Source organism: Cyclobacterium sp. L-R, from assembly GCF_056859355.1.
The window spans coordinates 57,672-115,342 of the sequence record NZ_JBSXOH010000052.1; the positions used below are offsets into that span (position 1 = coordinate 57,672).

The following is a 57,671-nucleotide window of genomic DNA, read 5'->3' on the forward strand; positions in this document are numbered from 1 at the left end:
CATCTTTCCTTATATCAGAACAAGGGAACAAGTATTTTTCAGATTTGTGCTTCTTGAAGAAATCAAATAAATCAGCTGCCGTACGCGTACCTACAAATAATTTTCTTTTTCGGATAACAATATATTTTTGGAGATAATGAGCTGTTTGCTCTGAAATACAAAAGTATTTCATGTCTGCAGGCATCTCAATTTTTAATTCTTGACATATTCCAAAGAAATGGTCTATCGCATTTCTACTTGTGAATATAACAGCCGTATGCTTGAGAATCTCTATTTTTTGCTTCCTAAAATCTTTTATAGACACTGGCTCAACCTGTATAAAAGGCCTAAAGTCAATTTTGATCTTATACTTTTCAGTTAACTGAAAATAGGGGGACCGTTCATCGGTAGGTTTAGGCTGTGAGACCAAGATGCTCCTAACTCGATTTAGTCTGTTTTTTGTTGCTTGCGTCATTTTTATTTTTTTTCCTTATCCTAGGAGTAATTTACAAATAACCAAAAATGGGATCAATTCAGAGGTGCAAAGGTAAGAAAATAAATGATAATTATTAAATCCATTCTTTTTATACAACCATATTGTCAATCCTATTAATCCCAAAGAATATATTATAATAAAAGTATAATACATATAAGAGAAATGCTCGTACAAGGAAAGCCAATTGTTTGCATAAACCACCAAAAGCATACAAATGGTAATGAAAAGAGCGAAGCCTCTAACCTTTAATAAATAAAAAAAATGAGGGAACGCTATTTTTTTTAAATTGAATAAAAACGCGCCTGTCCCCAACCAAATAAACTTAAAGAAGGTGATAATTGTCAACAACAAGGAAAAAATCAACCAGCCATACACCAATTTCTCAACCTCCCCGTCCAAGCCCATTCCATAAAAGTCAATCCCCAATCCGTGAATTACCAATACAACCAGTAAACCAGTACTCATATTGATCAGTACAAGGTAAAATAATAATTCGGCAGAATAAATTTTAGAAAAACTGCTCGATTCCCAAATATCTTCAATAGAAAAAACACTTCTTGGATTCCAAAAAATACCGAAAATGGCAGGAAAAAACGCCCTGAAAATGGCAATCAGAAACAGTATTGCAATCAATGCGATAAAGAAAAAATCTCGTATTTCGTCTCTATTTCGTTTTGTTAGCACATTCCCTAATGTCTTCTCCTTCACTACCGTATTAAAATAGCCCTTTTTTAGCGAAAAGTCCTCCGCCGATATTCCCCGTTTAAAAGCAGTGATTTCTAATTTCCCCTGTTCTCCTTTGAAGGGAACTGTTGCCTGATTACTGATCAACAAGACGGTGTCCCTAGGATAGTATTCCCATAAATCATTATTAAAAAATAAGCTTGTACCCGCAGGAATTTTAATCCGCCATGAAGCATCGGGAAACTGGTTTGCATCGACTATGACAGAAACCGACTCATTTTTCTTGCCCCAACTGTTTGAAACATTTTCATAAATGGCGGAATCATAATTTACCAATACCTGTGCAAAGGACCTGGAAGGGATAAGGAACAATAGCAATAAAAAAAGTCCCTGTAGCAATAATATCTGACCAATGCACCTCATTAAAAACGACCTGTAAAACCAAAATGAATTCTAGAATAATTAAAACCTAAAGGCTGATTACCGGCCTGGCCCAATGCGTACACGAATTTAAATATCCCTCCGCTGGTTTCCAAGTTTAATCCACCTCCAAATGAAAAGGGCCATTCTCCCGGAGTATTGCCTACCTTATTTTCTACCCTGCCCACATCTGTAAATAATAGGAAATAGGAATAGGTGCCAAAATAAAACCTTGGCTCAACATTTAAGTACATATAGCGATTGGTATAAAAATAATTTTCATTAAATCCACGAATAGAGCGCAAACCACCTAGCCGGAATAAGTCATTTAACAACAGGTTAGAATTGTTCATCTCACCCGCATTCAATGCCAATTTTAATCCTAAATTTTGTGGCCATCTGTGATGGTAAGCCAAATTGGTCTGTACGTAATACTGCAGTGAAGTCTTGGTAATCCCCTCGTACAACTCGGCTGGAAGCCCCGTATTCTCTAGGATTTGTTTGTTTCCTAGTCCAAATGTTGTAGTGGATTGCCATCCCTGCTTGGGCAAAATAATATCATCCACACCGTTGAAGGTAAAAGTAGCTCCATAGCTATTGTATCTAAAATCAGCAATTTCTGGCAGGCTGGTGGACGTTTCATAACCACTAATTGCTAATAGATCTCCAGCTTGCCTTTTGCCAAAAAAACTCAAATAAGTACTAGGGCCTAACTGATATCCAATATTAAGGGCAAAGGTTCTGTTTAGAAATGTGGTGTCTTCCTTAAGCAAAGAAAAAGAACCGCTTACATCGAGGTTGGTTCCAAGTACAAATGGCTCTCTGGCTTCTACATTTAAATTTTGAGAGTATTGACTTAGACGCTGCCAATTCAGCACATAATCTCTACCTCTACCTGCTACATTGTATAATTGAAGATCAAACTGACCTGTTACCAGCCATTTGTTCGCTTCAATCTCATTAGGGAGCAAACCTACAATCCCATCCAGACTATTGATCTTTCGATCATTAACCGGTAAATAGATAGTCGCCTCTTCATTTTGAAAGGACAGTTCCGGATTACTCACAACACTTATATAAGGTATGTTTTTAATGGCTTTGGTGGCATCCATTACTTTCTTTTGAGAGAAAGGCTCACCTGGCATAACACCTAGCTTTCTAGCCAAATAAATCGCCTTGGTTTTGGAATTCCCGGTGACCCGAAGGGTATCGAAAGTAATCATTGGCCCCTTGTCCATAAAAATACTTGCTGAAATCCCATTGTCCATTTGGTGAATGCTATCAAGCTTGACTGAGATAAAAGGGTACCCATTGTTTTGCCCGATATCAAGGATTTTATCCATTAATTTTTTAAACTCTTTGTACCGAAATGGCCTTTCTGATACTGACAAAAGTGGATGGTTTAACCTGGATAAGATCCATGGCTCTAGATTGCCTTTACCTAAGGTAAGCCACTTGGCCTGAATGCCTGTTTCTACCTCTAGGACAATTTCTTGCTCATTTGAATAAGTGAGTTTTAGCTCAGGATGAAAATAACCTTCTAACTGCAAGGAGTCTTTAACAGATTGTGAATAATCGACAACTCCAAGACTGTCCGGAAATGAGGCTGTCATTTCATTCAAGAGCTTACCATCACTAAACAGTTTTGTATTTAGCGTGTAAGCAGTTTCTTGTGCCATTACTGTTAATGCTGTAAAGGACACTACAACAAAAAAAATATAAACAACCTTTTTTACCAAACACCCCTCACCTTCATTTGGAGTGTATAGACAGCATCTGAAGCAGTGATAAACAATGTCTTCCTATCTCCTGCACCAAAACAAACATTGGCTGTCCATTTCGCATCTACTGGAATAAGCCCAATCTTATCTCCTCTATTGTTAAAAATGGTCACACCGTCTCCGGTAAGATAAAGGTTACCTCTATTGTCAATGGTCATTCCATCAGAGCCCATTTCCACAAAAACCTGTCTATTGGTCAAATAACCATCTTCCTCTATATCGTAAACATAGGTTTTCTTTGCTCCGATGTCAGCCACATACAGTTTCTTTCCATCGTAGGACCCTACAATCCCATTTGGTTTAACAAGGTTTTCATCTACTCTGAAAAATTGCAAGCCATCTTTGCCAAGGTAATAAAGGTGGTTTCCGTCTTGCTGCATCCCAGGATCTCTTTCCCAATAACTCCTTTCATAAAGGGGATCTGTTAAATAAATCCCACCGCGAGGATTAATCCATAAATCATTGGGTCCATTTAGTTTTTTGCCCTTAAAATTTTCAATCAAAACCTTTGACTTTCCTTCTTTATCGAAAGACCAAAGCTGATTATCCATATCTGCACAGGCAATTAACTCACCCTCACGGTTAAAGTACAATCCATTGGCTCTTCCTGAGGCATCAGTGAATTCAATTATCTCTCCAGTTCCAAATTTCCACTGGTATATTTTATTGTTTGGCTGATCTGTAAAAAACACATTGCCTTCTCTGTCTACAGCAGGTCCCTCTGTAAAGCCATATCCATCTCCAACTTTGACTAATTCAGCATTTTTTGCTACCAGACTCTTTTTGACTTCTATCTGGGCGGAAACAGGGAAAGAGAAGATAACAGACAACAAACAAATCAACGGAAATACTCGATTCATATTCATCAATAGCATTGGTTAGGGTTCTTTTTTTCTGACACTTACAAAATTAAGGCAATTATCACCAAAAACTAAAACCTAAACCCAATTATCTTTAACTTTGCACTTGAGTAAAAAATAATAATCAATTATGACTTGCTCCTAACTGTTCCCAAAATCTATCTTGGTTTCACTTAAGTCTTGCCTTAACTGCTCCATTTTAGAAAAATAAATAAGGAAAGCCAAGCTTATATCAACCAAATACCCATTACAACAGATGGGGCAGCCTTAAAACCCTAAATCCACATTATGTCCGGCATCTATATCCATGTTCCATTTTGCCTACAAGCCTGCAGTTATTGTGATTTTCACTTTAGCACCAACAGGCTGAACCTTAAAAAAATGGTAGACATGATTTGCCTGGAATTGGTAGAAAGAAAAAGCTATCTATCAAAGGAACCTCTCATTGAAACCATTTATTTTGGAGGAGGAACTCCCTCAATTTTACCAATTGAACAGCTTAGAAAAATCTGGAATACCATTCAAGACAATTACGATTGCAATATTCAGGAAGCAACACTCGAAGCCAACCCTGACGATCTCAATGACGAAAAATTATCGGAACTTTTGTCATTAGGAATAGACCGATTAAGTATAGGTATTCAAAGTTTTCACGATTCAGTTTTGAAGTTTTACAACCGTTCACACAATGCCGGAGAATCGCTCAATGTGATTCAAAAGGCTAGAAATGCAGGGTTCAAAACACTTTCTATGGACCTGATTTATGGATTCCCCCATGAAAACCATAGTTTGTGGGAAAAAGATTTGGAGGCCACTTTGGAGCAAAACCCAGAACACATTAGCAGCTACTGCCTTACAGTCGAACCCAAAACTGTGTTGGGTGTCTGGGAAAAAAAAGGCAAGTTTAAGGAAGCTACAGAAGAATTTCAGGCAGAGCAATTTGAGATTTTACAGCAATACCTAAAAGAGGCTGGATATATCCAATATGAAATATCAAACTTTGCTAAAGAAAATGCCTATTCTATTCACAATAGCAACTATTGGAAAGGCATCCCATATCTGGGTGTTGGACCTGGTTCTCATTCTTTCGATGGTTTTCATCGTGGACACAACCTGAGCAATAATGGTAAATACATCAAGCTGCTACAATCTGGAATGCTTGCTTTTGAAATAGACCATCTTTCGAAGGAAGACAGGATCAATGAATACATTCTCACTGCACTAAGGACCATTTGGGGTATAGATACGAAATGGCTGGAAAAGCAATACAATTTTAACCTTTTGCTCCTACATAGTGAGGACCTTAAAAGCTTTAAAGAGCAGGGAATGATTCAAATCGAAGAAGGCATGATTACCCTTAGCGACAAAGGGAAACTTCTTGCAGATTACATCGCTTCAAAATTATTTATCTAAGCTATTCCCCTTATCTTTATTCTATGAAAAAATATTCGCATGATTCCACCAGAAAAAGGAATACTTCCCCACTAAAAGAAGTATTTGAAGAACTCTTGGAGGCTTATCGTATCAAGGATAAATTTTCAGAAAAAACAGTGATACAGGAATGGAGCCAACTGATGGGTAAAACTGTAGCTTCCCGAACGCAAAGTCTATCAGTGAGGCAAAAAATCCTTTATGTAAAGATAAGTTCTGGCCCACTTAAAAAGGAAATTATGATGAATAAAACCAAGGTATTGACACTCATTGCTGAAAAGTACGGTAAAGGAGTCATCAATGACCTTGTTATTCTATAAACTCGAAAAACGCAATCAAGCTTCTAATTGGTATTGGTAATACAAAGAACACCATTTTAAAAAAGAATGGCAGACTAGTGAAATTGTTATCCCTAGCCTGCCAAAATAATATCGAATTTTTTGCTTTGTCCACTTACCTAACAAAAACTCCATCAACTTTTCTAAGAATCCTTAATGGGTTTGCCTCTACAAGCTCCTCCGGCAATAAAGCCTCTGGCATATCCTGAAAGGCTACAGGTCTGGCAAAACGGGTGATGGCATGGCTTCCAACGGATGTACTTCTGCTGTCGGTGGTTGAAGGGAAAGGGCCTCCATGTTGCATTGCATGCCCAACTTCCACTCCAGTTGGAACACCCTTAAATAGCAATCGACCACATTTTTCTTCAATGAGGTTTAGAAAACCTTTGTTGGCTGATAATTCAGCAGATTCCCCCCATACCGTACAGGTAAGTTGCCCATTTAGCCTAACCGCAACTTGCTCAAGCTCTTCAGCGGATTCGTAAACAACCATAATGGCAAAGGGGCCAAAAACTTCCTCTTGGAAGGCTTCCTCATTCAACCAATCGCTTGCTTTCACTTTCGCTAGGGATGGATTGCCAGTAAGTATTTGAGAAGCTTCTGTAGTCAATAACCACTCTAGTTTGGCAGATTTGGCAAGTTTTTTCAAAGCCTGATGATAGGTATTACAAATCCCCTCATGTAGCATGGGTGCTCCGGCTACTTCCTTTAACTGGCTTACTACCTGTTCTGAAAAAGCCTCCTCATGTGCTTTCGGTACGAAAATTAACCCTGGGTTTGTGCAAAACTGCCCCACACCTAAAACCAAAGATCCTGCGTAAGCATTGGCAGCAGCTAGCAGGTTTTCATTTAAGTAGGCCTCCATGGTAAATATTGGATTAACACTACCCATTTCAGCATAAACGGGGATCGGCAGCTCTCTTTTATTGCATGCATCAAACAGTGCCTTCCCCCCCTTAAAAGAACCTGTAAAAGCTACAGCTTTCGCCAAAGGGTGGGCCGCCAATTCCTGCCCAGTGTCTATTCCTCCTTCTATATGTTGAAAAGTACCTTTTGGCAATCCAGAAATGCTTACTGCCGAACTTATTGCTTTGGCCACCATTCTTGAAGTTTCAGGATGGGCCGGATGGGCTTTGTACAGTACAGGACAACCAGATGCCAAGGCAGAAATTGTATCCCCCCCAGCTGTAGAGAAAGCCAATGGAAAGTTACTGGCACCAAAAACCACAACTGGGCCCAAGGGTTTTAGCATTCTACGAATATCAGGTTTTGGAGCAGGTTTTCTTTCTGAATCAGAATGGTCGATGACCGCTTCGACCCAACTTCCCTCTTCTACCAAATTGGCAAATAGATTAATTTGCCCAAGTGTTCTTCCTAGTTCTCCGGTAATTCTCCCTTCAGGTAAATGTGATTCTTTTGCGGCAAGTGGAATTAAATCTTCCCTTAAAAGTTCGATTTGACTGGTTACCTCTTTTAAAAATGCAGCCCTCTTTTTACTCCCTTGTTGCTTTAAAATTAAAAAGGCTTCCTGTGCTTCCTGAAAACTGTTTTCTATCTGACTCATATTGAATTTTTCTCTGATTTAATTTATATAACCACTTTCAAGCAAAAGCCATTCCTTGGAATTTTCGTTTTTCAAATTCAATTAAAAAAGGCTTCTACGAAACCCATGCGTTTTTCAGGTTTAAACCCCTTTTAACTGCCATGATTTTGCATTTAATTAAAGTGAAGTTAATAGTTATTCGTGGTACAAACAACTTATTCAAGTTGAACAAAATTTGATCTTTATTATGATACCTAATAGGTATTCATCTTCTTCGATACAAAAGATAGGAATAGTTTAATATCTAATAAATACCAAGATAAGCCAATTGACCTCAGGCAATCCCCCTCAAGTGCGAACAATAAATCAGATAAATCCTACCTTATTAATCAAATCCAGAGTTACCTTTTTAAGTACCAAGACTATTTTGAGCCAGTAATGTCTAAAGCTACATTAGGTTGATTTAGCAAAGGCTATCACCTCATTCCAAACCCGGAAAATATTCTTATAACAGATTTTCTCTATATCCTCTTTGCTATAACCCCTCTTAAGGAGTTCGGCAATTAGATTTGGGTACATTGACACATCCTTGAGGCCGGTTGGCAAAGTATCACCAACTCCATCAAAATCTGAACCAAGCCCAATATGGTCGACCCCTACCAAATTGAGCACATGGTCTATATGGTCAGCCACCTTTCCAACAGATGGAAAAGGATTGTTTTCAAGAACATATTCCTCTATGTAGGCGATGGCCTCAGGATCGCTCCTCTTCCTATTATTATCCGCTAGCCAATTCACAATATGCTCATTGACCTTGCTGCTTTTTTCACCAAAGGTTTCATCAATAAAATCTCCCCCAAAATTTATCATAATGACTCCTCCCTTTTCTCCAAGTTTGGATATCATGTCATCGTTCATATTTCGTTCGAAACCAGGTGTGAAATGACGTACTGATGAATGAGAGGCTATCACTGGGGCTTTACTTATTTCCATCACATCATAAAATGTATCATCAGACACATGGGAGATGTCAACTATTACACCTAAACGATTCATTTCATTAACAACTTTCACTCCAAATTCACTTAATCCAGCATGGGTATAAGTAGTGTCATAGGAAGAGTCTCCAATCAGGTTATCCTTACCATGTGTTAAGGTTATGTATCGTATACCCTGATTATAAAAATACTCCACATTACCAATATCGTCCTCAATAGGTGCTCCATTTTCCATACCCAGAGGAAGGGAAATTTTACCCATCTCGAAATTACGCTGTATATCTTGTGGACTGTAAGCCATTGCAAATTTATCAGGCCAGGTAGTTGCAATCCCTTTTGTCATCCGGATAAGTGAATCTGCAAGCACCTTGGACCCTCCTGATTCTTGGTATCTTGAGGGAATGTATATGGACATAAAAGGAGCATCCAACCCTCCTTCTTTGGAACGAGGGTAATCAAAATTCCCTCCTTTTGTTCGCTCTGCCACATTTAAAATCTCCTTTTGAAGTGAAAACCCTCCTATTCTCATTCTATAGGGTAAATCCACATGGCCGTCTACCATTATAGTATTGTGTGCAATTTTTTTTGCAAGAACTAATCTTTCTTCATCTGAAAGATCCAGGTATTCCTCCTCAGAGGAGGATGAAGAACAAGAGACAAATATTACAGCGATTAAACAGTATAAAAAGGCATTCGAATTTTTCATTTATCAGGGTATTTAGATGTATTTACCAAAATAATTAGTACAAGCTTCACTAAAGATACGCATCTACAGGATTATTACTAAGCACAAAAACATTCATTTTTTAATGAACATTAAGTTTTCATCAAAAAATTATCGAAATTTGATGTTCAACCAAAAACCACAACAATGAAACAATATAGCAAGTTTTTATTCTACAGTTTTATTTTAAGTGTATTTGCCATATGGAGCTGCGGATCGAAAAATACTGAGTCAGCAAAGGAAGAGTCCAGCGATGAAATAGAAGTTGAACAGGCTGCTGTGGCCGCCTCTCTGGAAAAGGTATGGGAAACCGCGGCTGAGCTTACCACAAATGAGTCGGCGCATTATGAAGAAAGTGATGGAATGATTTATGTTGCCAATATAGAAGGTGGTCCTTCAGAAAAAGATGGTGTTGGCTCAATCTCCAAACTAAACGCCAAAGGAGAGATCGTTGAAAGAAATTGGGTAAGTGGGTTGAATGCACCTAAAGGAATGACCGTAATGGGTGATTACCTGTACGTTACTGATGTAGACAGGTTATTAGAGATTGAAATGGCTACCGGAAAAATCAACAAATCCTATGAGGTAGAAAATGCGGTGTTTTTGAACGATGCAGACAACGATGGGAATAGGGTCTATTTCACAGACATGAAAGCCAATAAAATCTTATTCCTAGAAAATGGTGAGATCAAAACATTTGCAGAAAACCAGCCCAATATCAATGGATTACGTATAGGTAATGGCAACACATTGTATGGACTTGATGCCGATGGTTTTAAACAATATAAAAGCGATGGGAGTTTTGAAATCATAAACAGTGCTGTTACCGGTGGTGATGGTTTAATCGTTCTTGATGAAGATACTTTTATTGCCAGTAAATGGGGTGGTGAAATTTACCTTATCCAAAATGGTCAGGAAGTGAAATTATTGGACACTTCAGCCGAAGAGTCAAATACAGCAGACATCGGCTATATTCCTGAGAAAAATTTGGTGATTGTTCCTACCTTCTTTAAAAACAAAGTAGTAGCTTATAAACTCTCCTATTAGCCTTAGAGCAATTGTTTTTATGAAATTGAATGAATTTGCCGGTACAATCGTTATATTATAGAATAATGTGTCAGATTTAAACCTGTAAAAAGGTTCTGATTTGCCGGTGTTGTTAGTTAAATTGTAGTAAGGTGTTAATATTTTGGAATATACCAATAAATTGACATCATAATGCGAAAGCCTAATTTATGAAGAAGTCAGAAAATATTAATTACGAACTTGAAAAGAATGCCGAAGTTATCAGCCAGCTGAACGACTTTGTGACAGAAACCGTAGGGACTACCCTTATGGATCCCGATGATTGTTGGCAACCAACTGATTTTCTTCCTGATATGACACAACCTGATGCAATCGATCAGGTAAAAGAACTAAGGGAAAGAGCAGCTGTAATTCCTGACACCATCATCACTTCGTTGATTGGAAACATGATAACGGAAGAGGCACTTCCCAGCTATCAAACCTATTTCAATATGTTGGAAGGGGTAAATGAAGATGGTTCTCTTATTAGCGACCAAGGTTGGGTACAATGGACCAAAGCCTGGACCGCAGAAGAGAATCGACACGGTGATCTGTTGAACAAATACTTGTACTTATCAGGCAGAGCTGATATGAGAAAAGTGGAACAAACCATTCATCGATTAATCTACAATGGTTTTGATCCCAGATCTGAGAAAGACCCTTATCAAGCCATCGTTTATACTTCCTTTCAAGAAAGAGCGACCAAAATCTCCCATGTTAATACAGGTAAATTAGCCGATAAAGCTGGGGATTATGTATTGGGGAAAATCTGTAAGCAGATAGCAGGTGATGAGGCAAGACATGAAAAAGCTTATAAAAGCTTTATGTCAGAAATCATAAAAATTGATCCTAGCGGAGCTGTTCTTGCGTTTGAAAAAATGATGAGAAAACAAATCGTTATGCCTGCAGTATTAATGGCAAAAGGTGGTAGTAACCCAAGCTTGTTTGATCAGTTTTCTGCTATTACTCAGAAAGTAGGTATTTATACTGGCTGGGATTATGCACGTATAATCGATCACTTGGTAAAACTTTGGGAAATAGAAACTGTTACAGGTTTAAATGAAGCGGCTTCAAAAGCTCAAGAATACCTTTCTGGCCTGTCCTCAAGGTACATGAGATTGGCTGACCGAATGAAAACACCAGACGAAATTAGTTTGGCATGGATAAGTAAATAAAAGGGCTAAAAAAAAATATTTAAAAATGCCCTTTTTAAGATTTAAGTAAAACTGGAGTTCAAAAAGTTGCTTAATCACCCATGACAAATATACCTAATATGCGATCTTCAAAAAATACCCCAATTGGGGTATTTTTTTTGCATTTTCGATCCAATAATACAATTGAACCCGAAATATGCAATAGACAATCTATTACGTGCTGAAATCACTTCAAAATCAGGCACGCTGTTCCTGTTTATAATTTCACTATGGTGATGCCCTGCTAAAATCTACAAACACCCTGATTTTCTTTCGATTACAATACTTTTGATAAACATGGTACAGGCTTTACCCCCGACTATTGTCAGGGCGGAGAAATTCAATTAATCAATCCGGGCTTAAGGAATAACTTGATATTTCTTTTTCTGGTAGCCAAAGCGACCATCCTCGGAAATTGCTTCAATAATAAGCATATGATCCCCTAACACATCCCCATTGTAAAAGTCAACTGAAACAGCACCCTCAGCGCCAATTTTAAGGTTTGAATCCCAGTGAATAAGCGATCGTAAATCAGGCTTTTGGCTTAGCCGTGCATCAGGGCTTTTGTATTTTGGTGTGTAAAACTCCCTTTTTGGTGAAAAGACTGGTAATACAGTATCTAGTGTTCCTAATGAAGGTTTTTCTAACCCGAATACTCCAATTCTATCTTTAGTATATACAGATATAATGTGCCCCATATAGGGTGCTTCCAATGGATTGGTTTCAGGAAATACCGTTAGGTACTGCTTTTTAAAAAATTTCGCATGCTTTATTATCTCAATTTGATCGATAATATCAGGGGACATATGGGGAACCAAATCGTAAAGGTCTTTTTCAAGTAACTTCCCATCAATGGCCAGCAAGGTAGGCTCGTCTTTTCCACCTAAGACATGTGCAAGCATAAAACCATCAGAAAACTGCTCAATCATTACCTGATCTGAAAAATTAAACATTAGAATGCTAAATAAGCCATAAGACCATTTTTCTTCTTTTTCACGAATAAGTCCTCCGGGAATTATAAAGTCAGGTTGCCCGAAGCTTTTATGGGCTGCCTCCATTTCTGGAGACAAGAGAAAATCTTCAACAAGCACTTCCTCTAAATCATTGAAACCATTGAGCATGTTAAAATTCTCTTCAGCTTTAATTCTTCTATTGCTGGATTGAATGGTCTCCTTAATATTGTGCTCCACTTCAGCTGATAAAGGTAGATTTTGAAAATAAATTTTAGGTGTTTTGATTGAATCCAGAGAAAAAGAGAATCTTTTTTCTTTACCCAAACGATCATTGGCCTTAAGGAGCACCCTCATTCGCTGTCCATAAGCATCGTCCAATAAAAAAAAGAAATTCCCTGTGCTATCTGTAGTTTGTGAATAAATTATAGATTTATTTCCAAATGAAGCCAAAGTCAGATTTATATTGTTAACACTATTTTTTCTACCTAAAACCGGCGGCAAAACCTTACCACTTAAAGTGAGCCCTTGTTGGGGGTCTATTATAGTAGCGCGCTTCTGACTAACAGGATAATTATAACTGCGCCATCCCTGAGTAAGCATAAGTGCCTCCATAGCTTCATGCCTTTCTGAATTCTCTTCATTAAAATAAAAACCAGGGTCCTCTACTTCTCCTTTTAGCTCCGAACTTAGTAGAAAATATGAACGAATATTATTCTCCTTGCCCATTGTACCGTGTTCATCATTGACAACCATTACAGAAATACTGCTCGCAGGGGCTTTGGTTTTATATCCAGAGATTTTGATATGCAATTTCGTTTGTTCTCTTTGCCTGTAACTGTTTTTGTCAATTTCTAAACTAACATCTAACTTCTGTTCACTATTATCATTATAATACAAGCGCTGTACTATCAGTTCATGTGCATGGTTCTTTACTGTAAAAACTATAATTCCTTCAGGCAATTGATCCGCAGGCAGAGTTGATACTAGCTGTCCTTCTTTTAATTTCCCCTCTATTAAAAAATAATCTACACCTCTGCAACTGGCACTTATAAAAACACTGTCTTCCAGCTCATTGGAAGCAAGGGCTAAGCGTAGTTTTTCGTTGAATTTAGCAACAGACAATACTGTACCATTGGCCATTACTTTTGGCAAAGGATAAACCTTTGTTGAATCTTTTACATTTGGAAGGGAAACTCTTGCATGATAATTGGCTAGGCTGTCCGGTTGAAGATACAACACCCCCATACCAAGTACATTGCTTTTAAAATCTGTGACCTTATTCCCCAGACCATCATAGACAGTTCCTTCAATCTTAATTCCTTTTCCATCTGACCCAATTGCTTTGAAGGCCACTTTGCTACCAAAACCATGGACCAAATGTCCGCTTTCCGGGAAAAATTGAATATCTGGCAAAGCATCGTTTAAATAAACCGTTTTACTGAACTGAAGTTTTTCCTCAACATCAAACGAAAGAGAAACCCAAGACTGTTCCCTTTCTAGGTCATAGCTCAAGGGGTATTGCCCCTCTCTATTTCTTTTGATAATGACAGTATCACGGCCTTCCCCCCAATCCAGATATACTTGAATTTCTCTGTCTAGCGCTTCTCCAATTTCCCCAAGTCCTAATACCCCTTTTAACTTAAATAACTCCCTGTTTTCCTCAATGCTCAGATCGATAACAGGATACTCCTTTGGTTCACCATTTATTGACACAATATTGATATAGGAACTAAAAATAAAATCATCTTCAAAATTAAGGTTCCATTTGGTATATGCTCGAATCATATAACGTCCTTGGGGATAGCTATCTTCAAGTTCCAAAGAACCTTCTCCTATACCCTGCTCTAGTTTTACCAATTTATGTAATAGTACTTCTCCATCCACCCCTATTAGATCAACATAAAGCAGTCCACTAAGCCTAGAAGGCAAATTACTTTGGGCATCTAAAACGATGGCCTTAAACCAAATGATTTGGTCGATTGCAAATACGGTTGAGGTGAGCTGCAGGTATATCTTCTCTGCAGCAGGTGCAGAAAAAGCTTCTTGTTTTTCTTCTTGGGAATGAGCCTCAGGAATATGGAATAACAATAAATAAACACATAAAAACAAGCCAACACACTTGTAAATCAATAAAATACCGGGACTACTGAAATAGACCAAAGATCTGTTGATTGATTTAGTAAATAGGTTTGTGATCAAAACATTACCTGTTATCGGATTATTTTTTCCTTAATGTGAAGACATACCTCAACATTAAACCTTTCAAAAATTACTCATTTTAATTTCGGTTTCCAAGGCTTGACAAAATCACTATGTTAAATGCATCCATTCATCTCCTTCATTGTGAAATAATGCTAATCCTACCCGGTAAGCATTCAGGCAAATCAATTATTTGCTTTCTTTAATCTCTGACAAGGCTACTTTTAGTTCAAAATAGCTGTATTTTTCCCCGAAATGATCTTTCAATTTTTTAAGTCCAAAATCCTCAATTTTATTGGCAACGGCTACGATAGCTTGGGCATCTTCCTCGCTCAGGAAAGTTTTTTTATCTAATTTATTTTCCTCAATCAAGCGCACTATATGCCCTTCGATTGTGGTTTTAGCGAGGCTGCGGACTTGAGCAATTTGAAAAATAGTTTTACCTTCCTTATAAAGTTCAAACGTTTCCTGGACGGAAGCTGATGGAGCCGTTTTTATTTTGCGAACTACTGGAGCTCCTGTTTTTTTTGGAGGAACAATATTATTCTCCTTTATATGGGTTGTTATCACCTTTAAAAAGGCTTCTCCATACCTTTCTAATTTAAGCTGACCAATCCCACTAACTCGAATTAATTCCCTTTCGTTTTTGGGATACTGTTGACTCATTTCCACAAGAGTAGCATCTGAAAAAACAATATAAGGAGGAACATTCTGGGCATCTGCCAGTTCTTTCCGGGTAGTTCTAAGTTTATCGAAAAGTGCTTCATCCTTTTCTGTACTTGATTCAGTTCGTTTGAACACCTCTTCTTCCATGGACAATAGGAATTTCTCCTTAAGCTTCAATTTCTCCCAGCCCAAATCACTTAATTTCAACACAGGCATTTTTGGATCTTCCTGCAGAAGGTAGCCTTCTGCAATAAGTTGAAATCCCAATCGTTTCCAAAAGTCTTCTGACCTGTCTTTCCCTATACCATAAACTGACAATGACTTTTGACTTTCGGTTACCTTAGCTGCCTGAGAACCTCTTAAAACCAGAATAACATGTCCTAAACCAAATTGTTGCCCAAGCCGCACCACGGCCGACAACAACATTTGAGAAAAAACAGTCATGTCTGACTTGTTGTTTTTCTGAAAACAAACATCACAATTGCCACAATCCTGAGGATATTCCTCACCAAAGTAATTAAGCAAATACCTGCGTCTACAAGACTTGGTTTGGCAAAACTGAACCATGGTGTTCATTTTTGCCTTCATGTGCTTAACATAATCTTCATTTTCGGCACTCTCTATCATTCTCCTCAGTGTGATACTATCGCCTAAGCTATAGAACAACAATGCCTCTCCAGGCAAACCATCCCTACCCGCTCTACCGGTCTCTTGATAATAGCTCTCTATATTTTGAGGCATATTGGTATGCACTACAAATCGGACATTGGACTTGTCTATCCCCATCCCAAAGGCAATGGTAGCTACAATTATTTTAACCTCATCCTTTATAAACTTCTCTTGATTTTCTTGCCGAATATCTTTGCTTAAACCTGCATGATATGGCAATGCTGAGAAGCCATTCGCATTTAGTTTAGAAGCAGTGGCTTCTACAGACTTCCTGGACAGGCAATAGACAATACCAGAATCATTGGGCCTTAGGTGAAGGAAATCAACCAGTTTACCAAAAGCGTCAGACCTTAAGGCAACTCTATAGGTAATATTAGGCCGATCAAATGAGGAAATAAACCATTCGGGCTTATTCAGTGAAAGCCTGCTAGCAATGTCTTGTCTAGTTAACTTATCTGCAGTAGCTGTTAAAGCCAGAAAGGGTGTTTCTGGAAATGCTTTCCTTAGCGCCCCCAACTTTAAATATTCAGGTCTAAAGTCATGCCCCCATTGTGATACACAGTGGGCCTCATCAACAGCCACCAAAGAAAGATTCATCTCCTTGAGTGCATTAACCAATGGATAGCCACCAGAAAAAAGACGCTCGGGTGCTACATACAATAGCTTTATACCACCATTCATGGCCTGATCAGAAACATGTCTTTGCTCACTGATATCCATGGTGGAATTCAGAAATGCTGCAGGAATACCAATTTCATTCATCGCATCTACCTGATCCTTCATCAGAGCTATCAAGGGAGAAACTACTAGGGTGAGTCCTGGTAAAACCATTGCAGGAACCTGATAGCAAACAGATTTACCAGCACCTGTGGGCATTAGCGCTATACAATCTTTCATTTCAAGGACTTGACGAATAATCGATTCCTGATGACCTCTAAAAGAATCGTATCCGTAATATTTTTTTAATACTTCTATTGGTTTCATGCAGGAGAGGGTTTGCGCAAATGGTAAAAAGAATCCTAAATTTAACACAATAAGATGTCCTTTTCAACCTCCGAGCATAGCATACTACCTAAGCACCTAACCTTATTCATTTTAAAAGTAATCCACTGTAATTCGAGTGTCCCTTTATGATTGAATTGGTTTAGATCGCAGGTCACCGCTTTTTCAATTTGGGGTAAAATTAAAAGTAGCCCTCCTATTGGAAAGCTACTTTTAATTTAAAAAATTTATTTAAATACAATCATCCAAAAAAATGGGTGATAAACTAAATCTTCATGATTTTCATTCTATAAGCTTCTCCTTGATAAAAAACTTCCAAAACACCTACTCCTCTACTGGCATTGCTCACCACTGTTTGTAACCATTGGTCAAGCTCAATCCCTACTTCACCTTCAAAGCTTGAAGAAGAGGAAGTCTGTAAGAACCTTACATTAATGGTTCCTGTAACATCTCCAGATACCAATTTAATGTTTAAAGATGATCCATCCGTAGGGTTTGGATAGGCAGACCATTTTATTAGTTCACTGCTAGGAACCTGAGCAGAAGCCTTGATAGACACCACATCACTTACCATCTGATTACCATCAAAATCAACTTGTCTGATCCTATAATAAACCATACCTACCAACTCCTTCAATTCCTTGTCTTCAAAAGAATACCTGCTTACATCATTTGTCCATCCTGAGGCATTGATTTCAGTAATTTTTTCAAAGTTGCCAATCCCACCAATAGAACGCTCAACTTCAAAATGACTGTTACCATCTTCAGAAGCCGTTTCCCAAACCAGTTGAGAGGCATTGTCATTGGTAACCTCTACATCAAATGATTTCCATACAACTGGTAGTGCAAAACATCCACTTCCGTAAAATGAATTCCCTTTAAGGTTAATGTGGTAGGTAGTCTCTTTTGTGGAGTTAGGATAATCACAAACATACATTGCGCCATCATCCTTCCCGTTCACCTTAGCACCACCGCTAGCTACAAGCGTTCCTCCTACCATTACCTCACTATTGTCTTCCAAAGTTATTGTACCATTGGTCATCCCAATATTACCATGTATTGTTCCTCTTGACTTGTCTTTTAATTTGATATCAGCCCCTCCACTCGTAGTATAATTCGACTCAAAGGAAAATTCAGCATCGCCTTCTACTGTCATTGATCCACCATACCCCATATCAACATCTCCAATTAAACGGATACTTGCATGGTCCTTCAAATTGATTGACCCGCTACTTCCAGTAGAAGAAGTTCCTCCTACCATTAGCGTACTCATTTTATACATGTTTAATGAACCATTTCCAATAAGCATATTCCCAGTAACATCAGCTTCTCCCGAAAACTCTGATGAACCAATATTAATTTCTCCACCTGATGAATAGTTAAGATCAACTGTCTGAAAATGTCCAAATATGTTTAGAATACTCCTACTTTTTACGTGGGTTTCTCCATTAACCACTAACATTCCACCTTCTTCAATGGTTATTTCTGGCTTATTGTCTCCTATTTCAAAATTATTAATAGTCATTTTCGCATTGTTAGGAACTACAATTTCCACAGCTCTATCAATATCAAATTTTCCATTTACTACCAACTCAGCACCTTCAGCCAAGGTTATTGTTGGTACAGATCCTCCACCGTTTATAGTGATATTATCTTCAAAAATTAATTTTCCATTTGGCCCAATCTCAAGACTTGAAAAAACTCCGCTACCAAAACCTGAAATATTCCCATTATATGTAACCTCATGATTAATAACAACAGTTACCTCACAGCCCCAGTTTTTAGAAATAGGTGGTTGTCCGTTACTTAAGTTGCTCCATTGAGAACAGCTCGTAGAACTTTGCCATGTATTATTCGATTTCCACTCCCCGTCCTTTGTACTTATAAAGTCCTGAGAATAGGCAGTTTCAGAAGCCAACCCGATAGCAATCGTGAAGATCACAATAATAAAACTGTTAAATGACTGAGTAGAATTAAAAAGGACTTTCATTGCTGTTTGTTTTAATTAACAGTATAAAAGTACCTTCAAAACCCGCCGATTAGGGGAATAATCGATAAACGCAGGATTTTTGGGGTTAAAGCACGAGAAAACAAAGGTTAAATAAAAAGGAAAATCAAAAATCTGTATTCAAAAAGTGTTTTTTATGGTTTAAAAAGCAAAAACCCGTATAAAACGGGTTTTTGCTTTTTGGCCATTGGCCTTAAATATTTGATAGAACTTAACAGCTTTATAGATTAACTATTCATGCTAATTAAAAATTCTGCATTGTCTCTTGTACCTTTCATCCTCTGTAATAAGAATTCCATTGCTTCTTGAGAAGTCATGTCGGACATGATTTTTCGAAGTATCCATACACGTTGCATCTCTTCTTTGTCCATCAGAAGATCTTCTCTTCTTGTACCTGAACCAGGAACATCTATGGCTGGATAAATCCTTCTGTTTGAAAGTTTTCTATCTAGAGATAGCTCCATATTACCAGTACCTTTGAATTCTTCAAAGATCACTTCATCCATTTTAGAACCAGTTTCAACAAGTGCCGTAGCAATAATGGTAAGTGAACCACCATTCTCCACATTCCTCGCTGCTCCAAAGAAACGTTTTGGCTTATGTAGGGCATTGGCATCAACACCACCGGATAATATTTTTCCTGAAGAAGGCACTACTGTATTGTGAGCTCTTGCAAGTCTGGTAATTGAGTCAAGCAATATAACCACATCGTGTCCACACTCCACCATTCTCTTTGCTTTCTCTAAAACCAATGCAGCTACTTTTACGTGTCTTTCAGCTTGTTCATCAAAAGTAGAAGAGATCACTTCTGCTTTTACAGAACGTGCCATGTCTGTCACTTCTTCCGGTCTTTCGTCAATTAAAAGAATCATCAAATGAACCTCAGGGTGATTTTCAGCAATTGCGTTGGCAATTCTTTGTAAAAGCACCGTTTTACCAGTCTTTGGCTGGGCCACTATCATGCCTCTTTGTCCTTTTCCTATTGGAGCAAATAGATCTACAATACGTGTAGACAAATTATCATGTGTGGTTGTCAACCTCAATCGTTCCTCTGGAAACAATGGTGTAAGGTATTCAAATGGGATTCTATCTCTTATTTCATCTGTAGTCTTTCCATTGACCGTCCCTACTTTTAGTAAGGCAAAATACTTCTCGCCTTCTTTAGGAGGTCTAATCTGACCTTGAATATTGTCACCTGTTTTCAGGCCAAAAAGTTTTATCTGTGAAGGAGATACGTATATATCATCTGGAGAAGCCAGATAGTTATAATCCAAAGAACGTAAAAATCCATATCCATCAGACATTATCTCGAGAACACCTGAGTTCTCTATAATACCATCAAAATCTTTAATAGTTACCGAAGGCTTTCTTTTAGGGGAATAAGCTTTCTCTTGAGTTGGTTGATCTTCTGAGGTTTCTTTGGCTGGCTTCCGCCTCGTAGACTCAGGTTCAGAATTTGAGGAATTGCTAGTATCTTGGCTTGTTTTAGTTTCTTCAACGTCTACTACAGCTCTTCTCCTTGGCCTAAAACTTCTTCCCTTATTTTCATCCTCTTTAGAAACTTCAGTTGGTCTTTTATTCGCTACCTTCTCCTTGTTGGATTTATCTACACCTTCTGATTTTTTTGAATCAGGTTTGCTAGGTCTATCTTCTGATTTAGAAGGTCTGTCCTCTTGTTTGGAAGGTCTATCGTCAGACTTGATTGGTCTTTCTTTAGCCTTAACAGGTCGGGAAGGTTTAATGTCTTTATCCACTCCTTCAGCACTGTCGTTCTGAATTTTGGTGACATTTTGCCTTTTAAACTTTGGCTTTTCTTCGCTTACCGGTTTACTTTCTTTTATATCGGTATTTGGTGTTTTTATATCTTGATCCGCCTCTATCTCCACTTCCACTTTAGATGGTTTTTTCCTAGGTAGGGATTTCTCAGGGGTGATAGCTTGTTGGTCCAAAATGGCATAAACCAAATCTTCCTTTTTTAAAGATTTAAAATTTTTTACCCCCAACTCCTCTGCTATCTCTTTTAATTCAGACAGTAGCCTGATTCTTAATTCTTCTATGTTATACATAAAAAACGCGTGAATGTAATTCTAGACTGTGTAAATGATAAAATGGTATGTATCTTGATAAGTATAAAAAGGTATACAGACAATTCTGAAACTGCCAGGGTGGCAATCTTCTGCTTTTCGATCCTACAATATTACATCAATCACCAGTAATACGCAAATTTTTATGAAATAGTTATTAAAATAGTGAAAACCAAGCACCTCTGCATTTAGAAATGAATTACTGGTTTACTGTTTTACTAATTCTTATTTTTATTGCTCCATTCAATTGCTTTTCTATGTCTACAGCCAAACTTCTACCAATACAGCATTTAGCGTATTCTCTAATCTCCATTTCCTTATTGCTATGGTTGTTAAATATAGGTGCCTTTATATTGGTTCCTTTGGTTTGGGGTATCTTTTTCGCTTTTGCTTTGTATCCTGTTTGCAAAAAACTAGAGTCCTTTTTTCTACCCAGGTCTTTTGCTATTGCTGTCAGTATTGTATTTGTAACTGCTTTAGTGGGAGCAGTTATTTATATTCTGATTAATCAAATGGTACTTTTGCTCTCTGACATTCCTGAAATAAATACCCTATTGCATGAAAAAACGAATAAGTATTGGTCTGAATTAGAATCCAGTATTGGCATAAATAGTTTTTTAGACAAAGAAGAGTGGCAATCTATCAAATGGTTTGCCGATGGGAATCTAAATGAAACGCTTTTTAACACAGGCAAGTCGATTACATTAATCGGAATAATTCCCTTGTATATTTTTTTACTACTTTACTACAGAGATTTTTTTGTGGCTTTCTTACTTAAGGTATCTTCCAAAAGAAATGAGGCCATATTAAAATGGGTAGGTGATGTTGGTAGGGTTATTCACGCTTATCTGATAGGTATGGTAAAAGTCACCCTATTTGTAGCGCTATTGTCCGGTCTGTATTTTTACTTTTTTGGCGTCAAATATTATTTATTGTTTGCCCTGTTTATAGCAATATTAAACCTTATACCTTATATAGGTGTGGCCATTAGTTCTGTTCTAGTCATTTTCTACGTTTTCCTTACCTCTGACACAGTTCTTGCACCAATCCTTACCCTTGCTGTACTTTGGGGAATTCAACTTATCGAAAACAACTTAATCACGCCTTTGGTAGTTGGCGCTAAAGTCAAAGTCAATGTGTTGGCTGTTGTATTGGCTGTACTGATTGGTGGAGCGGTATGGGGAATTTCTGGAATGGTGCTATTCATCCCCTTGGTTGGAATTTTAAAAATCACCCTCGATAAGATTCCCTCGCTTCAACCTTATGGCTATTTATTAGGAGACGATTTTCCCCAAGTTGATAAAGGCCCATCTTTCTTTCAGTACCTAAAACACAAATGGGCTAAAAAATAATTAGGCAGCAGAAACAGATTTAACCTTTAAAGTCAGAGTGCCTAGGCAGAAATACGCATCCAAACCATTTCTCCAAATTAACGGGGATACTGCAGCAAAACCTTCAAAGGTATAACTGCCAGCAACACCTCAAAATAAAGCCTATTTTTTTGATTAAGTTTACAAGAAGAATATAGAAGTTTTTTAGAGAGGATTTAAATTGCCTTATCCCGCTTAGAAATCAACCCATACTTCAATAAACGAAACAAGCCTTTAAGCCTAGGCCTTACCATACCTGGCAAACTAACCACCATTGATGCAAAAAACCTTCTACGCCTCAAATAACTTTTCGGCATACTAAATTGCCTCCGTTCACGAGATGAAATTGCACTCATATGTTAATGATTTAGAAGTTAAAAATAGACGCCAGAAGATTTTCTCCCAACTCAGTCTTATCACCAACCTATTAATAAAGAATAGGTTATCCTAATCTTTGAGTGGATTTCTACTTTTTATTTCTGATTTTCTTGCGATTACCACACTTCCCGTAAACATGAGACAGGCTTATTTTATTGATTTTAATACCCTTTGCAACTTCTTAAAATCTGCCCCTATAATTAATTGTTTACCATTTAGGTCAAGGACAGGGATGGAAACATTGCCTCGAATTTTATATTTCTTTAATTTATCAATCATCTCCAATTCTTTTTCCCGGTTTACATCTAGATCATAGAAAGTATATTGCATTCCAGCACTGTCTAAGTCATCCTTGAGTTGAATACAATGATTGCATTTTTCACTTCCGTAAATGGTTATTTTATTCCCCGCCTGATGCTTGCATCCAAGGCTAATTACAATTACTATAATTAAAAAAAGATTTTTCATATATTACTTTCTGAAGTATTTAAACGCATAGCCAATACACCTGCCACCATAAATGAACCTCCAGCAAAAAGGATCGCATTAACAGGGTTGTCATTTAGCAAATTTTGAATAATAGGACCAAAGGTTATAGTTTGAATAAACATAGGCACCACTATCATCATGTTTACAATCCCCATGTATACTCCTCGTCTTTCATTTGGAATAACTTTGGAGACAATGGAATAAGGGACGCCCATTATGGTCGCCCATCCGATCCCCAATAAAATCATGGGAAGAAGCAATAGAATTTCATCATGAATAAAAGGAAGTACTAACATTGCAATTCCTGTTAGAAAAAGACTAGACACATATACTAACTTATTACCGAACTTGGCAGCAAGTGGTACTAGAGCCAATGCAACAATCATGGTAACCAAATTATAAGTCCCGTTCATTAAGCCTGTTTGGGATAATGCCTGTTCAGACAAACGTTGTATGCCTTCAGCAAATTCTAAATCAGCCGGACTTACCACCGAGCCACTCATGCACAGCGCTTTAATCGTCTCAAATTTTAATATATCATTATTGCTAATTCCATATATGGAGGTTCTCAACATCGGTGTAATGAATTGCCAGTAGATAAACAAGGCATACCACTGAAATAGATAGACTACAGACAAGGTTTTTAACAATTTGGGCATATCGGCTATTGCCCCCATAATCTCTAAAATAGGAGCAGTTGCTTTTTTTAAAAAAGGTATGTCATTGTTGCGTTTCAATATCTCCAGCTCTTTTTCAGAGGGCGGGATTTCAGGGGTCTTGATTACTGACCAAAGAATGGTACCCATTGAAGCAACTGCCCCTAGAAAGAAAGAATAATAAACCCAAGTTGGAATTCCTGAAACCATAGCGGAGGTAGGGTCACAAATTTCTGAAGCTATATCATGGTGAGAAAACCAGTCCTGAAACAGAAATATGGAAAAGTTGGCGATAGTAATTCCTGCCCCTACGAAAAGGCTTTGCATCTGAAAACCATAAGTCAGTTGCTCCTCAGGTAACTTATCCGCCACTAACGCCCTGTAAGGTTCCATAGCAGTATTGTTTCCCACATCAAGTATCCAAAGTAAGCCTACGGCAAACCAAAGTTCTGAACTGTAAGGGAAAGCAAACAAACTAAGGCTTGCTATAATCGCACCTATCATAAAAAAAGGCTTTCTTCTCCCCCAGCCTGGCACCCAGGTCTTGTCAGAAATGGCCCCTATTATAGGTTGGATGATCAGTCCCGTTACAGGACCTGCCAAATTCAATAATGGAAGTTGAGCATGGTCTGCTCCTAAAAATGAAAAAATAGGGTTAACTGCAGTTTGTTGAAGTCCGAAGCTAAACTGGATTCCGAAAAAACCCAGATTCATGTTCCAAATCTGCCAAAACGATAGTTTGAATTTATTGGTCATTGATTTTTCTAGAATAGTTGAAGCATGGAATTTCCCGTACTATCTGAATAACTTATTCTTAAAATATTCTCCTCAAAATCAACATTAAGTGTTGATTTAAACTCATCCTTGACCCATGTTAGAATAAGTGCATCGGAATCACTTTTTTCAATAATAAAATCGCCTTCAAATGAAGGATGATTGTTCCTGAACTTCATTAACTTTATAAGGGATTTAACTACATCCCTTTCCAAAGCCATCTTTATTTCCTCATTTTCATAATAGTGCCTATTAATATCACGCCCTACATTAGTTTTTCTGAGCAGCTCCATGTCATTTTCTCCTGCAAGCAATCCCACATAATACACCTGAGGTATACCTGGGCAGAAAAATTGAATAGCCCTGGCTATCAGGTAATCCTGATCATTTTTACCAAGGGCATCATAAAAGGAACAATTGACCTGATAAAGATCAAGGTTAGATGCTGCTTCTCCAGTTGCTTCAAGGCTCTGCCCATTGGCATTTTTATGAATACTCTGAACTAAAAGGTCCACATCTTCATCAGTTAGTAAACCTAGGTTACCATTACTCCCTGTAACATCTATCACTCCTATACCATCATGTGTATCCAATACTGTCACACAATTCCTCGGACTTATTTCCAGCCAGTTCTTTAACTCCGTAAATCTTCTACTTCTTATACTATGAAGCACTAAAGGGGGCAAGGCAAAATCATAGACAAAGTCAACTTTCTGTGCAATCTTAATCTGTTCTCGATAATAAGAATGAATTTCAACCAAAACTTCCATTCCTAAACGCTTTGCTTTCCCTGCAAATTTATCGAGAAACTTATAGGTTTCTGGAAGCATGAAACAAGAAGTACCTGCCTTCTTAATTGCATATCCAGCTGCATCCAATCTAATCATCTTAATGCCTGCCTGACTAAATTTTTCAAGTATGGAATTCAGGTAGGCCTCACCCAATGGATGCAAAACATCTATATCCAACTGGTTACTTGTAAAAGTAGTCCATAAATTTATTGATTCCCCATTTGCAATTGTTTTTTTCGTAAATGGTATACTGGGTCTGGGCCTGTAAATAGCCTCAATATCCTCTACCGAAGCCCCCTCAGAGAATACTTTTTCTTTGGTCAGGAATAAATCAAAAAATGGGGAATCAACACCTTTTTCTTCCACATCCTTAAACTCCTTAGATTGAGCAGAAACGTGGTTTACTATAATGTCTGCCAATATATCAAAATCTGTACTCATTTTGGAAACATCCGTCCATGAACCTATCCTCTCGTCTACCCTTGTATGATCAATTGGGTCATACCCAGCATCTACACCGTCAATAGGGAAATAAAAAGGCAATAAATGAATCCCTCCAAATGCATCCTTAAATTCGTTCTTAATTAATTTATGGATTCCTTTTAATCCATTGTCTCCAAGCCTATTGGCATAGGTTATTAGTTGTATCTGGTTTTTCACGATCTAATTCATTAAATTGAAAAGGGCAGTCATTTCTGACCACCCCCCCCAATCATATGCCTAAAATTTAAACTTAAGTGTAATAGAGGTTGTACGACCATTGATAGATCTAGCCCTTATCACATTTGTAGCTCCGTTTGTAATGGAACCTTCCTCTGACTCTGTCAATCCAAATGCATTAAACAAGTTATTGGAGTTAACACCAATCGAAAGCCCCTCTACTATATCATAGTAAGCAAAAGCATTCACTTGAGTATATCCCGGCATTACCAAATCGTTATTATCCTGAGCATACATATCGGTAGTACCTATTAGGTTAAACCCTACAGTACCCTTTTTAAAATTATAAGATGGCGTTAGGTAATAAATAAAATCTGCCTGCCTCCTTGGAGTATTCCCCTCTATTTCAGGATTTAATTTATCTTTAGAGATTTCAGCCTTTGTCCAAGTAACACTTCCTCTCACATCAAATTTCCCAAATCGTGCTGCTGTTTCAAGTTCTAGTCCTAAGGCTGTATACTCTCTGTCAAAGAACTGTTGAGTAGTTGCTTCAAAATTTTGTTCCTCGAGATTTGAATAAAAGGCTGTTCCGAAAACACCTATTTTAGGTGATTTATATTTAAAACCAGCTTCCATTTGCGTAACCATATCAGAATTTAATCCACCTACAGCAGATCCGTCAGCAGCTATTCCCGGGCCAAATAATAACCTATCAGCATTAGCCCTACCACCACGGCTATATCTTGCAAAAGTTGCCTGACTATCTGAGATTTTGTAATTCAAACCCAAAGAGTAAGAAAGGTAACTCCAATCGTAATTAATTGGGTTTGCATTTGCATTATCCACGGAAGATACACTTTGCTCAGGCACTGAAATCATCCCATCTCGATTCATATCTATAGCAGATTGTACAGCGCCTGCATAAGTACCAAAAGCGCTACCATAATCATACCTCAAACCCGCATCAAGAGATAGCTCACCGAATTCAAAACTGGTATTTATGTAAGGTGCATTCACGTCATAAACTGCATCATAATTTCTAGTACAGCAATTATCCCAGAAAGGAACCCCATAAGCGGTAAGTCCATTTTCAGTATAAGTAGTATTACCATCTGCACTCGAAACGTCTAGTAAAGCTGCATTGGTGGAGTTAACTTCCATCAAGTATGAATTCCACAACCAAGACATATTGATATGTTGGATACCTTTAAAAAAACCAAAAGTAAAATTGACATTATCCATTTCCTTTGACAGTTGTAAATCATTGGAAAAGTTATTGAAATTATTGAAGTCCACATCAAAAAGGTGTATTCTCATAGCCAGTCCATTGCCGTTTAATGCGGATGGATTACTTATTATATTTCCTGCATTTGGGCCATTAGCATAACTTAAGACCGAATTATCACCTCCAATTGAGTTAGCCATCGACTGGGCATCAGTCACTTCTGAAGGAAAAGGGGACACAAAACGCCCTGTATTAAATTGCTGTCTGAATTTATTGACGATAGACCAATCATTACCTAGGTAAAAGTTAAACTCTCCGCCAATCGCAGTGGATATAGGATTCATACCTTCCTGAATACTACTTCTCCTTAAGTTTCCATCTGCTCCCATACTCAAGTTGGTCATTAAATAGGGTGAATGAGGAGTTCCACTTAAGGCGTTGAAATTATTCACATTCCCTAATACAGGAGAGCTATTTGACCCTGTTACCTGAACAGGCATCGGAAGATACCCAATAGACCTGTCATTGAGATGCTTGAAATACAGTCTAACAAAACCTTTATCAAATTTCTTGGTCAAATTAGCTTTAATTTGCCCCCCTGAATTTGCATTGTATCCTGCATCCCTAGGGCCTTCTCCTTGTCTCCAAAACCCTCCAATGTGGAAGTTCATGTCTTCTCCAATTGGAGCACCATATTCGAAATCAGTCCTAAAAGTATTATAGTCCATCCCTACTGTGGTTCCAACAGAACCTCCTTCAACTTTACCTGATTTACTAATAAAGTTGATGACACCTGCAGGAGAATTACTTGAGAGTACTGATGCAGAACCTCCCCTTAAAGCTTCAATTCTATCAATCGTATTATCTGCCCTTAAAAATATATCAGCATTCCCAAACGAAATATCTCCAAACTGCATCACTGGAAGTCCGTCTTCATGCAATTGCAAGAATTTAGCACCTCCTGTAGCAATAGGTATTCCTCGGACAGTAATATTTGCATTTCCTTCTCCTCCTGTTGCCTCTGTTTTCACTCCAGGTAAATTTCTGAAAATTTCTGCAGTGGATCTGGGTGCTGCCTGATTAAATTGGTCTGTCCTTATAGAACTCACAGAAATACTTGATTCAATGGCGGTTTTGGGATCTGTATTTCCTGTTACTATGACTACATCCAAACCAACAAGGTCCGCACTCATCTGGAAATCTCTGGAAATATCACCTTGTCCTAAAACTACAGGTTCCTCAATAGTTGAAAACCCTAAAAAAGAAACCTTCAAGATATGCTCCCCTTCTAAATTTGTTTCCAAATTATATTTCCCATCAAAGTCTGAAATTGCTCCAAGAGAAGTGCCTTCCAAACTTACAAGGGCGCCAATAATAGCTTCCCCGGTTTGCTGATCTGTAATGGTTCCAGATAGCTTGGTTGATATCTGAGCAAAGGCATTAAAATCATTTATAAAAAAAATTAATGCTCCTATGGCGATGATAAATGTTCTTTTAATATTATTTTGAATAATTGTCATGATTGGGTCATTATTTAAGTAATTGACTTGAATTATTTATCAAACTGATAAGTGAATAATACTCTGGCCAAATATTATTTATGCCCCAAACATGAAAAACATTCGGTTAATAGTCAATAGCTATAAAATATGTAATATTACGTAACCGATTACGTAACCGATTTCGTTTAAAAATTATTTTTAATTTATAATAATTCTAAATTAAAAACACCTAATCTGACATAAATCCTTTCAACAAATAACTCCAAAATTATGCCTAAAATACGTGTAACTTTAAAGACAATAGCCTCCAAATTAGGCGTTTCTGTACCTACTGTTTCCTGAGCATTAAAAGATTATCCTGATATCAGTAAGGAGACAAAAACGGCAGTACTAAAGCTTGTAGATGAACTTCATTATATCCCCAACAACCTGGCACTCAACCTGCGCAAAAACAAATCAAATATTATAGGAGTAATCATTCCTGAAGTCGTGCACTTTTTCTTCTCCAGTGTTATTAAGGGAATAATGCAAACTGCCGAAAACCATGGATATTCAGTACTACTCACTCAATCCCAAGAACAACTAAAACTCGAAAAAAAACACGCAAAATTGCTATTTTCATCCCATGTTGATGGGTTATTGGTTTGCCTTTCGGATGAAACCAAATCTTTTGATCATTTTAAAATCTTTGAAGAGTTCAATATACCATTAGTATTGTTTGACAAAGTACTCGACACAGATACGATAAGCCATGTCATTATTAACGATAGGGAAGGTGCTTTTCAAGCCACCGAACATCTGATTCATCAGGGCTGCTCAAACATCCTTTTTCTCAAAGGACCGAAGGATCCTCTTAATACAATAGAGCGCTTTAATGGTTATAAAGATGCCCTAGAAAAATACAACATTCCTCTAGACTCTTCTAATATTAAGAGCTGTCCTCACATAACAAGACCTGAAGCCTACCATCTAGTAGAAAAAGTGATTAAAGAAGGCCAGCTTTTTGACGCAATCTTTGGTGTCAGTGACATTTTATCTATCGGAGCACTGGGTGCCTGCCAAGATAATGGGATTAAAGTCCCTGAAAAAGTTTGCATTATTGGTTTTAGTGATTCTGAAATGTGTGAAATTACAAGACCTCAATTAAGTTCAGTCTACCAACCTGGATTTGAAATTGGTGAAAAATCAACACTAAAGTTAATACAAGAAATCCAACATATCGAAAACGATGGAGAACAAAAAGCAGAACAAATCATTCTAAAGTCCTCATTGAAGATAAGGGAGTCAAGCAACAGGATCTTGAAAACATTTTGTTAGAAATGGTATCATCTATTCCTCTTTGCTCATCAGTAAATACTATTTCATATGGAATTGAACCTCACAATAAAATCTTTGAAGTAAAGCTTTATTTTAAGTTTATTTCTAAAAATTTACTAATCTAAAATTCATAATATTACTTCATCTTCAGCAACAATTCATCCAAAAAAGACGCATCTACCTTAAATACTGTGCCATGCCTGGTGCCTTCCGGAAAACTGATTTTCTCAGAAATATCCGTCCAGTTTTTTAAATCTGAGGACATCACTGCTCCCATACTGTGTTCTGTATATTTATCGAAATAGACCACCCATTGATCACCAACTTTCGTAACCGTAGGACCTTCAGCCCAGTAATCCCCAGTAATGGGCTCGCCTGCATCCCCATAGCCGCTAGTAAGCGAATCACTTACAGCTATGCGAATATTCTTCTTGGCTGGCTCTCTGGTTTCGTCCTTCACGAAAAGATAATATTTATCCTCATGTTTCTGAATGGTACCATCAATCACATTAAAGCCTGGCTCGTAGAACAACTTGGTTTCTGAAAAAGTCCTAAAATCTTTTGTCGTCACATAATATTGCCTGTGATTGTAGGCATTGTCCTCTTGAGATTGTGTCTCAGGATAAAGACCAGTTATGGTGGTGGACCAATAGATAAGGTACAACTCTTCCTCATCATCATAAAAAACCTCGGGCGCCCAGGTATTGCGGGCATTCGGTTCATGGGCCATTACCGGTATAAACTGTTGCTCTGACCAGTTGATCAAGTCTTCGGAATAAGCATAACCTATCCCTTTCTCTTTCCAACTAACCGTCCAAACCATATGAAACAGCCCATCATCGCCTTTAATTATACAAGGGTCCCGCATTAGCTTATCTTCACCTACTTTAGGTGTCAATAAAGAAGCCCCATCATTCATGGCTTTGAAAGTATAGCCATCTTTAGAATAGGCGAGATGCAACCCATCTTCACCATTTCCAGTGAAATAGGAAAAAAGATACACTTCTTCTTCCTCCATTTCTTTCTGGTCTGATGAACGACAAGAAAATAACAAAACCAGCACCATTGCCAGCATCCATGAAGACTGCTTTCTAAAAGACATAGCTATTAATTTTTAATTTTAACCCTAAGATAATAATAGATAATACATTTAAAAATCAATTTAAATTTCAATCACACAGTAAATATGGAAAACCCATAGGGTAAATACAATTAACATTATAAACTTACCATTGCGTTAATTAACTGCAGTCAGGAAAGTTTAACTCAACCAAATATGCTCTTTAGGAGTAATGTTTGCTGTTTTACTTTATCAGACTCATAGGTAAAGGAGAAATCCAGCCTTAGGCAGCTAACTCAGTAGGAGATTTGGCCTACGACAACTGGATAAGAACACCTATCTTTGAAATCTTTGACTCAAAGTTAAGGCTGGGAGATTTTGTTGGAATAAATAAAAAATGAATTCTCTCGTGCAAAGGTATAATGCGTACAAATTATAAACCTATTAATTCCTTTTAGGGCCATCTTTGGAAGGGAAATAGAAAAAAAATGAAATCAATTGTGCTTTTCGCTCCTTTTATCCCAGATTACCTGTATCTATTTGAATAAATGAAGGATTCTTCCAAACAATTTTCTTACTTTAATTCTTGAAATAACACCTAATATAAATGAATACAAAAAACCAATTTAAAAGCAATAGCCTCAAAGTAGCTACCCTCTTTATTTTTACCTTTATTTTGTCAGCAAGTTTGACATTTGCTCAGGGGGACAAACTTCTGTTACAGTTTAAAGGAGAAAATGGCGCTGGACAAGGAAAAAACGTCGTTCTAATAAGTGGCGATGATGAATACAGGTCTGAGGAAGGACTGCCAATGTTGGCTAAAATACTTTCCAAACACCATGGTTTTAACACCACTGTTCTTTTTGCCATTAACCCTGAAAACAACCAAGTTGTCCCAAACTATAAGACCAACATCCCTGGAATGGAACACCTTGAAGAGGCTGATTTAGTCATTATACTTTTGCGTTTCAGGGAACTCCCTGACGAGCAAATGAAATATTTTGACGCTTACCTTAAATCCGGCAAACCTTTGATTGCTTTGCGAACATCCACTCATGCTTTCGCTTATAGTAAAGACAATAAGAGTCCTTATGCAAAGTACCATTGGCAAAGTAAAGTACCGGGCTGGGAAAAAGGTTTTGGTAAAAAAATATTGGGTGAAACCTGGGTGGCTCACCACGGACACCATGCGGTAGAAGGCACACGTGCCCTTTTAGATGGCATCCAAGTTTCCGCTAAAAACCCACTATTAAATGGAGTGGCAGATATCTGGGCTGCTTCAGATGTTTATACAGTTACTTCCTTAGGTGAAGATGCAGAGGTATTGATCCATGGAGCATCTACAGCCGGAATGAATGCAGAAGCACCCATCAACTGGAAAAAATCGCTAATGCCTGTGGTATGGACAAAAAGTTACCAAATAGAAGGTGGGAAAAAAGGAAAAGTATTTGCCAGCACACTGGGTGCTTCCATTGACTTGCAAAGTGAGGACTTACGCCGATTAATTGTGAACGCGAGTTACTGGGGACTCAACATGGAAAACAAAATACCTGAAAAAGCCAATGTGGATATTGTTGGAGATTATGCGCCCACCATGTTTGGTTTTGACAATTTCCGACGTGGAATGAAAGTCACTGATTTCGAATAATTTTCAAAGCATAAATAACAATAGATAATGAATAAGATTGGATTTAATGTCTTGGCTTGGTCAGCTGCAGTTTCTGACGAATTAAAGCCTATTATCGAAAGACTAAAAACCATTGGCTACGACGGAGTGGAGTTTTTTGTAGGAGCACCGGATGAAAAAGCCTACAAAGAAATTGGCGATTTCACTCAAGGGCTAGGACTTGAAAGCAGTACCGTTTTCGTAATGGGCCCGGATGAAAACCCTATCGATCCCGATCCAAAAGTAAGAGCCAAAGCCCTTGACAAAATGAAATGGACCATCGATCGTTCTCATGATTTGGGCGCAAAAATTATTTGTGGTCCTTTTCACTCTGCCTTTTCTACTTTTGCCCAGAGATCTCCAACAGAGGATGAATACAGCAGAAGTGCTGAAATCCTATACCAAGCTGGTGAATATGCCAAGCAAGCCGGTATAATACTTACACCGGAAGCCTTGAATCGATTTGAATGTTACCTGTGTAACACCATGGATCAGTTGTTGCATTTGATTACCAAGACGAATCATCCCAACGTTCAGGCCATGTTCGATACCCACCATGCCAATATTGAAGAAAAAAACCTAGGCGATGCCATAAGGAAAATTGCTCCGGTATTGGGCCATGTACATATCAGCGAAAATGACAGGGGAACCCCGGGGTCCGGTCACGTTCCTTGGGATGACACCTTCGCAACCCTGGCTGAGATAAAGTTTAAAGGTTGGCTTACCATAGAAGGGTTCACTAGAAATGACCCTGACTTTGCTAATTCTATTGGCGTATGGAGGGATTTTTCCGAGCCTTGGGAAATGGCTGAAAATGGTTACAAATTCATTAAATCCATGGGAGAGAAACATGGGCTTTAAGCCTTTTCCCCTTATATTATTTTGCACTAATAAAAACAATAACCAAAAACCCCTATATTATGTCTGAACTACCCTTTCGCTTTGGCGCAGAAGTGTACACATGGTTTATGAGTAAAAATGGAGAAACCTACAAGGGCCAGCTAGGCCATATGATAGAAGTGATCTCCGAAGCAGGATTTACTGGCATCCAGCCAATTTTTACCTGGATGGGTCCACTGGCAGATGCCGACCAGCTAGAGGCAAAGTTAAAAGAACAAAACATTTCATTGGCAGCAGTAGCTTTGGCATTGGACTGGAACGGCAGCAAAGAAACTGAGGAGGAAAAAAAGATTGCTGATGAAGCCATCAAATTGTTGTCCCGTTTTCCAGGGTCGGTACTATGCACCGTACAGATTCCTACAGGAAGGCATGAACTTATTCAGCGGAGAAAAAACCTGGTAGACATAGTAAACACCGTATCTGCCAGGGCAAAAGACCAAGGAGTCACCAGCAGCTTTCATCCCAATTCCCCACACAGTTCCATTACAAGGACAGAAGAAGATTATAAAGTCATTCTCGAATCTTTGGATCCTAAAGTTACCGGTTGGTGTCCTGATGTGGGACATATAATCAATGCAGGCATGGATCCTTTGGCTAAGATGAAAGAATACCAATCCCTGATCAACCATGTCCATTATAAAGATTGGGATGGAAATCCTGAATTCACCTTGATGGGAAATGGCAAAGTGGAACTTACAAGCATTACCCAATGGCTTAAAGATGAAAAGTTTGACGGCTGGATCATTTGTGAAGATGAAGGCCAGGAGGCTTTAAAAGATCCTGATTTCGTAACCCTTCACGATGGAAAATGGGTTCATGAATCGCTAGTTCCAAACTTGAAATAGCCCATGCCTACCGTTAAAACCAATGGAATAAACCTCTATTATGAGGAACATGGACAAGGAGATCCCTTACTACTCATCATGGGCATAACTGCCCCGGGAGCAGTATGGGAAAAACACCTGGAACATTGGAAAAAATCATTCAGGTGCATCCTCGTAGACAATCGCGGTGTGGGACTTTCGGACAAACCAGCTGGCCCCTACAGCTCTGCTCAGATGGCAGATGACTGTGCAGAATTATTGACACATCTTGGATTGGAAAAAGTAAGGGTGGCAGGAGTATCCATGGGAAGTATCATAGCCCAAGAACTTGCTATCCGACACCCTAACCTAGTCAAGTCAATGGTGCTGATGTGCCCTTGGGCTAGATGTGACAATACCGCTAAGGATATCTTTAAGCACATGGTAGACATCAAGGCCAGGTTAAAACCTGAAGAATTTAGCCGTTATATTCAATTGCTGATTTTTTCGAAAGCTTCCTTTGACGATGAAGCCACCTATAAAGGCATGCTTGAAGACCGAGAAAATGCCAAAAATGACAGCAATCCACAACCACTTATTGGCCTAGAAGGGCAAGCCGCAGCCTGTATCCATCACAATACCCTTGAGCAGCTGCCTGAGATAAAGCAAGCTGTGCTGGTAATTGGGGGGGAAGAAGACAAATTCACACCAGTCTGGATGACCAAAGAAGTTGCGAACGCCCTTCCAAATTCAGATTTATACATCTACCCTAGGAGTGGGCATGCCTTCCATTGGGAAAATATTGAAGACTTCAATCCTAGGATAAACCAATGGCTTCTAGCGCATTAATTTAAATAGGCACGACCAATTTTATAATATATTGGTCGTGTTTTTTTGTGACTAAATCGCCTATTTTTTGATAAGAAAGAATATTTTATTATATTAACAAATACCCTACGTTACCTATAATAAGCTAATCTTCACCCAAATGAAATTCTTCATTCCTACTGAAAAGCTATTTAAAGCTTTTTTAGTGGCAATATTCTTGTTGCTACTTTTAAATTTCTTAAGCATCTTCCTAGCTATAAATCATGATGGAAGTAATACTTTAGAATCTTTTATTATTCGGCTTTTTGATTTTAATCAAGAAGCAAATATCCCTTCATTCTTCTCTTCGTTGCAGTTTTTGACCGCGTCCATTTTATTGTTGGTCATCACAATTTATAAGAAAACAAGTGGTAAAAAATACATTGGTTGGCTTGGCATGACGCTATTATTCTTTCTTTTAATGGTGGACGAAGCAGTTTCTATTCATGAATTTTTACTTGGCTTTTTAGTAGAAAAATACAATTCCTCCACCTTTTTCTATTATGTCTCTCTATTTGCCTTTGGTTTGGTTTTACTAGGAATAGTGCTTATTTATATCCCTTTCTTTAATCATCTGAATAGAAAATTGCTTTTCTCTATGCTCCTATCTGCTGGGGTATTCTTACTTGGCGCCATTGTGTTTGAAACCATTGGAAATAATACCCTTGACACCGATGGACTAAGCTTTGGTTATAGACTAATATACACAATTGAGGAAACGCTAGAAATGCTTGGATTGGCAATATTTATCAACACCCTAAATTGGTATGTTGCAATCAAAATGCAAAAAATATCCGTAGTCCTCACCCTTTAAAACTAAAAGCCAATCAAATTTTCGTAAAAACTTTAAGGACATCTATTTTTTCGAATATTAGAAAACTAGACAGTACAGGATAGTTGTGATAGATAAACGCTTATCTTTAAAGCATGAATCTAACCCTTAATATCGCACTTATACTGGCAGGATTGAGCAATGATCCCAAGCCCATAACTTTTGAAAAGCAACTTATTGCTATGGAAACGGCCGAATCGGCAGGTGTCTTCGATGTAGATGGAGATGGACAACTGGACATTGTATCCGGTAGTTATTGGTACAAAGGCCCAGAATTTACCAAACGACAACTGATCGGTCAGGTAAAACGGATAAGTGAATACTTCGATGATTTTTCTACCATCCCTATGGACGTCAATGGCGATGGCAATATGGACTATGTCACTGGTGGATGGTTTGGTAAGACCCTCTATTGGATGGAAAATCCGGGTAATAATAAAGAATGGGCAGCTCATGAAATTGCCAATCCCGGCAATGTAGAAACCACACGAGCCTGGGATGTAGATGGAGACGGTCACCTGGACATTGTCCCCAACACTCCGAATCAACCGCTGGCTTATTATACTTTAATCCGTAATGCAGCAGGCAAAGGAACAGCAAAGTTTGAAAAACATCCAGTAACTGAAAAACACGGTCATGGCCTAGGCTTTGGCGATCTAAATGGAGATGGAAGAGGAGATTTTATCATACCTGAAGGCTGGCTAGAAGCACCAAAAGATTTGAAAAACGGAACATGGAAACTACATAAAAACTTTGAACTAGGTGGTGCAAGTGTTCCGATCATTGTGGTTGACGTGAATAAAGACGGTTTGAATGACTTCATTGTTGGTCAGGGCCATGATTATGGATTGCATTGGTATGAACAAGTGAAAGAGGGTAATACCATAACATTTAAAAAACATGCCATCGACCCCTACCAATCCCAATACCATACCATGGAATGGGTAGACATAGACAACGATGGAGAAATGGAACTGGTTACTGGTAAACGCTACCGTGCCCACAATGGCAATGATCCCGGAGGGAATGATTGGATGGGAATGTATTATTTCAAGTGGAATGGAGAGTCATTTACCAAAAATGTGATCAGCTATGGGCCTTTTGGAGAAGGCAAGGGGGCCGGTCTGTATTTCTCTGTTGCTGACTTAAATGGCAATGGAATGAAAGACATTGTGGTGGCCGGAAAAGATGGTTTGGTTGTGTTTCACAATAAAGGAAGTCGCTGATAACAATATCCCAATTTAACCTGGTTGTTAATACTGGGTGTTTGAAAAATAACTTTTATTTAATAGGCTGCCCTAATCCTTGATTAGGGCATTCTCTATATTTGATTTTCATTCCGGAAGTAGGATAGTTCAGTCATTCCTCTTCCCAGGTATTTTAAACAAACAATAGCTCATGAAAAAACTAATCAGCTTTTGCTGGGCCATCAGTCTCAGTTTTAGCCTACTGGCACAAAACAATGTAGTAGGATATGTCTATGAAGACAGTAATCAAAATGGAAAAAAAGAACGCCGAGAAAAAGGCATTCCAGAAGTGGGAGTTAGCAACGGAAAAGAAGTGGTACTCACAGACAGTAAAGGAAAATACTCCTTACCAGTAGGGTCCGACAATATTATCTTTGTTATTAAACCTAGCGGTTTTAAAGTACCTGTTGGAGAAAACCAACTCCCTGATTTTTATTATATCCACAAACCCGAAGGATCCCCAGAACTCAAATACAAAGGAACCGAACCTACAGGTAAACTCCCAAAATCAATAAATTTTGCCCTTCATAAAATCGAAGAGCCTAAAAATTTTACTGCTATGATTTTTGGTGACCCACAACCTTATAACACTACAGAATTGGATCAATTTGCTAAAGGAGTAGTAGATAAGGCAAAGATGGAAAGTAATATCAGCTTTGGTATCAGTCTTGGGGATCTGGCAGGAGATGACCTGGATTTACATCCACCATATGTAGAGATCCTAAAAAGGACAAGTTGGCATTGGCACAATGTAATGGGCAACCATGACATGAACTATGATGCCACCATAGACGAGCATTCTGATGAATCTTTTGAAAGGGTATTTGGGCCTTCCACTTATTCTTTCAACCATGGAAATGCTCACTTTATCATTTTAGATGACATCCTTTATCCAGATCCCAGGGATAGCAAAGGCTATTGGGGTGGTTTTACAAAAACCCAGTTGGACTTTATAGAAAATAACCTGAAGCATGTAGACAAAGACAAATTGATTGTTTTGTCCTTTCATATCCCCTTTCTCCACATCAATGAAAATGGTTTCAGGAACAGTGACCGACAAAAAGTTTTTGATCTATTGAAGGATTACCAAAATGTATTGGCCCTATCCGCACATACCCATTTGCAACGCCATAATTTCTACACCGAAGAGGACGGATGGAAAGGTCGTAATCCTTTTCATGAGTACAATGCAGGAACCACTTCTGGCGATTGGTATTCCGGGAAGATAAATGAAGACGGGGTGCCCATTTCCACCATGCGCGATGGCACTCCAAAAGGATATGCCCTATTGCATATAGAAGACAACCAATACAAAATCGATTATCAGGTAATCGGAGCACCTAAAGGACACCAAATAAAGATCTTTAACCCTAAAGTAGTAGCCAACAACAGAGGCACAGGTTCAGGCATCTTTGCCAACTTCTATATGGGAGATAAAAATGATCTAGTTGAATACAGAATTGACAACGGTCCTTGGAAAAAAATGAACTGGGTGGAAGCCCCTGACCCTTCCTATGCAGCGGCTGTAATGGAATGGGATCTGATGGAAGAATTAGAACCAGGAAGAAGACCATCCAACCCAGTTAATGCCACCCACCTTTGGAGAGGCAGTATAGATACCAAATTATCGGTAGGCAAACATAAAATCACTGTAAGGGCCAAGGACATGTTTGGTCGAACCTTTACCGAAACGAGCGAATATACTGTAGCTGAACCAGTGGCTTATTGATTCACTACATAGGAGAACCATTTGAATGGGTGGCTAATGTATTAAGAGTTTAACTCCTGATACTTTAGCCACCTTTTATGTTTTAAGCCAGCTCTAAATCACCATTTGAGCGTAAATAACCTATTCATGGTTTGAAAACGTTAACTGGGGAAACCCTTTAAACCCGAAATATGCAATAGACAATCTATTACTTGCTGAAATCGCTTCAAAATCAGTCACTTCGTTGCTGTTTTCAATCTCACCATAGCGGTGCTATGCTAAAATCTCCAAACCGACCGATTGTCTCGCGATTGCAACACTTCCCGTAAACACGGGACAGGCTATCACCCCTGACATTGGTCAGGACGGAGAAATCCTATTACATAACCCGAGTTAAAGAAACAAAATTGTAACGCATAAAAAATTTATAATCAACAAATCTTTCTAAAAAAACACGGCTAAATAAGCAATTAAAAAAATTAGTATATTTATAAATGCATGAAAATTCAATCAATAAAATAATTGACGTATTAGGTTTGGCCCCACACCCTGAGGGAGGATATTTCAAAGAAACTTATAGAAGTTCCGGTGAAATCCTACAAGACTGTTTACCGGATGATTATAAAGGCAATAGAAATTATTCAACCTGTATCTATTTTTTACTGACTTCAAATAATTTTTCCGCTTTCCATAGGATAAAACAAGACGAAATTTGGCATTTTTATGACGGCTCTCCAATCAGACTACACACCATATCAGAATCAGGAATACATGAAGAGCACCTTATCGGACGAGATTTAATTAAAGGGGAAGTCCCTCAATTTATCGTTCCAGGAGGTTATTGGTTTGGCGCAGAGGTAATCAATAAGAATTCCTGTTCTTTAGTGGGCTGCACAGTCTCTCCGGGGTTTAGCTTTGTAGACTTTGAACTAAAATCCAGATTAGAACTAATTAATTTATTTTCACAGCATAAAAAAATTATTGCTAATTTAACCCGAAATATGCAATAAACAATCTATTATGTGCTGAAATCGCTTTAAAATCAGCCACTTCGTTGCTGTTTGGAGATTTCACCATAGCGGTGCTATGCTAAAATCTCCAAACAGCCTGATTTTCTTGCGATTGCAACACTCATCACGAATTCTATTACATAATCCGGGTTTAACACATAAGTGAAAAAAAAAAAATAAGATTATAGGCTTAAAAAGCCTTAACTAAACCCTATTTCACTCCAAAACATACAATAGCATAGCTATTATCTAATACAGCCATATAACCAGATCATCACTGTGTTTTAATTGCAACTTCTTGTACCACTAATAATCCTCCTCCATCACATATGAACAGTTTACCACTAAAATTCCGCTTTTCCCTATTCGTCTTGACTTTGCTGCTACTCAGCAATTGCAACCCTCCACAGCAACAAATTGAGGAGAAACCAAACATCTTGTTTTTAGCGGTGGATGACATGAATGACTGGGCTGGCTTTTTGTCTGGCCACACGGGAATGAAAATTCACACCCCTAATATAGACCGACTGGCTGCAGCTTCAATGATTTTCACCAATGCACATACTCCAGCTCCGGCTTGTGCGCCAACGAGAGCGGCTATCCTCAGTGGAGTACATCACGCCCGTTCTGGGGCCGAAAACGTATACTGGGGAGACGGGCCTAAATGGCGGGATTTTGAAGCACTAAAGAAGGTAACTACTCTTGAACAGTTCTTCAAAAAAAATGGCTATAAAACATTGGGGGCAGGAAAAATTTACCACAGTCAGGCCCCACCATGGGATGCTACAAGTCAGGTAGAACCAGCAAACTGGGATTTTTACTACCCTAGTCCTTATATTTCCCACCCTTATCAGATCCGTGCACCCGAAGAGGTCATCTATCCGGAAGAGGTGGACAATGAAAACCGCCCTGGAGGTGGAGCAAATAGTTGGTGGACCTGGGGAGCCATTCCTGTTCCTGATGAAAAAATGGCCGATTATCATGTAGCAGACTGGGCCAGGTACCAACTCGGGCAGCAGCATGACAAACCTTTTTTCTTGGCCGTGGGAATGTGGAAGCCACATGACCCTTGGGAAGTTCCCCAAAAATATTTCGACATGTATCCGCTGGAAGACATCGTTTTGCCAGAACGTAAAAAAGATGACTTGGAAGATTCATTTGACCATGGGCGAAGATGGATAATGAAATGGGTATTGGACAATGATCAATGGAAAAAAATAATCCAGTCTTATGCAGCTTCCATCACTTTCTCTGACGCCATGGTAGGAAGGGTATTGGATGCCTATGAAAACTCTGAACATACCGACAATACCATTGTCGTATTATGGTCTGATCATGGTATGCATATGGGAGAAAAAGACAATATCGAAAAATTCACCCTTTGGGAAAGGTCTACGAGAGTACCTTTACTTATTTCTGCTCCTGGCATGTCTCTAGCAGGAAAGATATGCGAACAACCAGTTAGCTTAATGGATTTATACCCTACCCTGGTAGACCTAGCGGGATTTGAAGCGCCTACACACTTGGACGGGAACAGCCTTTTACCTCAACTAAAGGACCCAAATACTAAAACTTCACCTGTCATATCAAGTTATAAATTCTCCTACAAAAAAAAGGAGGCCGTCACAGGCCATGCTGTGAGAAGTATGCGGTACCGCTATATTTATTATCCTGAAATCAACCTGGAAGAACTCTACGATCACGAGAACGACCCAAACGAATGGAACAATATTGCCTATAAAGAGGGAAATACGCAGGTCATTGACGATCATAGAAAAGCACTTTTGGATATGTTGCCTCAGATGCTTTGGAAGGAAGGCCAGCCCGAAGGTTATACAATTGACAAAGATGGCAATGTGAAAATGAATAACTTTGAATCGTTTTAGGAGGATCAATATTTAAAAAACAACAGGAGAGATAGCTACGATTTTTGCGACTTATTTCGGGTTTTCCCCCATAAATTATTTTTTGTGTTACAAAAATCACTTTTTGCATCCATCCCAATGTCTCATTTTACGTTTTAAAGAAGATCTAGTCCTAACTAGCCAAGCCGATTTCGGAAATTTTGGTTAATAGAATTAGTAGGTCAACCTTGGTAGGTATTTTATCAGTTTTGTTGCCTAAAAAAAATAATACCACCAAAATCGTATCTTATATATTTCTCTAAACCATGGGTTACAAACCATAGTTATTGATTAAATGGTTATTTCTAAAAAGAGTTGGATTGTTTTTTGCAGGAGAATTCCCTGTTAGGATTGGAAATATTGTAATCCAAAGAATTCAGGCTATTGGAGAATATTAACCTAATGCCACTAGGGTGAATTATCCAATTAGAAAGGATGTGACAAATAGTTGGTATAAAACTAAAAAATATTATGAAATCAATTTGGAATGGTACCGTCAGCTTTGGGCTTGTCTCGATTCCCATAAAAATGTATTCCGCATCAGAAGGGCGTACCCTCGATTTAGACATGCTTGATAAACATGACCATGCCCGAATCAGGTACAAACGGGTCAACGAAAATACTGGTGAGGAAGTAGCTTATAAAGACATTGTGAAGGGCTATAAAAAAGACGATGCCTATGTCATTTTAGAAAAAGAGGATTTTGAAAATGCCAACATAAAAAAAAGCAAAACCATTGATATCGAAGAATTTGTCGAAGAAACCGAGGTGGCGGATATGCTTTTTAAAAACCCATACTATCTCGAACCGCAAAAGGAAGGGGGAAAAGCATACAATTTGTTAAGGGATGCATTAAAGAAAACCGGCAAATTAGGTGTCGCAACCTTTGTCATGCGTCAAAAAGAAAATCTCTCACTGATTGGTGTGTATAAAAATGTAATCGTTTTGCATGTTATTCGTTTCGCTGAAGAAATCCGAGACACAAAAGAAATAAAAATCCCAAAATCCAAAACCTCTGATAAGGAAATTGCCATGGCGGAATCCCTTATTGAAAATTATACTGAAAAGTTCAATTTCGAGAAATACAAGGATGTCTATAACGAACAACTGTTGAAGACCATAGAATCTAAATCTACCGGTAAAAAAATCAAGGTAGAAAAAGTGAAAAGTGAACCTACTGTTGCCAAAGATTTGATGGCAAAGCTTAAGGCAAGTCTTGACCAACGAAAAAAGATGGCCTCCTAAATGGGACTCAAAGCGTACCGACAAAAGCGAAGTTTTAAAGACACACCTGAACCTAAAGATGTGCTTGAAAAAAGCAACCAATCCAGGTTTGTCATCCAAAGACATCGTGCCAGTCATTTACATTACGACCTGCGTTTAGAAATGGATGGAGTTCTCAAAAGCTGGGCAGTCCCTAAAGGACCTTCCATGAATCCCCGAGACAAGCGTCTGGCAGTACAAACCGAAGACCACCCCATTGCTTACTTAAGCTTTGAAGGGGTCATTCCAAAAGGCAATTATGGCGCAGGAAAAATGACCATTTGGGATGAGGGGAACTACAAAAATTTACACCCACAAAATTCCCTGTCTTCAGACTATAACACTGGGAAGCTAAAAATCATCTTTCACGGCAGCAAACTCAAGGGAAATTTTACCTTGGTGCGTTCTTCCTCCATGAATAAAAAAGAACAATGGTTGCTCATAAAACATGATGATGCATTTGCCACTGACCTGGATTACGATGCCGAAGACTTTACCGATGAGGCATTTTCTATAAAGCCATTCCAAAACCCAAAAAAATTAGACCTTAGGACCCTTGTAAAACCCATGCTCGCCTCTCCGGGGACGAAAATCTTTAACGATAAGGACTGGGTATACGAGTTAAAATATGATGGCTACCGGGCATTGGCTAACATCAATAATGGAAAGGTGGAACTCTATACACGCAATGGAATTTCTCTCAATGAAAAATTCACTCCTATCCATAAGGAACTAAAAAACATAGCGCATAGGGCAATTCTAGACGGTGAAATAGTTGTGTTGGACGCTGAAGGAATGCCACAATTCAATGCCTTACAAAATTATAATGAAGAGACCACCAAAGGCTTGCTCGTATATTATGTTTTTGATTTGTTACATCTTAACGATCATGACACTTTGGAGCTTCCACTGACAGACCGCAAGCAATTGCTGAAAGAATTAATTCCAGAAGCGTCGCATCTTCACTATTGCGACCACGTTGAAACCATGGGAATAACAATCTATAACCAAGCCGTAGAAATGGGAATGGAAGGTGTCATCGCCAAAAAAGCCAATTCTCGTTACGACCTAAACCTTCGCTCTCCTCACTGGCTAAAGTTCAAAAAAATTGAAAACACAGAAACGATCATCTGTGGCTATACGCTTTCCAAGAAAAAGTCCCGTAAGTTTGCGTCCTTAATTTTAGGGATGGTGGAAGATGGCCAATTGACCTATGTGGGTACTTGTGGTTCCGGTTTTTCAGAAGAACAGCTTAAAGAGTTGTATTACAAGTTTGAAGTACTTAAAACCGAGGAGCCAGTGTTCGATATTCGCAAACACCTCAAAGGCCGTGAAGCGGTATGGTTGATTCCTAAACTGATTTGTGAAGTGAAGTTTTCGGAATGGACTTCATCTAAGGTAATGCGCCACCCAGTTTTTTTAAGGTTGCGTGAGGATAAAAATTTGGACTTCGAACAGCCTCAATTACCATCTAAAAATCCAACTCCTCAAAAAAAGACACCTGATGAAGAATTTGCTTTAAAAGTGGATGGAATCACCCTCCACATCACACATCCTGAAAAGAGCTATTGGCCAGAATCCGGTTATACCAAATACGATTTGTTAGATTATTATATTCAGATGTCTGACATCATCCTACCCTACCTAGTAGACCGTCCTGAAAGCTTGCATCGACATCCCAATGGCATCCATGGCGAATCCTTTTACCAGAAAGACAATGAGCATTTGCCTGACTGGACAGATACCCATACCATTTATTCAACATCTTCTGACAAAGAAATTAATTATTTGCTATGTCAAAATAAGGCCACCTTGCTGTATTTAAATAACCTAGGATGCATCGAACTTCATCCCTGGCATTCCACCATTTATCAATTGGATCATCCTGATTATGCTATCATCGATTTAGACCCCTCAGACGAGAACACATTCGAACAGATAATTGAAACGGCATTGGTAGCGAATGACATTTTAAAGTTGGCAGGTATTGAGGGCTTTTGCAAAACCTCTGGCGCATCAGGATTACATATTTATCTTCCCATGGGAGGAAAATACACCTATGAAGAAGCACGAGATTTCACCAAATTAATTTGCTATTATATCCAGGAACAACTTCCAAAACTGACCACTTTGGAACGCTCGCTCAAAAAGAGGGGGCCGAAAATATATTTGGATTACCTACAGAACCGAAAAGGCCAAACCATCGTTGCGCCTTACAGTTTAAGGCCTCAGCTTCATGCTACAGTATCAATGCCATTGCTCTGGTCAGAAGTTAAAACCGGATTAAAAATTACCGACTACACCATAAAAACAGTTCCAAACATCATGGCTGAAAGGAAAGATAGTTTCAAAGCTGTCTTAGGCAAAGCCATTGATATGGGCAAAGCCATCGAACACCTAAACAATTTAAGTTGACCTTAGAGGTCCAATTACGGGCTTCCTGACCCATTCCCATTGATTTTTAAGTTCCTTTTCATTAGCATCCTGATTTCGGGCCAATTTAATATTAAACCCGAAATATGCAATAGACAATCTATTACGTGCTGAAATCGCTTCAAAATACCCAATCGTTGCTGTTTTCAATTTCACCATAGCGGTGCTATGCTAAAATCTCCAAACAGCCTGATTGTCTTGTGATTGAAACACTTCCCGTAAACACGGGACAGGCTTGACCCCTGACCATTGTCAGGGCGGAGAAATCCTATTACATAATCCGGGTTAAAAAATCGGCTCCAGTAAGTCTCGAGGAGGCTGAAGGGGATAAATCCGGAGGAATCCTCAAAAAAGTGAGACTTCCATAGCCTTTCCCCCCACAGTTACCCACCTAAAAGGATTTGCAGTGACGGTTTGCCTGTTTCAACTCATGACTATTGTTTATTTTATGATAGATCGAAAGAATTAGATGGAATTGAACATTATCATTTCCCTGATCTATTGGAAAAAAGTATCACCTGGAAAAAAAACCGACCAAGGGATGACCGATGCATGGCCTTAAAACAAGATTAAACAATTGATTAAAAGCAATTTAATTGTTATATTATTAGAAAATTAAACCACTATCTCTTTAAAAGAAAAACCAAAAAGACTTTATTTCACTTAAAATAACCGAACCAAATATGCCCTTTATTAAATATGCATTTACCCTAGTAATAGTATTTTTCGAATTGGGCTTCGTTGAGGCACAGACTAAAATTGGTCTGTTTGACAATCATTTGGACATTGGAGCAGTCAAAAATGAAGGGTTTGCCCAATATCAGAAAAACGATCAAACCTATACGATTGGAGGCAGTGGTGAAAACATGTGGTTCGACAAAGATGAATTCCAATACCTGTGGACCACAATTCAGGGTGATTTTATTGTAAGGGCAGAGGTTGCGTTTTTGGGAAAGGGTGTCGACCCTCACCGAAAAGCAGGGTGGATTATAAAAAATGACTTGAATACGGACACTCCTCATGTCAACGCATCTGTTCATGGGGATGGACTGACCGCTTTACAATACCGAAGTACCATCAAGGGGGTTACAGGGGAAAATGTTTCCACCGATAGTCTTCCTGATGTTATCCAGTTGGAGAGGAGAGGAAGTAGTTTTATAATGTCAACGGCGAAGTTTGGGCAACCCTTTCGTGAGGTCAAGACAACCAATACAAGTATTAAAAATCAGGTTTATATTGGCCTATATGTATGTGCTCACAATGCTGATATAGTTGAAGTAGTTAAATTTAGAAATGTCAGAATCATACGTCCTGCAACCTCTGATTTCAAACCTTATCGAGATTATATTGGAAGCAATCTTGAAGTAATAGAGGTATCAACAGGGCACCGGAAAATCCTACACAGCACGACGAATGCTATACAAGCTCCAAATTGGACTCCAGATGGGACCCATTTAATATACAACGGAGGTGGCCTCCTTTACAAATACCATATCAGCGAAGGAAAAATAAGTCCATTCAATACGGGTTTTGCTATGAAAAACAACAATGACCATGTATTGACTTTCGATGGCAGTTTAATGGGCATTAGCAATCACAATGAAGAAGACAACAATCAATCTACCCTGTATTACCTACCCTCAGAGGGAGACTCTATTCCCGTTAAGGTGACACCATCAGGGGCAGGGGATTCTTATTTACATGGTTGGTCGCCGGACAATAAAAAAATGATTTTCACAGGGCATAGAAAAGGGCAATATGACATTTACACTACCGAAATCGAAACAGGTATAGAACAACAATTGACAGACCAAAGAACTTTAGATGATGGTGCAGAATACAGTCCTGATGGGGAATATATTTTCTTCAATTCTGTAAGATCTGGTAAAATGAAACTTGGGAGAATGGATGCCGATGGAGGAAACCAAGTTCAATTGACAAGTGACGAATACAATGATTGGTTTCCTCATGTAAGCCCTGATCAAAAATGGATTGTATTTATTTCTTTCCCAAAAGACATTGATCCCAACGACCATCCTTTTTACAAACAATGCTACTTAAGAATCATGCCTTTCAAGGGAGGTACGCCCAAAATTATCGGGTATATATATGGTGGGCAGGGATCGATAAACGTACCTAGTTGGTCTCCTGATAGCAAGTCATTTTCTTTTGTCACCAATACCAGGCTTTAAAAAGTCTTTACCAAATCTTGAAAGCTGCAATAAGATTTCTATTCTTTGTTCTATCAAATAGTCCAAGCCTCAATGGCAAATAAAAAAGGTTCTTCAGCCTGCCCGACAGAATTGATCATCCTATTTTTTTATAAAATAATTGTCCTTTAATGCACATAAAACGTATAAAAAAAATAATACCGGTAATAAATTAATACTAGACGAGATTCGCATTCAATTAGAGAATTGTCACGAAACAACCCATTATTTTGATAACAATTCAAAGAAAGCAGTAATCTAAATAGGCCCCTATGAAAAATTCAATTAAAATAGTTGCGGGACTTTTCCTTTCCTCCTTGGCAATTATGTCCTGTACGGACCTTGAATTGGAAAAGGATGTCCCAAATTGCATCAAACAAAAAATTAAAAAAATACAAAAAGAGGATGTTTACAATCCTCCCGCAAGTGTTTGGGAATGGAAAGATGGCAATAAAACTTATTACTATATTACTTCAGACTGTTGTGATCAGTACAATTACCTGTTTGATGAAAATTGCAATGTAATCTGCGCTCCCGATGGTGGGTTTACAGGTACAGGTGAGGGCAATTGCCCTGACTTTAAAGCAGAAATAGAGAAAACACTGATTTGGGAGGACGACAGAAAATAAAATAAGTATTTATATCGGTGTTGGCGTTGAAAAATTCTTACACAATAAATCTTTTTGACGGATAATGAAACTCAGTACGACTTTATGAAAAAGGCACGTTTTAACAATATAATTACTTTGTTCATAGCCATATGCAGCATAACGTCTTGTGATCCAACGCGTAATTCTGAAAATAAGGAAATAGATTTAGCAGAGATAAAACCAGCCATAAACCAGAATGAGGTGATGGAAATTCCATCCTCTAGTAATACCGTTTCAAACGAGCTTTCCTTTCTAAAAGCATTCGATAAAAAGTATCCCTATGAAATAAGCCTTTTGGACAAACCAGCAATAAAAAAACGACTTGAGGTAATGCTTGGTCCTCAATATGCTTTTATTAAAGGCATTTGGGAAGTAGAATCCCCTATTACCATAACCAATGGAATATTTTTTGCTTGGGGCATGCAAGCACATAGTGGAGGTGACCCTGGTGCCGTATTAATGGCGGACCTTAATAAAAATGTTTTGTATGTGGGCATAAGGAAAAACAATGATGAGAAATTCTATTCGGAAGATGGAAGCGATGTTCCACAAAAAATGAAAGACTGGGCCGATGAACAATAAGCTCCACTTGTAAAATAATGATTAATAGAACTCAAATGCCCAATAAACCACGAATAACAAGGTTGTTCGCAACCTTAAAAACCAATTAAAATTTTTAAATTATAAGAAATGAAAAAGGTATTATTCTTAACTGGAGACTTTACAGAGGACTATGAAACAATGGTTCCTTTTCAAATGCTTGAAATGGTAGGTTATACGGTGCATACCGTGTGCCCTGACAAAAAAAAGGGAGACATTGTTAAAACTGCCATCCATGATTTTGAAGGTGATCAGACTTATACGGAGAAACCAGGTCACAACTTTGTATTAAATTATAGTTTTGATGAGGTAAAAGTTAGCGACTATGATGGTTTGGTGATTGCAGGCGGTAGAGCACCGGAATATTTGAGGTTAAATGGAAAATTAATCGAAATGGTAAAACACTTTTTCGATGCTGACAAGCCTGTTGCTGCCATCTGCCATGGCATTCAGATATTAACTACCGCTAGTGTTGTCAAAGGAAGAAAACTAACCGCTTATCCAGCTGTCGGTCCAGAAGTAACCTTAGCAGGTGGAGAATTCCAGGATATCCCGGCAGACCAAGCTTTTGTTGATGGCAACCTTGTGACCTCACCAGCCTGGCCAGGTCACCCAAGTTTTATCAGGGAATTCCTGAAAATTATGGGAACTAAGATTGAGATTTAATCTCTTCTACCAAAAAAGGTAAAGGCTGTTGTTAGGCCCTTACCTTTTTTGGACTTTTATCTTACTCGCTTTTCATCAATAATTGGTTTGATTGGGCCTTTTTCATTTTCAAGATCAGAAAAATTTCATTTTTCCCCTCGGTGTTTTTGTCAATCTCCTCTTCAATTGGGAGACATTGCCTCAAGAGAGGCCTAAGTTAAGGATGCCATTTAACCAGCTTCACTTTTTTAACATACTCAATAAACGAATGTCAGTAAACCCTATCTGAAAAACCAATTTGCACACTTCAACAAGTCTCTGTATATTGAATGATTCACCGTCATTAATTACCTATTTTAAGGAAATTAATTTTAAATAGCAGTGCATCTTCCAACTTCGCGAAATTATAATTTGAATTTAAATATTTGCTTTCACTGTATATAGTAAAGTATTTAAACAACAGATATGGTAGTTACTGAATTAATAATTGTTCAATTTATTTTTGGAATTGAAACATAATGGTGAATAATTTAGCAAAAACAATTACCTCTTCCTTTTAATAGAAACCCAATATGTTGGTAACAAAGAGCATAAGTTTTAGTAGAATGTTAAAATTATCTTGGCATCATATATTGTGGTTATCAATGTTGATGGGCTTGGTGGCATCTCTATATCATTTTGATCTCATTAAAATTTATATTCCTTGGCTTCCGGTTTCTGTTATAGGCACTGCAGTTGCGTTTTATGTAGGGTTTAAAAACAACCAAGCCTATGACCGGATGTGGGAAGCCCGTAAAATCTGGGGAGGGATTGTCAATGAAAGTAGATCATGGGGAATGATGGTAGATGGACTTATTACCAATTTCATTTCAAAACAACCAATTGAGGAAGACATTAAGACAATCAAAAAGAGACTCTTTTACCGCCACATTGCATGGCTTTATGCCCATAGAAGTCAATTGCTGATCCCTACTGAATGGGAGCATATCAGCCAAACAGGCTCTGTAGGAAGACAAGCCGTTTATTTGAGGAAACAATTTGGAATAGGTTTGGTAGACGATGAAATAACCCGTACAGAACTGAAACAATTTTTATCCTCCGAGGAATACGAACGATTAATAAACAAAGCAAATACAGCCACCCAAATAATCAATGAACAATCCCGAGAATTAACTTCCCTAAGGGAGAAAGGAATTATTAATGATTTTCAGCACATGCAATTGGAAGGTGTCCTGAGAAGTTTTTACACCTTACAGGGCAAAAATGAGCGCATCAAAAAATTTCCTTTACCAAGACAATACGCCAATATAAGTAGGTATTTTGTTGGGATTTTTATTATGCTACTCCCTTTTAGTATGATACCGGGAGCTACTTAATTTAAGCAATTGGGGTGTTTGGCTTTCCATTCCGATCAGTGCTTTGATTGGTTGGGTATACGTAATGATGGAGATCACCGGGGATTATTCAGAAAACCCTTTTCAAGGCATGTCCAATGATATCCCAATGTTGTCCCTATGCAGAACGATAGAAATAGATTTAAGAGAAATGCTGGGAGAGACTGAGCTTCCTCCAGCCATTCAATCAAAAAATGGGGTACTTATGTAACCCTTAGACAACAGGCATTCATCTTAAAAATTGAAACAAAACCTAACCCAAGAAAAGCTATCCGAACTCTCAGGAATAAGCTTGAGAACCTTACAAAGAATTGAGAAAAATGAAGGTTCCCTAAAAATACCATTCATTAAATAAGGCAAATCTCCAATCCAGTGAGTAGATTTAAGAATAAACTTATGGCTCATGTTTTAGATCACCAAATTTTCAGGCGGTCCTTGATAGAACGTTTCTAATTACTTGGATATTAGCGTTGTTCCTCCCTCAGGGTTACTTATAAAAAAATAGTAAAAATTGTCATACATCATTTATCAACAAATGCCACTAAAATATTTACTAATACCTGCCACATTTGCCCTATTCACACACTGTGCTGAAAAATCTACATCTGATTATACAATTGAAGCTTCTTTTGCCTCCACCGCTCCTGAGATTGATGGTAAAGCGAACGATCCCATTTGGCAGCAGGCCAAACCAATACGCCTGAAAAATAATCGTACTGGAAAGGAAGTCCAGGAATCAGCGCTACAGACACATGTCAAGGCATCCTACGATGACAAAAACTTGTACTTCTTGTTTGAATGCAAGGATCCCGATATTTGGACAGAATTCACCCAGCGAGACGAATACTTATGGAAAGAAGAAGTCGTTGAGGTTTTCATTGACGTAGATGATGAGCCTGAAACCTATGTGGAAATAGAAGTCTCTCCTGCCAATATCCTATTCGACAGTTATATTGTCGATCCTGAAAATATTGATGTGCCAGCAACAGCTAAATTCAACTTGCCAGGTATTCGAACAGGTGTAACTGTACAAGGTACGCTTAACAAGCGTGAAGACAAAGACAACGGCTGGACCGTAGAAATGGCTATTCCCTTTGAAGATTTAGCCAATGCAACTACTGAGAGAGTAGGTCCTGAGACTGAAATTAGGCTTAACTTTTTTCGATTGGATAAAAACCAGGGCAAAGAATTTGCCTCTTATGCTTGGTCCCCCACGGGGAAAAGCTTCCATAAACCATCTGTTTTTGGGAAACTTGTATTTAAGTAGCGCCGCTTTGGTAAGCTCCAAACAAGGAAGCTTTTCTACTATTAGATTTAACACACAAAAAGTTAGGCTACATTTTTTTACAGTAAATATTTACGAACATTAGATTAATTTTCATCCTTTTCTTTATGTTTGTAATCTAAGTACTTTTACGTTCACACAATTTTGTGCTGTTTTTCAACAAAGTGCCATGCAATTTTTACGGAAATAACTTAATCATTTATTACACATTAAAATTCCATTTTCCTTTTTTAAAAGTTTAATTTTTTTTTGAATTATGAGAATAACAAGACTACTGGCTGCAGCAATTTGCTGTTTTTTCGCTACCACCCACCTGGTTTTTAGTCAGGATGTAAGCCAGGACTACATCATCAATCAAGAAGGGCATAAAATATATGGTACGATCAAAAAATCATTTGATTTTAACACGATCACATATATCCCTTTCGTTTCGAATGAAGGAGTAAAAACAAAGTATTATGCCGATGACATTCAAGGGTTTGGCTTATCAAATGGTAGAAAGTTCATGAGTAGATATATACCAGATAAGGAAGAAGATGGAATGGTATTTTTTCAAATTATTATAAAAGGAAAGGTTAACCTTTTGAGCTATAAAAATCAATATTATATAGAAAATGAAGACTATTTTTTGGAGTTACATATGGTTTCTGAAAAAAAAGATCTACAAGGAAATTTGATACGGGCCAAAGACAGAGAGTACATGGGATATTTAAGTTACATGCTTTTTGGGCCATGTGGTAATAGACTTCAGGAGAAGATTGCTTCAACAAATCTATCTGAACATGAATTGATATCTACATTTAAACTTTACTATGATTGTGAACATGAACCCTACGAACTGAATGTAAAAAACTTACCTTTTGTGAGAGCCTCCATTATCGCAGGTGCTGGTATTTCCTTTACACAATCCAACCTTACAGAAGACTCCTTTGATGAAATCCCTCATGTATTTGACTCCCAATACACCCCATATATTAACCTTGGAGTAAAGCTGGATCATTGGAGAAGGTTGCCTCGTTTTGCTTTTGACACAGGCATAGGTTATACAAAAAGGGATGGTGTAATTAATATGGAATTGTTCAAACCAAACCAGAGATATTCCGCTACTGAAGAATACTCCAGATCAAGTTTTATTGTACCCATATTCATCAATTATCTAGCTTACAGGTCCAAAAACAACGAGTTCTATCTTGGTGCAGGAGCTGTTATTAGGACCAATACATTGGAGAGCAAGTTTAGTATAGTGGACCATAAAATCACCTATGAGCCGGTTACAGTAAGGCTCTATGAAGAATCCGTTTTAACTTACTCATCCTCCAAATTGTCTCCTGCAATAAAACTAGGTATTAACTTTTTGTACAACCGACGTTTCGGCATTGTATCTGAATTTCAATTGGAGCATATCTCAAAGGAATATACGATTGATTTAAGTAGTCGTCAATCTTTTTACAATTCCCTTGTCGCATCTTACATGATAGGTTTTAGGTTATGAAAAGACATTTAATTTTTATTGGACTGTTGTTGGTAATCTCCCTTTTAAGTGCCTGTGAACAGGAGGAATTGTCACCAAGGACAAACCCCAGATTTAGTGCGACTTCTATTCAAAGTATTGATGAAACGGGGGTAGAATTTGTCTGCAATATCTATGATTTTGGTAGCGAGGAGATTATTGAATACGGCTTCCTTTATAGCTTAAATGACTATCCTATTATGGAAAATTCTGAGGTTATTTCGCAGGTAGGCAAACCTGAAAGTCAATTTTCCTTGAAAGTCGAACAATCTTTAATCAAAGGAGTAAACTATGCTGTGGTTGCATTCATTCAAACCAGCACTGAAAGGGTATATTCAAAACCCATTGGATTTGTAAGTCAGGGGGCGCCGGGTTTTACTTTTGAAAAGTTTGAATATAAAACACCTGTTTTTTATGGTGACACCATCACTGTAAAAGGAAATAGGCTAAGTAAACTCACTGAAAAGTACGCGGTGACATTTCAGAACCAAGTAGCCAAAGTTATCAATATTGAGGAAAGTTCATTCAAATTTATTGTCCCAGAATTTTACGATTTCAACACAAGCGGAAATGGCCCTGACTACTTTGATATTACCCTTCAGGTTTTGGATAAAACGATTTCAATGAATGTAAACATTCCCTTTCATTTAGCTGAATTCGAAAAAAAAGATACTCAATTAATCGATTATGGAGGCAGTGTTGAAATACACGGTAACTATTTAAAAGATGCTAATCTTAAAATTGTCACCAGCGATGCTATTCTGGAGAGCATTCATTGGACCAATGTCACCATTGAATTTGCCGGAAACGATAAGATAGTATTTAAACCCAGGACCTCTTATTCCGAAACCAACCAGTACCTGACCCTTGAAATTCGTGGCAAGTTATACTCTTTAGGCAACGAAGTTTTTGAATTTAACCATCCAAATTCAACTCCTTGATTAAAAACTGAATGCCGATACCGGCATTATTTAAACACTTAAAGCACTTGTTTATAAACACAAAACCAATGTACCTCACAGTATATCCAAGCCTTCCCTGCCCTTTTGTTCAGTAAATCAGGACCTCAATTAACCATCAAATGTCACCTAACAAGAGCTATAATCCGGGATAAAAAGGAGATGTTAAATTGAAAATCCGCTACTTTTAATAAAATCTAAAACCATTGGGCTATTTATTGAGGCAAAAGCCTTAAATTAAATAATAGTTCGTCAATGGCCTGAATACCCCACTTAATGCACACAACGTCTTGTTGGCAGCAGACTAGAATTTCAGGGCATAATAGTTATCATTGAATAAGTAAAAAATTAACCCCCAATGAAATTAAGCATTCTATCAATCCTTTTCTTGTTTGTTACAAACGCATTTGCTCAAAACGATCCCGCATGGGACAATACCCAGATTGAAAACTGGCCGGAGGAATGTACGAGAATAATGATTCCTTCTACTTTAGATGGAGAAAATCAAGCCGCAATTTTTTACGCTGCAAAGCAAAAAAATAGACCTTTGATTGTCAGCCTACATACATGGAGCGCGAATTACGAACAGGAAGACGTACTGGTTAATGAGAGCATAATAAAGGATTACAACTACATTCATCCTGATTTTAGAGGGCCAAACAAAAATTTTAAAGCTTGTGGTAGTGAATATGTAATTCAGGACATCGAAGATGCCATAGCCTATGCGATAGAAAATGGCAATGCAGACCCTAACAATATTCATGTAATCGGCACAAGCGGAGGCGGATATGCCACCTTGCTTACCTATATGAACACCAATTATCCTGTAAAGACCTTTTCGGCTTGGGTACCCTTGTCGGATTTGAAAAAGTGGTTTTACGAGTCAGAAGGTAGAGGAAACAAGTATTCAATTGACATTGCCGCCTCAACGGTAAAGGAGGAAGACTTTGATAGAGAAAACTATTATTTAGGTGAGGAAGAGGCTGAAAAACGTTCTCCTATTTACATGAAAACACCTATAGAAAAACGCAAAAACAGCAAACTCTATATTTATGCTGGGATTCATGATGGATATACCGGATCAGTACCAATTACGCAATCTCTGAATTTCTACAATAAGGTAGTTGCGGATTATGATGCATTGGAGAAGAAGGCAATCATTCCTCAGGAAGACATTATAGAAATGCTTGCTTCTAGGAATTTTGTAGCCACTGATAAAGACAGCATTGCTGACAGGTTAATCCATTATCAAAAATCTTACAAGGATTTAATTAAACTTACCATTTTTGAAGGCACTCATGAATGCCTTACAAGTGTGGCTTTAGATCAGGTGGATACAGACAAGGTATTGGTAATTGGAGACTCAAATGGCGCCAAAGAAAATGGCTGGGTGGATCAATTGAAGAAAACCTACTTTGAAGATTTTATTTACAACACCAGCATCTCCGGAAACACCATTGGATTTAATAATAATGACCAGAAAAAGCTCAATACATTACTTAATGTGGATCGGTACATGAATGAGGCAGATCAAAACCTACATGGTTTGGACAAGGTTGTGATTATGCTTGGGACCAATGATTGTAAAGCAGTATTTGCACCGAGAAAAGAAGAGATCCCAGCAAAAATGGCCACATTATTACAGAAGGTAAAAACTCATCCTGTATATGTCAAATACAAACCAGAAATTTATGTGATTTCCCCACCACCCTGTGGAGAAGATGCCATTATGAAAGAAAAATACCATGGATCTTCCGAAAGAGTAAAATGGTTGGTTCCTGAACTTAAAAGGGTGGCTGAATTGAATGGTAGTAAATACATTGACATTCATACCCCTTTGGCTCCTCAGTGGGCCTCTTTAGCCAAAGATGGCATTCATCCTGAAAAACTCGGTCAGATGATGATGTCGAAATTGATAGCCGAGCAAATGAATTAAACCCTGAAAAGTCTATTTTACTTCTTGGCGCTTTTGGTCAAAAATCGTATAAACAAAAGGAAAGCTTTATTTTTCTTTCACCTTATTCGCTAGTTAATTAACTAGTTAAATCCAAAAAATTGGTAAGGTTAAAGAAATGGACAGTAAACTTTTAATAGCCACAATCACTGAGGATATTAAAGAAAGCTGTCAACCAATTATGGCATTAGGCATAGCCAGTGATATATGTACTGGTGTGGTGGATAATTTGGCTGAGAACTCCATTATTTTTAAAAAACATGATTTGGATGGTGCTTATGTAGCACCGTTGCAGTGGTACGGAAAATCAATCATTTATCCGAAGGGAGGAGAGGCAGACTCTACTGTATTGGACCCTCACAAATGGTTGTATAGTCCATTGGAAGCGGGTTGTACATTGGTGAAGAATCCTCAGCATTTAATTGACACCTATAGTTCTCATCCTGGATACTACGTTTTCGGCAAGGATGAAGAAGAAAAAATGCAAAATTTCTGTGAATAGGTACTTCAAAACTC

44 protein-coding genes (1 of these 44 only partly in view) are annotated in these 57,671 nt (G+C 38.1%); 29 read left to right on the forward strand and 15 right to left on the reverse strand.

Annotation, left to right across the window (positions count from 1 at the left end; genetic code table 11):
* The 4 genes in view from AC13EX_RS06385 to AC13EX_RS06400 are tightly spaced (at most 53 nt apart) and all read right to left on the reverse strand, a layout consistent with a single transcriptional unit that may run on beyond the window.
* Positions 1–454, reverse strand: the 5' portion of a protein-coding gene (locus tag AC13EX_RS06385) for a uroporphyrinogen-III synthase (protein WP_048640945.1). The gene continues 320 nt to the left of window position 1, outside the view; 454 of the gene's 774 nt are visible here — the first part of the coding sequence; the start codon lies at positions 452–454; the stop codon falls past the left edge of the window.
* Positions 455–469: 15 nt separating this feature from the next.
* The gene (locus AC13EX_RS06390) at positions 470–1,582 is read right to left on the reverse strand and encodes a DUF4271 domain-containing protein (RefSeq protein ID WP_048640946.1); all 1,113 of its coding nucleotides are present in this window, start codon (positions 1,580–1,582) and stop codon (positions 470–472) included.
* The gene (locus AC13EX_RS06395; protein ID WP_482892009.1) at positions 1,582–3,258 is read right to left on the reverse strand and encodes a POTRA domain-containing protein; all 1,677 of its coding nucleotides are present in this window, start codon (positions 3,256–3,258) and stop codon (positions 1,582–1,584) included. The genes AC13EX_RS06390 and AC13EX_RS06395 overlap by 1 nt, the downstream gene beginning before the upstream one ends.
* A gap of 53 nt (positions 3,259–3,311) precedes the next feature.
* Positions 3,312–4,220: an SMP-30/gluconolactonase/LRE family protein gene (locus tag AC13EX_RS06400; protein ID WP_482892010.1), complete on the reverse strand. Its 909-nt coding sequence runs from the start codon at positions 4,218–4,220 to the stop codon at positions 3,312–3,314.
* A 288-nt stretch (positions 4,221–4,508) separates the two neighbouring features.
* Between AC13EX_RS06400 and hemW the strand changes: the two genes are divergently transcribed.
* Positions 4,509–5,633 (forward strand): radical SAM family heme chaperone HemW, encoded by a 1,125-nt coding sequence (gene hemW, locus AC13EX_RS06405; protein WP_482892011.1) that lies wholly within the window; start codon positions 4,509–4,511, stop codon positions 5,631–5,633.
* A 23-nt stretch (positions 5,634–5,656) separates the two neighbouring features.
* Positions 5,657–5,971: a DciA family protein gene (locus tag AC13EX_RS06410; protein WP_048640949.1), complete on the forward strand. Its 315-nt coding sequence runs from the start codon at positions 5,657–5,659 to the stop codon at positions 5,969–5,971.
* 133 nt (positions 5,972–6,104) lie between these two features.
* Here AC13EX_RS06410 and AC13EX_RS06415 read toward each other — a convergent pair whose 3' ends face one another.
* Positions 6,105–7,553 (reverse strand): aldehyde dehydrogenase (NADP(+)), encoded by a 1,449-nt coding sequence (locus tag AC13EX_RS06415; RefSeq protein WP_482892012.1) that lies wholly within the window; start codon positions 7,551–7,553, stop codon positions 6,105–6,107.
* A 432-nt stretch (positions 7,554–7,985) separates the two neighbouring features.
* Positions 7,986–9,236, reverse strand: coding sequence for a dipeptidase (locus tag AC13EX_RS06420; RefSeq protein ID WP_482892013.1), 1,251 nt, complete (start codon positions 9,234–9,236; stop codon positions 7,986–7,988).
* Between the two features lie 165 nt (positions 9,237–9,401).
* On the opposite strand from AC13EX_RS06420, the gene AC13EX_RS06425 reads away from it, so the two are divergent.
* Positions 9,402–10,301, forward strand: a complete 900-nt coding sequence (locus AC13EX_RS06425; RefSeq protein WP_482892014.1) for a YncE family protein — start codon at positions 9,402–9,404, stop codon at positions 10,299–10,301.
* 188 nt (positions 10,302–10,489) lie between these two features.
* Positions 10,490–11,494 carry an acyl-ACP desaturase gene (locus AC13EX_RS06430; protein WP_048640953.1) on the forward strand — a complete coding sequence of 335 codons (1,005 nt, stop codon included), beginning with the start codon at positions 10,490–10,492 and terminating at the stop codon, positions 11,492–11,494.
* A gap of 377 nt (positions 11,495–11,871) precedes the next feature.
* Here AC13EX_RS06430 and AC13EX_RS06435 read toward each other — a convergent pair whose 3' ends face one another.
* From AC13EX_RS06435 to rho, 4 genes are all read right to left on the reverse strand, one after another.
* Entirely contained in the window at positions 11,872–14,664 is a 2,793-nt protein-coding gene (locus AC13EX_RS06435; protein WP_482892015.1) for a hypothetical protein, read from the reverse strand.
* Positions 14,665–14,853: 189 nt separating this feature from the next.
* Positions 14,854–16,983: a DNA helicase RecQ gene (gene recQ / locus AC13EX_RS06440; RefSeq protein WP_482892016.1), complete on the reverse strand. Its 2,130-nt coding sequence runs from the start codon at positions 16,981–16,983 to the stop codon at positions 14,854–14,856.
* Between the two features lie 283 nt (positions 16,984–17,266).
* Positions 17,267–18,991, reverse strand: a complete 1,725-nt coding sequence (locus AC13EX_RS06445; RefSeq protein ID WP_482892017.1) for a hypothetical protein — start codon at positions 18,989–18,991, stop codon at positions 17,267–17,269.
* Between the two features lie 245 nt (positions 18,992–19,236).
* Positions 19,237–21,075, reverse strand: a complete 1,839-nt coding sequence (gene rho / locus AC13EX_RS06450; protein WP_482892018.1) for a transcription termination factor Rho — start codon at positions 21,073–21,075, stop codon at positions 19,237–19,239.
* A gap of 275 nt (positions 21,076–21,350) precedes the next feature.
* On the opposite strand from rho, the gene AC13EX_RS06455 reads away from it, so the two are divergent.
* On the forward strand, positions 21,351–22,445 hold the full coding sequence (locus AC13EX_RS06455; protein ID WP_482892019.1) for an AI-2E family transporter: 1,095 nt from the start codon (positions 21,351–21,353) through the stop codon (positions 22,443–22,445).
* Between the two features lie 543 nt (positions 22,446–22,988).
* Here AC13EX_RS06455 and AC13EX_RS06460 read toward each other — a convergent pair.
* Genes AC13EX_RS06460 through AC13EX_RS06475 form a run of 4 tightly spaced genes read right to left on the reverse strand, consistent with a single transcriptional unit; the run spans position 22,989 to position 28,956 of the window.
* Positions 22,989–23,309: a glutaredoxin family protein gene (locus AC13EX_RS06460; RefSeq protein WP_482892020.1), complete on the reverse strand. Its 321-nt coding sequence runs from the start codon at positions 23,307–23,309 to the stop codon at positions 22,989–22,991.
* Positions 23,306–24,742: an MFS transporter gene (locus tag AC13EX_RS06465; RefSeq protein WP_482892021.1), complete on the reverse strand. Its 1,437-nt coding sequence runs from the start codon at positions 24,740–24,742 to the stop codon at positions 23,306–23,308. The genes AC13EX_RS06460 and AC13EX_RS06465 overlap by 4 nt, the downstream gene beginning before the upstream one ends.
* Before the next feature lie 8 nt (positions 24,743–24,750).
* Complete coding sequence (gene gtfA, locus AC13EX_RS06470; protein WP_482892023.1) at positions 24,751–26,211, reverse strand: sucrose phosphorylase; 1,461 nt, start codon at positions 26,209–26,211, stop codon at positions 24,751–24,753.
* 60 nt (positions 26,212–26,271) lie between these two features.
* Positions 26,272–28,956 carry a TonB-dependent receptor domain-containing protein gene (locus tag AC13EX_RS06475; protein WP_482892024.1) on the reverse strand — a complete coding sequence of 895 codons (2,685 nt, stop codon included), beginning with the start codon at positions 28,954–28,956 and terminating at the stop codon, positions 26,272–26,274.
* Positions 28,957–29,412: 456 nt separating this feature from the next.
* Between AC13EX_RS06475 and AC13EX_RS06480 the strand changes: the two genes are divergently transcribed.
* Positions 29,413–30,255, forward strand: a complete 843-nt coding sequence (locus AC13EX_RS06480; protein ID WP_482892053.1) for a substrate-binding domain-containing protein — start codon at positions 29,413–29,415, stop codon at positions 30,253–30,255.
* 136 nt (positions 30,256–30,391) lie between these two features.
* Here AC13EX_RS06480 and AC13EX_RS06485 read toward each other — a convergent pair whose 3' ends face one another.
* Positions 30,392–31,357 carry a glycoside hydrolase family 43 protein gene (locus tag AC13EX_RS06485; protein ID WP_482892025.1) on the reverse strand — a complete coding sequence of 322 codons (966 nt, stop codon included), beginning with the start codon at positions 31,355–31,357 and terminating at the stop codon, positions 30,392–30,394.
* 565 nt (positions 31,358–31,922) lie between these two features.
* On the opposite strand from AC13EX_RS06485, the gene AC13EX_RS06490 reads away from it, so the two are divergent.
* The 23 genes from AC13EX_RS06490 to AC13EX_RS06600 all read left to right on the forward strand — a co-directional run bounded on the left by AC13EX_RS06490 (position 31,923) and on the right by AC13EX_RS06600 (position 57,657).
* Positions 31,923–32,963: a ThuA domain-containing protein gene (locus AC13EX_RS06490; RefSeq protein WP_482892026.1), complete on the forward strand. Its 1,041-nt coding sequence runs from the start codon at positions 31,923–31,925 to the stop codon at positions 32,961–32,963.
* Positions 32,964–32,990: 27 nt separating this feature from the next.
* Positions 32,991–33,842, forward strand: coding sequence for a sugar phosphate isomerase/epimerase family protein (locus tag AC13EX_RS06495; RefSeq protein ID WP_339923142.1), 852 nt, complete (start codon positions 32,991–32,993; stop codon positions 33,840–33,842).
* A 59-nt stretch (positions 33,843–33,901) separates the two neighbouring features.
* A complete protein-coding gene (locus tag AC13EX_RS06500; protein WP_482892027.1) occupies positions 33,902–34,726 on the forward strand; it encodes a sugar phosphate isomerase/epimerase family protein in 825 nt (274 codons plus the stop codon).
* A 3-nt stretch (positions 34,727–34,729) separates the two neighbouring features.
* Positions 34,730–35,533: an alpha/beta fold hydrolase gene (locus tag AC13EX_RS06505; RefSeq protein WP_482892028.1), complete on the forward strand. Its 804-nt coding sequence runs from the start codon at positions 34,730–34,732 to the stop codon at positions 35,531–35,533.
* A 139-nt stretch (positions 35,534–35,672) separates the two neighbouring features.
* Complete coding sequence (locus tag AC13EX_RS06510; RefSeq protein ID WP_482892029.1) at positions 35,673–36,365, forward strand: hypothetical protein; 693 nt, start codon at positions 35,673–35,675, stop codon at positions 36,363–36,365.
* A gap of 113 nt (positions 36,366–36,478) precedes the next feature.
* The gene (locus tag AC13EX_RS06515) at positions 36,479–37,609 is read left to right on the forward strand and encodes an FG-GAP repeat domain-containing protein (RefSeq protein WP_482892030.1); all 1,131 of its coding nucleotides are present in this window, start codon (positions 36,479–36,481) and stop codon (positions 37,607–37,609) included.
* A gap of 172 nt (positions 37,610–37,781) precedes the next feature.
* Positions 37,782–39,359 carry a calcineurin-like phosphoesterase C-terminal domain-containing protein gene (locus AC13EX_RS06520; protein ID WP_482892031.1) on the forward strand — a complete coding sequence of 526 codons (1,578 nt, stop codon included), beginning with the start codon at positions 37,782–37,784 and terminating at the stop codon, positions 39,357–39,359.
* Between the two features lie 473 nt (positions 39,360–39,832).
* Positions 39,833–40,348, forward strand: a complete 516-nt coding sequence (locus tag AC13EX_RS06525) for a cupin domain-containing protein (RefSeq protein ID WP_482892032.1) — start codon at positions 39,833–39,835, stop codon at positions 40,346–40,348.
* Positions 40,349–40,677: 329 nt separating this feature from the next.
* On the forward strand, positions 40,678–42,234 hold the full coding sequence (locus AC13EX_RS06530) for a sulfatase (RefSeq protein WP_482892033.1): 1,557 nt from the start codon (positions 40,678–40,680) through the stop codon (positions 42,232–42,234).
* A 489-nt stretch (positions 42,235–42,723) separates the two neighbouring features.
* Entirely contained in the window at positions 42,724–43,497 is a 774-nt protein-coding gene (gene ku / locus AC13EX_RS06535) for a non-homologous end joining protein Ku (RefSeq protein ID WP_048640972.1), read from the forward strand.
* Positions 43,498–45,930 (forward strand): DNA ligase D, encoded by a 2,433-nt coding sequence (gene ligD, locus AC13EX_RS06540; protein ID WP_482892034.1) that lies wholly within the window; start codon positions 43,498–43,500, stop codon positions 45,928–45,930. It abuts the gene before it with no gap.
* A gap of 701 nt (positions 45,931–46,631) precedes the next feature.
* On the forward strand, positions 46,632–48,140 hold the full coding sequence (locus tag AC13EX_RS06545) for a TolB family protein (RefSeq protein WP_482892036.1): 1,509 nt from the start codon (positions 46,632–46,634) through the stop codon (positions 48,138–48,140).
* A gap of 290 nt (positions 48,141–48,430) precedes the next feature.
* Positions 48,431–48,787 carry a DUF6970 domain-containing protein gene (locus AC13EX_RS06550; protein ID WP_482892037.1) on the forward strand — a complete coding sequence of 119 codons (357 nt, stop codon included), beginning with the start codon at positions 48,431–48,433 and terminating at the stop codon, positions 48,785–48,787.
* An 84-nt stretch (positions 48,788–48,871) separates the two neighbouring features.
* Positions 48,872–49,390 carry a hypothetical protein gene (locus AC13EX_RS06555; RefSeq protein WP_482892038.1) on the forward strand — a complete coding sequence of 173 codons (519 nt, stop codon included), beginning with the start codon at positions 48,872–48,874 and terminating at the stop codon, positions 49,388–49,390.
* A 108-nt stretch (positions 49,391–49,498) separates the two neighbouring features.
* The gene (locus tag AC13EX_RS06560; protein ID WP_482892039.1) at positions 49,499–50,074 is read left to right on the forward strand and encodes a DJ-1/PfpI family protein; all 576 of its coding nucleotides are present in this window, start codon (positions 49,499–49,501) and stop codon (positions 50,072–50,074) included.
* Positions 50,075–50,658: 584 nt separating this feature from the next.
* Positions 50,659–51,429 carry a bestrophin family protein gene (locus AC13EX_RS06565; protein ID WP_482892040.1) on the forward strand — a complete coding sequence of 257 codons (771 nt, stop codon included), beginning with the start codon at positions 50,659–50,661 and terminating at the stop codon, positions 51,427–51,429.
* Between the two features lie 64 nt (positions 51,430–51,493).
* Entirely contained in the window at positions 51,494–51,658 is a 165-nt protein-coding gene (locus AC13EX_RS06570; RefSeq protein WP_482892041.1) for a hypothetical protein, read from the forward strand.
* Positions 51,659–51,688: 30 nt separating this feature from the next.
* Complete coding sequence (locus AC13EX_RS06575; RefSeq protein ID WP_482892042.1) at positions 51,689–51,802, forward strand: helix-turn-helix domain-containing protein; 114 nt, start codon at positions 51,689–51,691, stop codon at positions 51,800–51,802.
* A 180-nt stretch (positions 51,803–51,982) separates the two neighbouring features.
* Complete coding sequence (locus tag AC13EX_RS06580) at positions 51,983–52,714, forward strand: carbohydrate-binding family 9-like protein (protein WP_482892043.1); 732 nt, start codon at positions 51,983–51,985, stop codon at positions 52,712–52,714.
* 274 nt (positions 52,715–52,988) lie between these two features.
* The gene (locus AC13EX_RS06585) at positions 52,989–54,224 is read left to right on the forward strand and encodes a hypothetical protein (RefSeq protein ID WP_482892044.1); all 1,236 of its coding nucleotides are present in this window, start codon (positions 52,989–52,991) and stop codon (positions 54,222–54,224) included.
* Complete coding sequence (locus tag AC13EX_RS06590) at positions 54,221–55,183, forward strand: IPT/TIG domain-containing protein (RefSeq protein ID WP_482892045.1); 963 nt, start codon at positions 54,221–54,223, stop codon at positions 55,181–55,183. Before AC13EX_RS06585 ends, AC13EX_RS06590 begins: the two co-directional genes overlap by 4 nt.
* Positions 55,184–55,559: 376 nt before the next feature.
* Positions 55,560–57,137, forward strand: a complete 1,578-nt coding sequence (locus AC13EX_RS06595) for an SGNH/GDSL hydrolase family protein (RefSeq protein WP_482892046.1) — start codon at positions 55,560–55,562, stop codon at positions 57,135–57,137.
* A 136-nt stretch (positions 57,138–57,273) separates the two neighbouring features.
* On the forward strand, positions 57,274–57,657 hold the full coding sequence (locus AC13EX_RS06600; protein WP_482892047.1) for a hypothetical protein: 384 nt from the start codon (positions 57,274–57,276) through the stop codon (positions 57,655–57,657).
* Positions 57,658–57,671 lie beyond the last annotated feature (14 nt).

Bases quoted from the DNA above. Each gene is read 5' to 3' on its own strand.
- AC13EX_RS06390 (WP_048640946.1), bottom strand. From the start codon at position 1,582: ATGAGGTGCATTGGTCAGATATTATTGCTACAGGGACTTTTTTTATTG.
- AC13EX_RS06395 (WP_482892009.1), bottom strand. From the start codon at position 3,258: ATGGCACAAGAAACTGCTTACACGCTAAATACAAAACTGTTTAGTGAT.
- AC13EX_RS06400 (WP_482892010.1), bottom strand. From the start codon at position 4,220: ATGAATCGAGTATTTCCGTTGATTTGTTTGTTGTCTGTTATCTTCTCT.
- hemW (WP_482892011.1), top strand. From the start codon at position 4,509: ATGTCCGGCATCTATATCCATGTTCCATTTTGCCTACAAGCCTGCAGT.
- AC13EX_RS06410 (WP_048640949.1), top strand. From the start codon at position 5,657: ATGAAAAAATATTCGCATGATTCCACCAGAAAAAGGAATACTTCCCCA.
- AC13EX_RS06415 (WP_482892012.1), bottom strand. From the start codon at position 7,553: ATGAGTCAGATAGAAAACAGTTTTCAGGAAGCACAGGAAGCCTTTTTA.
- AC13EX_RS06420 (WP_482892013.1), bottom strand. From the start codon at position 9,236: ATGAAAAATTCGAATGCCTTTTTATACTGTTTAATCGCTGTAATATTT.
- AC13EX_RS06425 (WP_482892014.1), top strand. From the start codon at position 9,402: ATGAAACAATATAGCAAGTTTTTATTCTACAGTTTTATTTTAAGTGTA.
- AC13EX_RS06430 (WP_048640953.1), top strand. From the start codon at position 10,490: ATGAAGAAGTCAGAAAATATTAATTACGAACTTGAAAAGAATGCCGAA.
- recQ (WP_482892016.1), bottom strand. From the start codon at position 16,983: ATGAAACCAATAGAAGTATTAAAAAAATATTACGGATACGATTCTTTT.
- AC13EX_RS06445 (WP_482892017.1), bottom strand. From the start codon at position 18,991: ATGAAAGTCCTTTTTAATTCTACTCAGTCATTTAACAGTTTTATTATT.
- rho (WP_482892018.1), bottom strand. From the start codon at position 21,075: ATGTATAACATAGAAGAATTAAGAATCAGGCTACTGTCTGAATTAAAA.
- AC13EX_RS06455 (WP_482892019.1), top strand. From the start codon at position 21,351: ATGTCTACAGCCAAACTTCTACCAATACAGCATTTAGCGTATTCTCTA.
- AC13EX_RS06460 (WP_482892020.1), bottom strand. From the start codon at position 23,309: ATGAAAAATCTTTTTTTAATTATAGTAATTGTAATTAGCCTTGGATGC.
- AC13EX_RS06465 (WP_482892021.1), bottom strand. From the start codon at position 24,742: ATGACCAATAAATTCAAACTATCGTTTTGGCAGATTTGGAACATGAAT.
- AC13EX_RS06475 (WP_482892024.1), bottom strand. From the start codon at position 28,956: ATGACAATTATTCAAAATAATATTAAAAGAACATTTATCATCGCCATA.
- AC13EX_RS06485 (WP_482892025.1), bottom strand. From the start codon at position 31,357: ATGTCTTTTAGAAAGCAGTCTTCATGGATGCTGGCAATGGTGCTGGTT.
- AC13EX_RS06490 (WP_482892026.1), top strand. From the start codon at position 31,923: ATGAATACAAAAAACCAATTTAAAAGCAATAGCCTCAAAGTAGCTACC.
- AC13EX_RS06495 (WP_339923142.1), top strand. From the start codon at position 32,991: ATGAATAAGATTGGATTTAATGTCTTGGCTTGGTCAGCTGCAGTTTCT.
- AC13EX_RS06500 (WP_482892027.1), top strand. From the start codon at position 33,902: ATGTCTGAACTACCCTTTCGCTTTGGCGCAGAAGTGTACACATGGTTT.
- AC13EX_RS06505 (WP_482892028.1), top strand. From the start codon at position 34,730: ATGCCTACCGTTAAAACCAATGGAATAAACCTCTATTATGAGGAACAT.
- AC13EX_RS06510 (WP_482892029.1), top strand. From the start codon at position 35,673: ATGAAATTCTTCATTCCTACTGAAAAGCTATTTAAAGCTTTTTTAGTG.
- AC13EX_RS06515 (WP_482892030.1), top strand. From the start codon at position 36,479: ATGAATCTAACCCTTAATATCGCACTTATACTGGCAGGATTGAGCAAT.
- AC13EX_RS06520 (WP_482892031.1), top strand. From the start codon at position 37,782: ATGAAAAAACTAATCAGCTTTTGCTGGGCCATCAGTCTCAGTTTTAGC.
- AC13EX_RS06525 (WP_482892032.1), top strand. From the start codon at position 39,833: ATGCATGAAAATTCAATCAATAAAATAATTGACGTATTAGGTTTGGCC.
- AC13EX_RS06530 (WP_482892033.1), top strand. From the start codon at position 40,678: ATGAACAGTTTACCACTAAAATTCCGCTTTTCCCTATTCGTCTTGACT.
- ku (WP_048640972.1), top strand. From the start codon at position 42,724: ATGAAATCAATTTGGAATGGTACCGTCAGCTTTGGGCTTGTCTCGATT.
- ligD (WP_482892034.1), top strand. From the start codon at position 43,498: ATGGGACTCAAAGCGTACCGACAAAAGCGAAGTTTTAAAGACACACCT.
- AC13EX_RS06545 (WP_482892036.1), top strand. From the start codon at position 46,632: ATGCCCTTTATTAAATATGCATTTACCCTAGTAATAGTATTTTTCGAA.
- AC13EX_RS06550 (WP_482892037.1), top strand. From the start codon at position 48,431: ATGAAAAATTCAATTAAAATAGTTGCGGGACTTTTCCTTTCCTCCTTG.
- AC13EX_RS06555 (WP_482892038.1), top strand. From the start codon at position 48,872: ATGAAAAAGGCACGTTTTAACAATATAATTACTTTGTTCATAGCCATA.
- AC13EX_RS06560 (WP_482892039.1), top strand. From the start codon at position 49,499: ATGAAAAAGGTATTATTCTTAACTGGAGACTTTACAGAGGACTATGAA.
- AC13EX_RS06565 (WP_482892040.1), top strand. From the start codon at position 50,659: ATGTTAAAATTATCTTGGCATCATATATTGTGGTTATCAATGTTGATG.
- AC13EX_RS06570 (WP_482892041.1), top strand. From the start codon at position 51,494: ATGATGGAGATCACCGGGGATTATTCAGAAAACCCTTTTCAAGGCATG.
- AC13EX_RS06580 (WP_482892043.1), top strand. From the start codon at position 51,983: ATGCCACTAAAATATTTACTAATACCTGCCACATTTGCCCTATTCACA.
- AC13EX_RS06585 (WP_482892044.1), top strand. From the start codon at position 52,989: ATGAGAATAACAAGACTACTGGCTGCAGCAATTTGCTGTTTTTTCGCT.
- AC13EX_RS06590 (WP_482892045.1), top strand. From the start codon at position 54,221: ATGAAAAGACATTTAATTTTTATTGGACTGTTGTTGGTAATCTCCCTT.
- AC13EX_RS06595 (WP_482892046.1), top strand. From the start codon at position 55,560: ATGAAATTAAGCATTCTATCAATCCTTTTCTTGTTTGTTACAAACGCA.
- AC13EX_RS06600 (WP_482892047.1), top strand. From the start codon at position 57,274: ATGGACAGTAAACTTTTAATAGCCACAATCACTGAGGATATTAAAGAA.